Raw genomic sequence first — 55,923 nt, forward strand, 5'->3', positions numbered from 1 at the left:
GTCGGTGTGTAGGGGGTCGCCGGGGGCGTGTCCGCGCGCGGGGTGCCTCCCGCCCCGATCAGCCGCAGATCCTGCTCCGCCCGGTCCGCCGACAGCCGCTCGGCCGGGTCCTTGCGCAGCAGCCCCTCGATGACCCCGGCGAGCGGACCGGCCCGGTGCGGTGGCGGCAGCTCCTCGTCGACGATCGCGCGCAGGGTGCTGAGCGGGGTGTTCTGGCGGAACGGGGAGTTGCCCTCCACCGCCGCGTACAGCAGCACGCCCAGCGACCACAGGTCCGACTCCGGACCCGGCGTGCGGCCCAGCGCCCGCTCCGGCGCCAGGAACTCGGGCGAGCCTATGACCTCCCCGGTCATGGTCAGCGCCGAGCTGCCCTCGACCATCGCGATACCGAAGTCGGTCAGCACGACCCGGCCGTCGTTCGACATCAGCACGTTGCCCGGCTTCACGTCCCGGTGCAGCACCCCGGCGGAGTGCGCGGCCCGCAGCGCGGCCAGCACCTCCGCGCCGATGTGCGCGGCACGCTGCGGCGACAACGTGCCCTCGGCCTCCAGCTGGTCCGCCAGTGACACTCCGCGGATCAGCTCCATCACGATCCACGGCCGGCCGCCCTCCGAGGCCACGTCGTACACCGTCACCACATTGCGGTTCGCGACCCGCGCCGCCGCCCACGCCTCGCGCTCCAGCCGGGCATACATCCGCTCGACCTCCGAGGCGGGCAGCCCCGCGGGCGCGCGCACCTCCTTCACGGCGACCTCGCGGTGCAGCAACTCGTCGCGGGCCCGCCACACCGTCCCCATGCCGCCCTCGCCGAGCGGGGACAGCAGACGGTAGCGGTCCGCGATCACACGTTCACTGCCCGGTTCTTCGGACACGGGCTCCCCCATTCGCATCCGGGCTGATTCTCCTCAGTTCTCCCCCTCCCCGAACGTAGCTCAGCCCAATGCGGATGCGGCCCCCTTGAGAAGCAATCCGATCCCGAGCGCGACGACGACGAACGCGGATATCAGCGGTGCGGTCCTGCGCAGCAGGGTCACCGTCGGGCTCGCGGTCCAGCGGGGGCGCTTGTCCAGCATCCGGGTCATTCCGCCGCCCAGCCTGACAACGGCGAACCCGGCCGCGGTGAGGGTCAGCGCGAGCCCCGCGCCGTACGCGACGACCAGCAGCAGCCCGAACCAGGCCTTGCCGAGAGCCGCGGCACCGACGAGCACGACGACGGCCGAAGGGCTGGGCACGAGTCCGCCGGCGAAGCCGAGGAGGATCGTGCCGCGGAGGGTGGGGGCGGTGGAGTGGGTGTGGGTGAAGCCGCCGTGCGAGTGCTCGACGGTGTGTGAGTGGCTGTGGGAGTCATCGTGGTGGTGGTCGTGATGGTGGTCGTGGGAGTGAGCGTGAGCGCTTGGTGAGGGGGGTGCGGATACCGCGCCGACCAGGGCGAGTTGGCGGGCGGGGGGCTTGTCCGGCTCGTGATCGTGATCGTGCGGGTGCGGGTGGTCATGGGTGTGCCCGTGCGTGTGGCCGTGCGTGTGCCCGGGTCCGTGCGTGTGGCGCCGGTTTCGCCAGGCCCGTCGTACGAGATTCGCGCCCGCCGCGATCACCAGGGCGCCGCTCGCGATGCCCAGCCAGGCGATCACGGAGGGCGTCGCCGCCGAGCCGGCCGTCACCAGGAGGCCGAGGGCGACCACGCCGAGGGTGTGGGTGACCGTGACGGAGGCGGCGAGGGGGAGGACGTTCCTGAGGCGGGCCCGGCCACCGTGGGCCGCCGCTGTCGCGGCCATGAGGGTCTTGCCGTGGCCCGGGGCGAGCGCGTGCATCGCGCCGAGGCCGACCGCGATGACCAGGGCCAGCGCGGCGAAGCCGAGGGTGAGGTCGTGGCGGGCGACGAGGGAGTCCAGGGCGCGGGTCCAGCGGTCGGCGCCACGCGGCAGCACGGAGGCGCCCGGGGCGTCCTGCTGGTCGTCGGTGAGGGCGGGGCCGCCGGAGCGCATGCCCAGGGACGCGGTCGCGGTGTCGGCGGGGGAGGAGAGCAACTCCTCCGGGTACTCGGTCAGTTCACGGGAGATCGACTTCTCCGGGACGTCCGACGCGGAGAGCGTCATGCGGTCGCCGCGCGCTGTGATCTCACGCCAGCCGGGGCCGGAGTCGGCGCCCGCGCCGCGGAAGTCGAGGGCCAGGGATTCCTGGTCGGGGAGCGGGGCGGTCAGCCGGCACTCCACCCGGAGCGTGTCGAGCCCCGCCTGTCCGGGCCGCACGCGCGCGCGGCTCTCCGCGACGGAGAGGCCGACCGTGCGCCCCTCGACGGTGACCTTGCTGTCCCGCGCGGCCGAGGCGCACCGCTGCCGGGCCCAGTCGGACATGCCCGCCTTCTCGATGTCGGGCTTGGCCTGGGTCGCCGGGATCTCCGCGAGGTCCTCGACGTGCCGGACCCGGAGTTCGCCGGGGGCGGCGACGAGGCCGTCGTAGCGGTTGACGGTGAAGTTGCCGAGGGGGTGCGCGCTCGCGGCTCCCGAGGGGACGAGCACGAGCGCGCAGACGGCCGTCAGGACGGCCGCGCCGGAGGCGAAGAGACGACGGGGGCTCATCACCGGGCCGCCTCCAGGTCCTTGAGCGTCGTACGGGCTTCCCGCGCGCCCAGCGGCGAGAAGCCGGGGTTCAGCTTCAGCGCCGACGTGAGCGAGGCGCGGGCCTCCTTGGCGTTGCCCGTGGCCTGCTCGATCATGCCGCGGTGGTAGAGGAACGCGGCGTTGCGGTAGCCGGTCGCGGTGGCGCGGCGCGCGTACGGGAGGGCTTCCTCGTCACGACCGTTCTTGTGCAGCGCCCAGGCGACGGCGTCCGCGGTGTGCACGGTGTGCCGGCGGTCCCACTCGGCACGGGCCGCGCGCAGCGCCGACTTGGCGTCGCCGTGGTCGGCGGCGGCGAGCGCGGTGTCGAGGTCGGCGTTGACGCCGTTGGCACGGGCGAGCGCGGTCCAGGCGTCGACGAGGGCGTACTGGTCGTTCGCCTTCGCCCGGTCCCCGTCGGCGCCCCGGGCCTCGTACAGCTCGCCCAGGACGACGAGCGGTCCCGGCAGCGGATACCGCGCCACGACCTGCTCCATCCCCTTGATCGCGCCGGCCCTGTCACCACTCGCGGCCTGCGCACGGGCGCGGCCCTCCAGCGCGGGGAGGTAGTTCTCGTCGGCGGCGAGCGCGCGGGCGAAGTGCTCCAGCGCCGTCTCGTAGTCGCCCTGGTTCCAGGCGAGTTGACCGAGCTGCGTCGCCACGTATGCCACGTCTCCGGGCGCCGTGGCGGACGCAAGGGCCTGCTCCAGCACCCGCTGAGCCGTCCGTCCGTCGCCGCGCAGCTCGCGCACATACGCGTACCGGCTGAAGACGGGGACCCCCGGACGACGGGAGTCGGCGGCGTCCGCGGCCTTCGACGCGTCGGCGTACCGGCCGAGTTCGACGAGGGCGTCGATACGGGAGGACAGCGCGCGTTCGTTGTAGGGGTTCTGCTTCAGCGCCCGGTCGGCGTGGTTCAGCGCGTCCTCGAAGTCGTGCCGGGCGGCGGCGAGCGCGGCACGCCCCGCGAGCGCCTGGTCGTTGTCCGCCTCAAGCTCCAGGGACCGCTTCAACGCCCGCTCGGCCTGCGGATAGCGCGAGGGATCACCCTTCGTCCGCGCCTGCTCGACATAGGCGAGCCCGAGGGTGGCCCAGCCGCCGAAGTCCTTTGGCTGTGCGCGGAGATGGGCCTGCAGCGAGGTGATACTCGCGTCGAGATCGCCGCTGGACAGCAGCGCCGGTGAGATGGCGGCGGGCGTGGACGCGACAGTCTGGCGCCCATCGTCCCGCACGGCCCCGAACGCGATGGCCCCCGCGGTCATGGCGACCGCCAACATGGCCGCACACCCGGCGAGTTGCACCACCCGCCAACGCCGCCCGGCCTCCGGCCGCTCAGCGGCCTCGCTGTTTTCCGTACCCGGGGACATGCCCTCTCCTCGGTCGCCTGAAGGAAGTGATGAGATCAAGCGACGCGGCCCGCGCCGTGGGGGATGGGTACGAGCGGGCCGCGCCGGTCATAGCGCCCCGTAGGGGCACGGGGAACTGCGCGACCAGCCACAGCGGGCCCGCAGTTCCCCACGATCCAGCAGAGTCAGTACGCACGACCCCGCATGCGCCGCCACCACATCAGCCCGGCACCGATCAGCAGGATCCCCGCCGCACCGGCACCCGCCGACGCGGCGATCAGGGTGGTGTCTTCCGAACCGCCGGAGCCGGCCGGCTGCAACGCGTCGCCCAGCTGGTTACGCACGTCGTTGTCCCCGGTCGTGCCCTTGGCGAGCGGACCGCGCGAACCCTCGGTCGGCAGTGCGACGTACGGGAAGGCCTTCTCGAAGTCCTTGTCGTTCTTGTCGACCGCGTCGCCCAAGTCGTTCTTGGCACCGACCAGTTCACCCTCGACGACCTGCAACGAGGCGTCGAGCACGTCGTCGGTCAGCCGACGCCCGTTCGGGAAGCCCGCGTTGTCCCCGTCGAGGACGCCGAGCCGCTTGGGTTCGGCGGCCGGCTTGATCGAGGTGTTGAGCCGCAGCTGCTCCGACGCGCGTACGTGCGGCGGCTGGTTGAGACCTTCGACGCCCTTGAGGAAGACGTCCACGAGATCGTTGCGCGGCTCGTCCGGAGCGTCGATCTTGTAGATCGCCTCGATGAGCTTCGGCAGCTCCGGGTTGGTCACGTTCTTCAGGAACTGCGCGTCGTCCCAGGGCGAGGACGCGTTGAACTTGTCCTTGTCCTTGAGCGGGTTGACGACCTCGTTCACCAGCGGGCTGCCGAGGCGCGACACCTGGCTGAAGTACCCCTGCGCGTTCTTGCGCTGGGTCGTCGACCAGATACCGACGATCGGCTGCTCCGCCGACTCGGTGATCATGTCCGTCGGGACCTGCAGGGCGATGGAGTTGACGTTGTAGCCCTTGAGCGTGTCGTTGCCGACCTCGGAGAGGTTCCCGCCGTACAGCAGGTCGAAGACGCGCAGGTCCAGGAAGAACGGGTCGTCCGCCTGGCCGGCGAACGTCGTGGCGCCGCTGGTCAGTTCGTGCACGGCCTGGGAGCGCAGCTTGGCGTAGTCCGGCATCGACGCCTTGCCGACGTTCGACGGGGCCACCGGAACGTCGTCCGCGACCTTCGTCTTCGACACCAGTTTCTGCTTCTTCAGCCGCAGCAGGTCGATGTCGTACGTCTGCGTGATGTTCAGGTCGGGGTCGTCCAGGCTCTCCACCGGACCGGTGTTGTAGAGGAACGTCTTCTTGTTCTTGATGTGCGTCTTGAAGGTGTAGCGGAACAGCAGCTCGCCCTGGGCGTCGCCGTTGTTGTCGATGTGGACGTCGTACTGGGCGTCCTCGGCGAACGTGAAGAAGTTCGGTCCGCCGGCCGGCTCCTCGAAGGGGATCCAGTTCGCGACGATCGTCGTCGTGTCCGGCTTGTCCGGGCTGACGAACGCGTACACGTCCGTGTTGTCGTACTGCGGGGTCCCCGAGATCAGCGGGGCCTCCCGGTGGCTGGAGGCGGAGGCCGCCCCCGGTTCCAACGTGGCCACGCCGGCGGCTGCGAGCGCCCCGGCGGCCAGCGCACCACATACGAGGGTCGCGACGCTCCGCGCGCCCACGCCGCTCCTGGAGATAGGTGTCATGCCGTCCGTCCTCAGTCCAACTTGCCTGACGCACGAGGATTCGGCGCCGGTGGCGGGGCGGATTGGTCGAACCTCAAAACAAAATTTCCCGGTGCTGGGCTGGCGTTTTGGGCACGCTGATCCGTAACCCCATCCGGAGGTGGGTTCGTTGCGAATGCCTCGTGGGACGGGATCGGCCCCGTGCGGCCGAAGAGAGGGGGACCGGGTGGAGGCGGACGAGCTTCTGGTGCTGGTGGCGGGAGGCGACCAGAAGGCCTTCGAGAAGCTGTACGGACTGGTGTCCGGGCCGGTGTACGGACTCGTGAAACGAGTCGTGCGCGACCCGGCGCAGTCGGAGGAGGTGTCACAGGAGGTGCTGCTCGAACTCTGGCGGTCCGCCGCGCGGTTCGACCCCGGCCGGGGCAGCGCCCTGTCCTGGATCCTCACCCTCGCCCACCGTCGCGCCGTGGACCGGGTGCGCAGCGCCCGCGCGGCCGGCGAACGCGAGCAGCGCGAGGCACGCCGATCCCACAGCCCCGCCTTCGACCAGGTCTCCGAGGAGGTCGAGGCCGGCCTGGAACGCGAGTGGGTGCGCCGCTGCCTGGACAGCCTCACCGTGCTCCAACGGCAGTCCGTCACCCTCGCCTACTACGACGGGCTTACGTACCGTGAAGTGGCCGAGCAGCTCTCGCTGCCGCTCGGTACCGTCAAGACCCGGATGCGCGACGGACTGACCCGGCTGCGCGAATGCCTGGGAGGTGTCGCATGAGCTTCCTCGACCGACTGCGCCGCGAGGACCTGCACTCCCTGGCCGCCCCCTATGCCCTCGACGCCCTGGAACCGGCGGAACGCGTGCGCTTCGAGAAGCACCTCGACGACTGCCCCCTGTGTGCCGCCGAGGTACGCGCCCTCACCGAGGACGCCGTCCGCCTCGCCTGGTCCACGGCCGCGCCCGCGCCGGCCGCGATGCGCGACCGGGTCCTGGCCGCCGTACGCGCCACTCCGCAGGAGCCCGCCGCACAGCCCGAACCGGCACGCGCGCGTACGCCGCAATTGCCGCCGCACGTCTGGGGGAACGAGCCGCTGCCCGCGCGCGCCCGTGCGCGCAGGGGGCGCCCCCTCTTCGTCCCGTTCGCCACCGCGACGGCAGCGGCGGCCCTGGTCGTCGCCTCGCTCTTCGCCGTGCAGGCCAACCAGACGCAGGACCAGCTGGACGCCCAGCGGGCGCAGGCACGTGAGATCGCCCACGTTCTCGCGGCACCGGACGCGCGCTCGAGTACCGGACGGGATGCGCAGGGCCGAAGTATCGGAGTCGTCGCCTCGGCATCCGAGGGGAGCGCGGTGGTCACCCTGAGCGGATACGGCGATCTGCCGAGCGGCAGCGTGAACCAGCTCTGGGTCATGCGCCCCGATGAGCAACCGCGCTCCCTCGGGCTTTTCGAGGGCGACACGCCCTTGGTCGCGGCCGGACTGGAGAAGTCCGCGACATCACTGGCTGTGACCGTGGAGCCCGACGGAGGGTCGGAGCAGCCCACTACCCAGCCGGTTGTCCAACTCGCCCTGAAATCGGTTGGATTCGGAGAGTGACCGGAGAAGGGTCGTCAACCCCCTTACGGGGAAGGTGAATCCTGTGACCGCGATACACGAGTGCCCCTTGGGGGCGATAGGGTTACCCTGCCCGGGCCGGGTGGACTCGTACGGGTGGGGAGTGACATGGAACAGATAACAGTGCGCAGCAGGGCGAGGGTCCCTGCGATCACGTACGGGAGCAGCGCGACCAGTTCGCGCCTCGACCGCCATCTCTCGGTACTGGCAGGTCCTGCCGTGCCGCACACGGAGGCAGCCGAGGCGACCTCGCTGATGCGCGAGATCACCGCACGTGACTCCGCGCACCAGCGCAGCGACAGGGGCAAGAAGGTGGGCCGACTCTCGCTCTTCGCGCCACTGCGCCGGCTACGCCGTTCGCTGTTCGGCGACCGCTGAGCAATACCGCGCTTCTCGAGACCGTTCCTCGAATCCCGCGCTCAGGCCGCCACACCGTCCCGGCGCAACGCTGCGATCTCCTCGTCCGTCATCCCCGCGGCACGCAGCAACGTTTCGGTGTGCGCCCCGAGCGCGGGCACGGCCCCCATCCGTGCCTCGTCCCCGCCCGGCATGGTGATGGGCGGCAGCAGTGCCCGTAGCGGCCCCACCGGCGACTCCACCTCCCGCCACCGCCCTCTGGCCGCCAGCTGCGGATGCTCCGCGACCTCCCGTACGTCCCTGAGCCTGGCGCAGGCGATGCCCGCGGCCTCCAGGCGTGCCACGGCCGTGTCAGGTTCCAGCGCGGCCAGCGCTTTGGTGACGGCCGCGTCCGTACGTTCCCGGTTCGCCACCCGCGCCGCGTTCGTCGCGTACGCCGGATCGCTCCCCAACTCCGGCCGCTCCAGCACCTGTTCGGCCAGCCGCCGCCACTCCCGGTCGTTCTGCACCGACAGCAGCACCCGCCCACCGCCAGCCGTCGGATAGGCGTCGTACGGCGCGATGACGGCGTGCGCCAGCCCAGTGCGCGCCGGGGGTGTGCCGTCGTGCATCACATGGTGCAGCGGATGCCCCATCCACTCCGCGAGCGCCTCCAGCATCGACACCTCGACCGGCCCGCCACGGCCCGTCGTCCCCCGCCGCACGAGCGCCGCGAGGACGCCCGAGAAGGCGTACATGGCCGCCGCGATGTCGGCTGCCGGAATCCCCGCCTTCACCGGCTGCTCCGGCGTCCCGGTGACCGACACCAGCCCCGCCTCGCACTGCACGAGCATGTCGTACGCCCGCTTGTCCGCGTACGGGCCCGACGCCCCGTATCCGGAGATGTCCACGGCGACCAGCCGCGGGTGCGCCGCGCACAGCGTGGCCGCGTCGAGCCCGAGCCGGGCGGCGGCCCCCTGGGCGAGGTTCTGCACGAACACATCCGCGTCCGCCACCAGCCGCCGTACGACATCGAGCCCGCGCGGGTCCTTCAGATCGAGGGCGATCGACTCCTTGCCCCGGTTGCACCACACGAAGTGCGAGGCGAGACCGCGGGCGGCGGTGTCGTAGCCGCGGGCGAAGTCGCCGCCGTCGATCCGCTCGACCTTGATGACGCGGGCGCCCAGGTCGGCGAGCTGACGGGTGGCGAAGGGAGCGGCGACGGCCTGTTCGACGGAGACGACGGTGATGCCTTCGAGGGGCAGGGGAAGGGGATCCATGCCGTGGATCATGACCCACGAGGGACGCTCCGCGGAAGGAGGACCTGCCTCACCGCCAGCCGCGTGCGTACCGCCGTACGGCGAGCGGCCCGAAGACGGCGATCAGCACCGCGCACCAGGCCAGCGACCCGGCCACGGGATGCGCCACCGGCCAGGCGGAGCCCTCCGGCACCGGAGCGTTGCCGAACAGGTCCCGCAGGGCCGTGGTCACCGCGCTGATCGGGTTCCACTCGGCGATCGTGCGCAGCCAGCCCGGCAGATTGTCCGTCGGGATGTAGGCGTTGGACAGCAGCGGCAGCATGAAGGTCGCGCTGCCGAGCTGACCGGCGGCCTCCTCGCTCCGGGACAGCAGCCCGAGGAAGATCCCGACCCACGTGCACGCGAACCGGAACAGCAGCAACAGCCCGACGGCGCCCGCCGCTTCCAGCGCGGACCCCTCGATGCGCCAGCCCACCGCGAGCCCGACCAGCAGATACGGCACCGTCCCGGCAGCGGTGACGATGACATCGGCGACCGCCTGACCGAGGGGGACGGCCCCTCGGCTCATCGGCAGCGTGCGGAGCCGGTCCATCACGCCCCGGTGCGAGTCCTGGGCCGCCTGGAACATCCCGGTCATGATCCCGTTGGCCGCGGTCGCCACCAGCAGCCCCGGTACGAGGAAGGACCGGTACTCCGCGCCCGGCATGGCGAGCGCGCTGCCGAAGACATAGCCGAAGAACAGCAGCATCGTGATCGGCATGGTCTGGGTGAGGATCATCAGCGCCGGGTTGTTCCGCGTCCGCCGCAGCTGCCGGCCGAGCATGGCGGTGCCGTCGAATGCCAGGGTGCTCATGCCACCAGTTCCTTTCCGGCGGTCAGTCGGAGGAAGACGTCGTCGAGGCTTGGTGGTCGCAGGCTCGCATCGAGCAACGGCACGCCCGCAGCGTCGAGTTCACGGACGAGACGGGGGACGGTGAGGGTCTGGTCGGCGCTGACCGCGCCGACCGCGTTGCGTTCGCGGTCGAACGAGGGCTCGCTGCCGGTGAGTTGGTCCAGGACGGCGGCGGCATCGGTCAGCGCTTCGGCATGGGCGACGACGACCTCGGCGTAGGAGCCGATGAGCCCCTTGAGTTGAGTGGGGGAGCCGGTGTGGGCGACCCGTCCGCGGTCCACCAGGGCGATGTCGTCGGCGAGTTGATCGGCCTCGTCCAGATACTGCGTGGTGAGCAGCACGGTCGTGCCGTCCGCCTTGAGGTCGCGGACCGCATCCCAGATCTGGTTGCGGGTCGCCGGGTCGAGGCCGGTGGTGGGTTCGTCGAGGAAGAGCACGTCGGGGCGGCGGATCAGGCTCGCCGCCAGGTCCAGGCGGCGCCGCATCCCGCCCGAGTAGGTGGACGCGGGCCGGTCGGCGGCCTCGGTCAGCCCGAAGCGGTCCAGCAGCTCGCCCGCCCGCTCGGCCGGTCCCCGCACCCGGTGCAGCCGCGCGAACAGCCGCAGGTTCTGCCGCCCGGTGAGGTCCCCGTCGACCGACGCGTACTGCCCGGTGACGCCTATCCGACGGCGTACGGCCGCCGCCTCCCGTACGAGGTCATGCCCCGCGACCCGGGCCGACCCCGCGTCGGGCCGCAGCAGCGTGGTGAGCAGCCGGACGGCGGTGGTCTTGCCCGCCCCGTTGGGCCCGAGGACTCCGCAGACCGTGCCCTGCGCGACGGCCAGATCCAGTCCGCGCAGGGCGTGAACCGTCCCGAACCGCTTCTCCAGACCCTCACTAAGTACAGCGTACGTAGAAGTCATGGGTCGACCATAGCGCACTACGTACGCTGTACGTAACTAGGATGGTGGCCGAGGTGATGATCGATGGCGGGCCGAGCGGCCGAACCCGAAGTGATCTGGGCACGTCCCGAGCGGACGGGCCGGGGGCCGAGACCCGCGTACACGCGCGCCGACATCGCGGCGGCGGCGGTGCGGATCGCCGACGCGGAGGGGCTGGACGCGCTCTCGATGCGGCGGGTGGCCGGTGAGCTGGGCTGCGGCACGATGTCGCTCTACAACTACGTCCCCCGCAAGGAGGACCTGTACGAGCTGATGATCGATGCCATCGGCGGCGAGCACGACATCCAGGAGCCCTCGGGCGACTGGCGCGCGGACATGCTCCGCAACGCGCGCGAGACGCGCGCCATCATGCACCGCCACACCTGGGTGCCGCGGCTGATGTCGGGCGTGTACGGCTTCAGCCCCAACTCCCTGCGCTACCTGGAGCACTGCCTGGACTGCCTCGAACCGCTCGACGTCCCGTACGGCACCAAGATGGAGCTGGTCGCGCTCCTCAACGGCGTGGTGACGACGTACGTCGCGAACGAGATCGCCACCGCCGAGCGCACCCGGTCCATGCCCTGGTCCGAAGAGGAGGAGAACGCGGTCCGTATCGCCTACCTCGGCAGCCAGGTCGCCACCGGCGCGTATCCCCGACTGGCCGCGGCCTTCATGGAGCAGAGCGGACCGATCGATCTGGAGGCGGTGTTCGAGCGGGCGCTGGGGCGCGTGCTGGACGCCTTCGACCCGGACCTGCGTTAGATCAGCGTGAGCTGGCCCTCCGGCCCCTCCTCGTGTGCGTTCAGCACGGAGGCCGGGCGGCGGGACGGGGCCGACGGTGGGAGTACGCCCGCCTTGTGCAGGTCGGTGGCGGTCAGGGGGGATGTCAACGGGTCGGGGAGGGGCGGGACTTCGGAGAGCAGTGCCAGTACGGTGATCAGCTCAAGCAGCTCCGACGTCCAGGTCTGGGACCAGGTGGCCGGACGGATCGCCTCAAGGGTGCCCGGTGGTTCCGCGGGTGCCGTCCGTGCCGTGAACCATTCCTCCAGCACGCGAACCCCGCTCACCTCGAAGTCCCAGGCTTCGGGCGGCACCGGGGAGATACGGCCCTCGTCGATCTGCAGGGCCTCCTCCTCACGGTCGTAGAGAACGGTGTGCGGACGGGCCGGAAGCGGGGCGCGGACGTAGGGCCGGCGACCGCCGGGAAGCTTCGGGCGCTCGCCGTCGCGGCACATCAGCCGGAGCGCCCGACGGCCCGACTCCACGCCCCGCGCCCAGAGTTCGGGGTCCCCGGTCAGGGGCACGGCGAGGTCGACACGGACCGCCGCCATGATCCAGGCCAGCACATCCACCGGCTCCGGCATCTCGCCCAGACGCTCACCCAGGAACTCCAACAGGCCCGGCGCCAGGTTCGGTTCCACCCCGCCCGGACGGCGATACAGCGGCCGGACACGGCCGGGCCGCAGCAGCGGCAGCAGCGACGTCGCCAGGAGAACCGGCCCGGCCCCGCCGCCCGCCGTCTCGGCAACAAACACCTGCCGCTCGTCCGCCACCCGCCACAACTCCGGTCGGGCCACGTCGATCAGCCGGTGATCGGGGATCAGCCACTGTTCGTCGAAGGGGGCGCGCAGAACCCGTACGGGCTCAGGGCACGGGCCGATCGCCCGGGCCAGCTTCTCCGTGCCGCTGCTCTGCCCCGGCAACTGCCCGACCGCCGAGTGCAGCGTCCGCGACCGGGTCGGCTCGAACAACGCCTCCCGATCCGGCCCCTCGGCCTTCACCAGCGCATCCCACCGAGCTTTCAGGGACGCCGCATCGGGCCCCGTCGGCCACCCCCGCCCGATCCGCGGCGATGCGACGGACCACGGCATGAGATCCGCCAGCAGCGGAGCGTCGTCGTGCGTCACGCAGAGCATCGTAGAACTTGCCTAAGACAAGGCGCCCCGAAGGGGCGCGGGGAACTGCGCGACAAGCCCCCACAAACCGGCAGACAAAGAACCGCCCATCCCAGCGGAGCGCTACGCATCGAGGGTCACAGTGAAGGAGAAGCGATCGCCCCGGTAGTGGATCACCGCCGCGTCCAGCACCCGCCCGTCTCCGTCATAGGTCACCCCCGTGTAGTGCAGGATCGGGCTGAGCAGCGGGACTTGAAGCAGCCGAGCCGTCTCCGGATCGGCGAGCCTCGCCTCCACCGTGTCCGTGATGCGGCTGATGTCCGCCCCGACGACATCCCGCAGCACCTTGGTCATCGGCCAGCGCAGCAGATCGGCGGGATCGATGCGCGTGGCCAGTTCGGGACGTACGTAGTTGCGGGCGTGGTTGGTCGGCTCGCCCGTCTTCTCGTCGCCGCGCAGGCGGTGGTACGTCGCCACCTCGTCCAGCTCCGGGAAGTACCCGGCGAGTTCGGCCGGTACAGGCGCCTTGCCGTGGTCGAGGAGCTCGGTCGTCATGCCGGACTGCTGGGCCACGATCGCGTCCACGGAGCCGAGCAGCCGCACCGGGGCGCCCCTGAGGGCATCCGGCTCGATGAACGTGCCGCGCCGGCGATGGCGGGTGATCAGCCCTTCGTCCTCCAGTTCCTTCAGCGCCTGCCGCATGGTCAGCACGCTCACGCCGTAGTGCCCCGCCAACTGCTCCTCGGTCGGCAGCCGCAGCGGGTCCTGGGGCGAGCGGCCGAGTATCGACGCGCGCAGCGACTGCGACACCTGATACCAGAGCGGCAGCTTGCGGTTCAGGACGATCGAGTCCGGGGCGAAGGAGGTCATTGGGCCATCCGTACCGGCAGGGGATCCTCAGTGCAAGGGGCGGAAGTGGCGTTCGAGGCCCTGCCACACGTCGTCGTACCCGCGCTGCAGATGCTCCGCCCCGGCCGCCTGCGCGGTCAGCGTCACCGGCCAGCGGGTCTCGAACATGAACGCCAGCCCGTCGTCGACCTTGTGCGGCCGCAGCTCGGCGGCGCTCGCGCGGTCGAAGGTCTCCCGGTCCGGGCCGTGTGCCGACATCATGTTGTGCAGCGACCCGCCGCCCGGCACAAAGCCCTCCGCCTTCGCGTCGTACGCGCCCTCGATGAGCCCCATGTACTCGCTCATCACGTTCCGGTGGAAGTACGGCGGCCGGAACGTGTCCTCGCCCACCAGCCAGCGCGGCGCGAACACGACGAAGTCCACGCCCGCGAGCCCCGGGGTGTCGCTCGGCGACGTCAGCACCGTGAAGATCGACGGGTCCGGGTGGTCGTAGCTGATGGTGCCGAGCACATTGAAGCGGCGCAGGTCATAGGCGTACGGCACATGGTTGCCGTGCCAGGCGACCACGTCGAGCGGGGAGTGGTCATAGGTGGCCGTCCACAGGTTCCCGCAGAACTTGTTCACCACCTCGACCGGCCCCTCGACCTCCTCGTACGCGGCCACGGGCGCCCGGAAATCCCGGGCGTTGGCGAGCCCGTTGGCGCCGATCGGGCCGAGGTCGGGCAGTTGGAACGGCGCCCCATAGTTCTCGCACACATAACCCCGGGCCGAATCGTCCAGCAGCTCCACACGGAAGCGCACCCCACGAGGAACCAGCGCCACATGTCCCGGCTCCACATGCAGCAGCCCGAACTCCGTGCGCAGCAGCAGCCCGCCGTGCTCCGGCACGATCAGCAGCTCGCCGTCGGCGTCGCTGAAGACGCGGTCCATGGAGGAGTTGGCGTGATAGAGGTGCACGGCGATACCGGTGCGCTGGGTCGCGTCGCCGTTGCCGCCCAGGGTCCACAGGCCCCGCAGGAAGTCCGTGCCGGCCGGCGGCTCGGGCAGGGGGTTCCAGCGCAGCCGGTTCGGGTCCGGTACCGACTCGGTGAAGGGCGCCGTACGGATCGAGCCGTTCTCCGTGCGCGTGAACGCGGGATGCGCGGCAGAAGGGCGGATCCGGTACAGCCAGGAGCGGCGGTTGTGGGCGCGTGGCTCGGTGAACGCCGTACCGCTGAGCTGCTCCGCGTAGAGCCCGAGCGGGGCGCGCTGAGGCGAGTTGCGGCCCTCGGGCAGAGCGCCCGGGACAGCCTCGGAGCTGTGCTCATTGCCGAAACCGGAGAGGTAGGTCAGCCCCTCAGCGGTCTTCCGTGCGTCCCCGCTCATGATCGCTGCTCCCTTGCAGTTTGATTCCTATGCTCCACCGTAGGATTGCGGTTTCGCGCGCGCAAGAGGGTCTGCATGACGTCCTCAGGGAGTACGCCGAGAACCAGACTCCAGGGGGATTCGAGGTGTCGGAAGGTTGTTCTACGCTCGCCGCCATGTCGTGGACGCGTGTACTGCTTGGAGCGCTCGCGGTCTGTGTCCTGCTCTTCGCCGGAGCGGCGGGTTGCGGCTCCGGCGACGCGGGCGGGAGCGGGAGCGGGAGCGGGAAGAACGGGGAGTCGATGTCACCGGTCGGCGAGCTCCTCGACGCCACCGACGACGAGGGGAGGCGCTACCGCGAGGTGGACGACAAGGACGCACCCGAGGTCGGCATCGAGGTGCAGCCGGACGCCGACGAGGGCTGGGACGTACGCCTCACGGTCCACAACTTCCGCTTCTCGCCGCCCGGCAGTAAGGCCGAGGCCGTGCCCGGCCGGGGTCTCGCCCATCTCTTCGTCGACGGCCGCCGCATCGCCCGGCTCCGTGCCCCCGAGTACCGACTCGCGGCCGATCTCGTCCAGCGCGGCACACACCACGTCACCGCGCGGCTCTACGCCGACGACGGCACGGTGTGGGCCGTGGACGGCGAGCCCGTCGAGAGCACGGCCGACATCACGGCGTCGCAGCCGGGGCCGACGGCGCCCACGAGCGCACCCGTCGGACGGTGAATGTGGCCGACAACGGGGGGCGAGGTTCACCGGACCCGGGCGGAGAGGCATCATGAAACCCGTGCCCCATGCGACATCGCTCCGTCGTGCGCCGATCCAGCGGCGCAGCGCAGAACGGCTGACCAGGATCCTCGACGCCTGCGCCGACCTCCTCGACGAGGTCGGCTACGACGACCTGAGCACCCGTGCCGTCGCCCAGCGCGCGGGCGTCCCCATCGGCTCGGTCTACCGTTTCTTCGGCAACAAACGGCAGATGGCCGACGCGCTCGCCCAGCGCAACCTCGAGCGCTACACCGAACGCGTCACCGCCCGCCTCGAAGCGGCCGGCGACGGAGGCTGGCGGGCCGCGATGGACGCCGTGCTCGACGAGTACCTCGCCATGAAGCGCACCGCGCCCGGCTTCTCCCTCGTCGACTTCGGCAACCAGATCCCCGTCGGTACCCGGCACTCCGAGCCCAACCATCGCGTCGCCGACCGTCTCACCGATCTGCTCTCCGGCTATCTCGACCGCACCCCCGACGAGGATCTGCGGCGCACCTTCCTGATCGCCGTGGAAACCGCCGACACCCTCGTCCACCTGGCCTTCCGCGTGGCCCCCGAGGGCGACGAGAAGATCATCCAGGAGGCGCGGGAGCTGCTGCGGGCGTACCTGGCGCGCGTCCTGGACTGACCGCCACAGCCCTCCGGCTCGCGCGGGTTTCCGACCTCACCCCCGGCAGACCCTCCCCCTCGTGCATACCGGTCGGTATGCTCGACCGCAGTTCGTGCGTCACCGTTGCCGCCGCCCTCCGGGAGGACCCGTGTCCCGCACCGCCCTGCGAATCTGCCCCCTGTGTGAGGCCACCTGCGGGCTGACCCTCACCATCGAGGGCACCCGTGTCACCGGTGCCCGCGGTGATCGTGACGATGTGTTCAGCGAGGGGTTCATCTGCCCGAAGGGCGCCTCCTTCGGCGCCGTCGACAGCGACCCCGACCGGCTGCGCACCCCCCTCGTCCGCAAGGACGGCGAGCTGCGCGAGGCCACCTGGCAGGAGGCGTTCGACGCGGTCGCGGCCGGTATCCGCCCGGTCGTCGAGCGGTACGGAGCGAATTCCGTCGGCGTCGTCCTCGGCAACCCCAATGTCCACACCATGGCCGGCGCCCTCTACCCGCCCGTGCTCCTCGCTGGCCTCGGCACCCGCAGCCTGTTCACCGCCTCCACGGTCGACCAGATGCCCAAACACGTCTCCAGCGGGCTCCTCTACGGCGACGCCCTCGCGATCCCCGTACCCGACCTGGACCACACCGACCACCTGCTCCTCATCGGCGCCAACCCCCTGGAGTCCAACGGGAGTCTGTGCACCGCCCCCGACTTCCCCGGCAAGCTCAAGGCCCTCAAGGCCCGCGGCGGCACCCTCACCGTCATCGACCCGCGCCGCACCCGCACCGCCAAACTCGCCGACCGCCACCTCGCCATCCGGCCCGGCACGGACGCCCTGCTGCTCGCGGCGATGACATACGTCCTCTTCGAGGAGGACCTCGTCGACCTGGGCGACCTGACGCCCCATGTCCAGGGCGTCGAAGAACTCCGGGACGCCGTACGGCACTTCACCCCCGAAGCCGTCACCGCCGCCTGCGACATCGACGCCGACGTCATCCGCGCCCTCGCCCGCGAGCTCGCCGCCGCCCCCACCGCCGCCGTCTACGCCCGCATCGGCAGCTGCACCGTCTCGCACGGCACCCTGGCCAGCTGGCTCGTCGACGTCCTCAACATCCTCACCGGCAATCTCGACCGCCCCGGCGGCGCGCTCTTCCCGCAGGCGGCCACCGACAAGACGCCCCGGCCCGCCGGACCCGGCCGCGGCTTCCAGCTCGCCCGCTGGCACTCCCGCGTCAGCGAACACCCCGAGGCCAAGGGCGAGTTGCCGCTCTCCGCGCTCGCCGAGGAGATCGACACCGCCACACCCGAGGGAGAGCCGATCCGCGCCCTCATCGCCGTGGCCGCCAACCCGGTGCTGTCCGCCCCCGACGGCGACCGGCTCGACAAGGCACTCGACTCGCTCGACTTCATGGTCAGCGTCGACCCCTACCTCAACGAGACCTCGCGCCACGCCCACGTCGTCCTGCCGCCGCCCCCGCCCTCCCAGAGCGCTCACCACGACTTCGCCTTCAACACCTTCGCCGTACGCAACCAGGTCCGCTACACCCGCGCCGCCGTCCCGCTCGAACCCGGCCGTATGTCCGAGAGCGAGATCCTCGCCCGGCTGACCCTCGCGGCGACCGGCATGCACGGCGCCGACCCCGCGGCCGTGGACGCGTTGGTCGTCCAGCAGACCCTGGGCAAGGCCGTCAAGGAGCCGCACTCTCCCGTCCACGGCAGGGACCCCCAGGAACTGGCGGAGCAGCTCACCGGCGAGAACGGCCCCGAGCGGCGGCTCGACATGATGCTGCGCCTCGGCCCCTACGGCGACGGGTTCGGCGTACGACCGGACGGCCTGACCCTGGAGAAGGTCCTGGCGCATCCGCACGGCATCGACCTCGGACCGCTGCGCCCGCGGCTGCCGCAGCCGCTGAAGACCAGGAGCGGCAAGATCGAGCTGCTGCCGCGAGCGATCGCCGACGACCTGCCCCGGCTGACGCGTGCCCTCGACGAGCGGCCCGACGGACTCGTCCTGATCGGCCGGCGCCATCTCCGCTCCAACAACAGCTGGATGCACAACGTGCCCGCTCTCACCGGCGGCACCAACCGCTGCACCCTGCACATCCACCCCGCCGACGCCGAACGCCTCGGCGTGCGCGACGGGGCGCCGGTGCGTCTGAAGGGCGCCGGGGGCGAGGTGACCGCCCCGGCCGAGGTCACCGACGGCGTGCGGCAGGGCGTGGTCAGCCTGCCGCACGGGTGGGGCCACGACCGTCCCGGAACCCGGCTCGGCCACGCCTCCACCGACCCCGGCGTCAACGTCAACCAGCTCCTCGACGGCAGCCTGCTCGACCCGCTGTCGGGCAACGCGGTCCTCAACGGAGTGCCCGTGGAAATCTCCCCCGTGTCCGAAGCCGTGACCGAAAAGCTCACCCCGCTGACCTGAGCAAAGCCGTGACCAGGAGTTTTGCGCTTATTGCTCGCATGTCAACGTCTTGTTAACGCCGTTCGACGGCACCTAACGTCATCGCACTGCCGACTCCGGTGGGAGTTCAAGGGCGAACGTTAGGTATCCACTCATGCTGACCATCCTCGGCTTCGCCATGATCGCGACCTTCCTGGTCCTGATCATGATGAAGAAGATGTCGCCGATCGCGGCGCTCGTGCTGATCCCAGCACTGTTCTGCGTGTTCGTCGGGAAGGGCGCCAAGCTCGGTGACTACGTCATCGACGGCGTGACCAGCCTTGCCCCGACCGCGGCGATGCTCATGTTCGCGATCGTCTACTTCGGAGTGATGATCGACGTCGGGCTCTTCGACCCGATCGTCCGGGGGATCCTCAAGTTCTGCAAGGCCGACCCGATGCGCATCGTCGTCGGCACCGCCGTACTCGCCGCCATCGTCTCGCTCGACGGCGACGGCTCGACCACCTTCATGATCACGGTCTCGGCGATGTACCCGCTGTACAAGCGCCTCAAGATGAGCCTGGTCATCATGACCGGTGTCGCCGCGATGGCCAACGGCGTGATGAACACCCTGCCGTGGGGCGGCCCGACGGCCCGTGCCGCCACCGCCCTCAAGCTGGACGCCAGCGACATCTTCGTCCCGATGATCCCGGCCCTCGCCGTCGGCCTCCTCGGTGTCTTCGTGCTCTCGTACGTCCTCGGCATGCGCGAGCGCAAGCGGCTCGGCACGCTGACGCTGGACGAGGTGTTGGTGGACGAGAAGGAGACGGAGACCGTTCTCGTGGGCGCCGGAGGTTCCGGCAAGACCCCGGTGGCCACCGGCGGTTCGGGCGCCGGCACGGACGCGGACGCGCCCGACGACGAGGACGACAGCATGCTCAAGGTCCTCGACCCGGCCCGGCCCACCCTGCGCCCCAAGCTGTACTGGTTCAACGCGCTGCTCACGGTGGTCCTGCTCACCGCCATGATCATGGAGTGGCTGCCGATCCCGGTGCTGTTCCTGCTCGGCGCGGCTCTCGCGCTGACCGTCAACTTCCCGCACATGCCCGACCAGAAGGCCCGCCTCGGCGCCCACGCCGAGAACGTCCTCAACGTCTCCGGCATGGTCTTCGCCGCCGCCGTCTTCACCGGCGTCCTCCAGGGCACCGGCATGGTCGACCACATGGCCAAGTGGATGGTGGACGTCATCCCCGAGGGCATGGGCCCGCACATGGCCCTGGTCACCGGTCTGCTGAGCCTCCCGCTCACCTACTTCATGTCGAACGACGGCTTCTACTTCGGTGTCCTGCCGGTCCTCGCCGAGGCCGGTGCCGCCCACGGTGTCTCCCCGCTGGAGATGGCCCGCGCCTCCCTGGTCGGCCAGCCGCTGCACATGTCGAGCCCGCTCGTCCCGGCCGTGTACGTCCTGGTCGGCATGGCCAAGGTGGAGTTCGGCGACCACACCAGGTTCGTGGTGAAGTGGGCGGCGCTCACATGTCTGATCATCCTCGGGGCAGGCATCCTCTTCGGAATCATCTGACGTACCGCCACGGAGGACTCGACCATGGCGCCCGGTGGGAACCGCGGCTGGCTGCTCCGCCTCGTCATCGCCTTCAGCTTCGCGCAGGGGGCGGTGTCGATGGCCCGGCCCGCCGTCTCCTACCGGGCGCTCGCGCTGGGCGCCGACGAGCGGGCGATCGGCGTCATCGCGGGTGTGTACGCCCTGCTCCCGCTGTTCGCCGCCGTCCCGCTGGGCCGCCGTACCGACCACGGCCGCTGTGCGCCCCTGCTGCCCGCCGGTGTGGTCCTGATATCCGGCGGCTGCGCGCTCAGCGGCCTCGTCGACTCCCTCTGGGCGATGGCGGTCTGGAGCGGGGTGATGGGCCTCGGTCATCTGTCCTTCGTCATCGGCGCCCAGTCGCTCGTCGCCCGCCAGTCCGCCCCGCACGAACAGGACCGCAACTTCGGCCACTTCACCATCGGCGCCTCGCTCGGCCAGCTGGTCGGCCCCATCGCGGCGGGCGCGCTGATCGGCGGCCGGGACATGGCCGGGACCAGCGCTCTCGCGCTGCTGGTCGCGGGTGCGGGGGCGGCGGTCGCGTTCACTTCGCTGTGGCGCATAGAGCACCGTACGACCGCCAAGTCCCGTACCGGGCAGGGCGACCGCGTCCCCGTCCAGCGCATCCTGCGCGCCCGGGGTGTCCCCGCGGGCATCCTCATCAGCCTCTCCGTGCTGTCCGCGACCGACATCCTCACCGCCTATCTGCCGGTGGTCGGCGAGCACCGGGGCATCGCGCCGTCGGTCATCGGCGTGCTGCTCAGCCTCCGTGCGGCGGCCACGATCGCGTGCCGTCTGGTGCTGACCCCGCTGCTGAGGCTGCTGGGCCGGACGCTGCTGCTCACCGTGACCTGTCTGCTGGGGGCACTGCTGTGCGCGGGTATCGCGGTGCCGGTGCCGGTGTGGGCGCTGGCCCTGATCCTCGTCGCCCTCGGCTTCTGCCTCGGCGTCGGCCAGCCGCTGTCCATGACGACGGTCGTCCAGGCGGCCCCCGACGGCGCCCGCTCCACGGCCCTCGCACTCCGGTTGACCGGCAACCGCCTCGGCCAGGTCGCCGCGCCGGCGACCGCGGGCCTGGTCGCGGGGGTCGCCGGCGTGGCGGCGCCGTTCGTGATGCTGGGGGGTCTGTTGCTGCTGTCGGCGGGGGTCGCGCTGCGGACGCCGAAGGGGCCCGAAGGGCCCGGCCCCACCGCGCGGGAGCGGCCGAAGCGCTCCAGATTCCGCCGGACGAGCGATATCTGACGACGCGCCGGTGTCAGTACGGCGAGTCGCAGTGCGCGTAACGGAGAGTCAGGCGAAAGAACGATTTGTATGAAAATCGTCTGAATCGGAGGAGCGCGCATGCCCACCCTGACACCCTCACGTACCTTCCGCCGCCGCGCGGGCGCCACTGTCGTCCTCACCGCCCTCACCGCGGCGGGCGCGTCATGGGTGGCGGCGCCGACGGCGTCGGCCCAAGGGGAGAACGGCGACATCAGGATCCACAGCGTGGGCGTGCCCTTCGGGGACTCGAGAGACGAGCCGGCGGTCTGCAGGTTCTACCTCGACGCCGTCAACTTCGACGTCCTCCCCGCCATCGCCTACACCATCACGCCGCAGCCTCCGCTGCCCTCCGCCGCCACCGTCGCCGGCACCATCCAGCTCGGCGGGGGTGCCGGTCACACCGACCAGCTGAGGCTCGCGGACGGGCAGTACAAGATCACCTGGATCGTGCTGGGCGCCCCCAAGGAGAAGGTCTTCCGCGTCAACTGCCGCGACCGCAACCGCATCGAGGATCACCAGCGCGCCGACGCGGCCTGGGGGCCGGGCGACCACCGCGGCCCACGGGGCGGTGTGCACGCGGGCGGCGGCGGTCTCGTCGACAGCGCCGCCGCGTTCGCGCCGGTGACCGGCGCGGCGGCCGTGGTCGCCCTCGGCGGCACCATGTACTTCCGGATGAACCGCCGCCGGCCCCATGGTGCCGCGTAGGCGCAGACGCAGGCCCTGGCACCGGACTCGCGCCTACCGCCTGACCAGGACGGCCCTGCTCACGGTCGTCCTGGTCACGGTGGTTGTGCGGTGCGAGAGCCCGGACATGCCGGTAGCGCCGGGAGGCGCCCCGGCCACCGTGGCGGCCTCCGGCCCGGCCCGCCCCGCGCCCGCCGACCGCCCCGTCCGCGCCGCCCGCCGCCCCACACCCACGCCCCCGCTCCGCCCACTGCCCCGGTCCCGGCCCACGACCCTCCGCATCCCGTCCCTCGGCATCGACGCCCCGATCACGGGTCTCGGGCTCGACCGGGACCGGGAGCTGGAGACACCCCCGATCGACAAGCCGAAGCTCGTCGGCTGGTACGAGGGCGGCCCCACGCCCGGCGAGCCCGGCACCGCGATCGCCGTCGGTCACCGCGACACCAGGACCGGCCGTGCCGTCTTCGCCGGGCTGGCCGAGGTGAAGCCCGGCAAGCCGATCGAGGCGCGGCGCGCGGACGGCCGTACCGCCGTCTACACCGTGGACCGGGTGAAGGTCTTCGACAAGGCGGACTTCCCCGACAAGGAGGTCTACGGCCCGGCCAAGCGCCCGGAACTCCGCGTGATCACCTGCGGCGGCCTCTTCAGCCGGCGCTCGGGCTACACCAGCAACGTGGTGGTCTTCGCCCACCTGACCGCCACAAAGTGACCAACCTCTTCCCCGACCGCGCACATTCCGTTAACTTCCGTGACCCACGCCCCGTTCGACCCGCACGGGGCATTTCGACCGCCCAAGTGAGCCCTCGGGGGCACCTGTCATGACGCGCGCCATCTCTCTGCACGATGTGAGCAAGGTCTACGACCGTGGTGTCCGTGTGGTGGACCGGCTGTCGCTGGACATCGAGCCCGGTGAGTTCCTGGTGCTGCTCGGGCCGTCCGGGTGCGGGAAGTCCACCGTGCTCAGAATGATCGCGGGGCTGGAGGAGATCACCGAGGGCGAGCTGCTGCTCGACGGCGAGTACGCCAACGATCTGCTGCCGTCCGGGCGGGACATGGCGATGGTCTTCCAGAACTTCGCCCTGTATCCGAGTATGACCAGCCGCGACAACATCGGCTTCCCGCTGCGTATCGAGGCGCCCGGCGCGGACCCCCGCCCGCGCGTGGACGCCACCGCCCGCATGCTGGGCATCGAGGACCTGCTGGACCGCTTCCCCGGTCAGCTCTCCGGCGGCGAACGCCAGCGCGTCGCCATGGGCCGCGCCATCGCCCGGCACCCCTCCGCGTTCCTGATGGACGAGCCACTGTCCAACCTCGACGCCAAGCTCCGCAACCACCTACGGGCCGAAATATCCGCCCTCACCCGCGAGTTGGGCGTCACCACGGTGTACGTCACCCACGACCAGGCCGAGGCCATGTCGCTCGGCGACCGGGTCGCCGTCCTGCGCGGCGGCATCCTCCAGCAGGTCGGCACCCCGCGCTCGGTGTACGCGCTGCCCCGCAACGTCTTCGTCGCCGCCTTCATCGGCATCCCGCGCATCAACCTGCTGCGCGGCCTGGTGCGCGCCCCGCTCGACGGCGCCATGACCATCAGCCTCGGCAAGCAGTATCTGCGGCTGCCCGAACCCCTGTCCCTGGACCACCAGTTGCTCCGCGTCCAGCAGGGCCGGGAGGTCATCGTGGGCCTGCGCTCGGAGGCCGTACGCATCGCCAAACCGGCGTCCGCCCGGCCCGGTGAGGTCGTGCTCACCGGTCTGGTCGAGCATGTGGAGTTCCAGGGGCACGAGGTCCTCGTCCACTTCAACACCGGCTCCCACCCGGCCGTCGTACCCGAGCTGGAGGCCCCGCGCCCCGCCCGCCCGGTCCGGCGCCGCCGCCGCGAGGGCGGCACGGTCCTGGACCGTCTCCGGGAACGCGCGGGCGCGCGGCGCGCAGGACCGGTGGTGGTCCTGGAGCATCCGACGGACGCGGCCTCCGAACCGGTGCCGCCCGAGGGTCGTCTCCCCGGCGACCTCATCGTCCGCACCACCCCGGACCTCGAACTCCGGCACGGAATGCAGGTGCCCCTGCTCGTCGACATCGCCCACCTGTTCGTCTTCGACCAGCACGGCGAGCGGATCTGCCCGGCTCCGGCGCGTTTGCCGGACTTGGAGGAGTAAGGCCCGCCACGATGGGTGCATGAATCTCCAACTCACGCGTACCCAGGCCGCGTTCGCCGTGGCCGGGCTGCTGCTCGCCGTCGGCGCGCCGACCGCCTACGCCACCTTCGACGAGGGGACCTCCGCCGCACCGCAGCGCGGAGAGCCGTACATCGAGACCCAGCTCTTCTTCGGCACCGCGCGCCCGGACGGCGGTCCGGCCGTGACCGACAAGCAGTTCATGGCCTTCATCGACAAGGAGGTCACGCCCGGCTTCCCGAACGGGCTGACCGTGCAGAGCGGGCGCGGTCAGTGGAAGGACATGAGCGGCACGATCGAGAAGGAGCGGTCGTACGAGCTGATCCTGCTGTATCCGGTGACGGAGGCGGGCCCGAGCGACCGGAAGATCGAGGAGATCCGCCGGGACTACGAGAAGGCCTTCGGCCAGGAGTCGGTGGGCCGGGTCGACGACCGGGCCCAGGTCGACTTCTGACCGGTCCGGGAGCTCAGGCCCCCCTGGCGAGCGAAAACTAACATCGCTAGTTTGGTGCTCGGAGCACATGGTCCCGCCCGGGAGGAAGCACGATGAAGGCACACGACGGCATGTACATCGACGGCGCCTGGCGCCCCGCCGCCGGCCAGGACGCGACCGAGGTCGTGAACCCGGCCGACGAGCAGGTCATCGGCCGGGTCCCGGCCGGCAGCGCCGAGGACGTCGACACCGCCGTACGGGCCGCTCGCGCCGCCCTCCCGGGCTGGGCCGCGACCCCGCCCGCCGAACGGGCCGCACGCCTGACCGCCCTCCGGGACGTCCTCATGGCCCGCAAGGACGAGATCGCCGAGACGGTCACGGCCGAGCTCGGCTCGCCGCTGAAGTTCTCCGAGAACGTCCACGCCGCCGTCCCCATCGCGGTCGCGGGCTCGTACGCCGAGCTGGCGGCGACGTACGCCTTCGAGGAAAAGGTCGGCAACTCGACCGTCTTCCACGAGCCGATCGGCGTGGTCGGCGCGATCACGCCGTGGAACTACCCGCTCCACCAGATCGTCGCCAAGGTCGCCCCGGCGCTGGCGGCAGGCTGCACGGTCGTGCTGAAGCCCGCCGAGGACACCCCGCTCGTCGCCCAGCTCTTCGCCGAGGCGGTCCACGAGGCCGGGGTCCCGGCCGGTGTCTTCAACCTCGTCACCGGCCTCGGCCCGGTCGCGGGCCAGGCCCTCGCCGAGCACCCCGGCGTCGACCTGGTCTCCTTCACCGGCTCCACGGCCGTCGGACGGCAGATCGGCGCGACGGCGGGCGCGGCCGTCAAGAAGGTCGCCCTGGAGCTGGGCGGCAAGTCCGCCAACGTCATCCTCCCGAGCGCCGACCTGGCCAAGGCCGTCAACGTCGGCGTCGCCAACGTCATGTCCAACTCCGGCCAGACATGCAGTGCGTGGACGCGGATGCTGGTCCACCGGGAGCAGTACGACGAGGCAGTGGAGCTGGCCGCGACAGCCGCCGCCAAGTACGGCGAGCGCATCGGCCCCGTCGTGAGCGCCAAGCAGCAGGCGCGGGTGCGCGGTTACATCGAGAAGGGTGTCGCGGAGGGCGCGCGGATCGTCGCGGGCGGCGCGGAACCCCCGTATGACCAGGGCTACTTCATCGCGCCCACGGTCTTCGCCGACGTCACCCCCGAGATGACGATCGCCCAGGAGGAGATCTTCGGGCCGGTCCTGTCGATCATCCGGTACGAGGACGAGGACGACGCCCTGCGGATCGCCAACGGCACGGTCTACGGGCTCGCCGGCGCCGTGTGGGCGGGCGACGCGTCGGAGGCGGCGGCCTTCGCCCGCCGGATGGACACCGGGCAGGTCGACATCAACGGCGGACGCTTCAACCCCCTTGCCCCCTTCGGTGGTTACAAGCAGTCGGGTGTGGGCCGGGAACTCGGTGCGCACGGCCTGGCCGAGTACCTCCAGACCAAGTCCCTGCAGTTCTGAGGAGCCCGCACATGGTCCGCGCCGCCGTCCTGCCCGCCATCGGCTCCCCGCTGGAGATCACCGACATCGACCTGCCCGACCCCGGCCCGGACCGCATCCGCGTCCGCCTCGCCGCCGCCGGCGTCTGCCACTCCGACCTGTCCCTGTCCAACGGCACCATGCGCGTCCCGGTCCCGGCCGTCCTCGGCCACGAAGGCGCCGGGACGGTCGTCGCCGTGGGCGAGGAGGTCACCCACCTCGCACCCGGCGACCGTGTCGTCCTCAACTGGGCCCCGTCCTGCGGCAGTTGCCACGCGTGCGCCCTCGGTGAGGTCTGGCTGTGCGCCAACGCGCTGAACGGCGCCGCCGACGTCCACGCCCGGCGCACGTCCGACGGCACCGACCTCCACCCCGGCCTGAACGTGGCCGCGTTCGCCGAGGAGACCGTCGTCTCCGCGTCCTGCGCCCTCCCGCTCCCCGAGGGCATCCCGCTCACCGACGCGGCCCTCCTCGGCTGCGCGGTCCTCACCGGCTACGGCGCCGTCCACCACTCGGCACGCGTCCAGCCGGGGGAGACGGTGGCGGTGTACGGCGTCGGGGGAGTGGGCCTCGCGGCACTCCAGGCGGCCCGTATCGCGGGCGCGTCGAAGATCGTCGCGGTCGATGTCTCCCCGGAGAAGGAGGAGTTGGCGCGGAATGCGGGCGCCACGGACTACGTCGTCGCCTCCGACACCACCGCCCGCGAGATCCGCGCCCTCACCGGCAAGCAGGGCGTCGATGTCGCCGTCGAGTGCGTGGGCCGCGCGACGACCATCCGGACGGCCTGGGACTCCACCCGCCGCGGCGGACGCACCACGGTCGTGGGCATCGGCGGCAAGGACCAGGAGGTCACCTTCAACGCCCTGGAGATCTTCCACTGGGGCCGCACCCTCTCCGGCTGCGTCTACGGCAACTCTGACCCCGCGAAGGACCTCCCGGTCCTCGCCGAGCACGTCCGCGCGGGCCGCCTGGACCTGGGAGCGCTGGTGACGGAGCGGATCGCGCTGGACGGGATTCCGGCGGCGTTCGAGAACATGCTGGCGGGGAAGGGTGGACGGGCGTTGGTGGTGTTCTGAGGCAGACGCGAGCCCGGAGCCCCCTGGGTGCTCCGGGCAACCTTCGCGCACAACCGTTGACGCCATACCGTCCGGTCAGTACGTTCGCCGCCAACGTCCCCAGCACCCACCGGAGTGTGCACGCATGGACATGGCCCCCTCCGCTCACCCCATCCCCACGACCGCCCTCCCCACGGTCAACCGACGCCGCGTAGCCACCGCGGCAGCCCTCGCCTCGGCCGTCGAGTGGTACGACTACTTCGTCTTCGGCATCGCCGCCGCCCTCGTCCTCGGCGACCTGTACTTCCCCGCCGGCAGCTCCACCGCCGGAGTACTCGCCTCCTTCGCCACCTTCGCCGTCGGCTTCCTCGCCCGTCCCCTCGGCGGCATCGTCGCGGGCCAGCTCGGCGACAAGCGAGGCCGCAAGCCCATGCTGGTCCTCGCGCTCACGCTGATGGGCGTCGCCACCACCGGCATCGGCCTGCTCCCGACGTACGAGACGATCGGCGTCGCCGCCCCGATCCTCCTGGTCCTCCTCCGCATCGCACAGGGCGTCGCCGTCGGCGCGCAGTGGGGCGGCGCGATGCTGCTGGCCACCGAGTACGCCCCCGAGGGCAAGCGCGGTGTGTACGGCAGCGTCGTCCAACTCGGCGTCCCCATCGGCGTCGTGACCGCCAACACCGTCTTCCTGCTGGCCGGCGCGTTCACCTCCGAGTCGGCGTTCGCGGCCTGGGGCTGGCGCATCCCGTTCCTGATCGGCCTGTTCGTGCTCGCGCTCGCCTGGTACATCCACACGCGCGTCGAGGAAACGCCTGAATTCCGCGCGGCGGAACGGCAGTTGAGTGAGAAGGAGAAGTCGGAGCAGAACTCCCCGCTGCGCACGATCCTCCGCAACCACCTCGGCACGGTCCTCCTCGCCGGCGGCTCCTTCGCCGTGAACACCGCGACCTTCTACATCCTCATCACCGGCGTCCTCGACTACACGACCCGCGAACTCGACATGAAACGCAGCGCTGTCCTCACGGTCTCCCTCTGCGTCAGCCTCACCCAGCTGATCCTCATCCCGGCGTCCGCCGCGCTGTCCGACCGGATCGGCCGCATCCGGGTCTACGCGTTCGGCGCGGCCGGCATCGCGCTGTGGGCCCTTCCGCTGTTCCTGCTGATCGACACGGGTTCGCTGTTGTGGCTGGCCGTCGGCACCTTCGTCGCCAGCTGCTTCCTCAGCATCATGTACGGCCCCCAGGCCGCCCTGTTCGCCGAGCTGTTCACGCCCGAGATGCGCTACACCGGCGCCTCCCTCGGCTACCAGATCGCGGCCGTGTGCGGCGGCGGACTCGCGCCCTTCGTGATGGTGCTGCTCCTGGAGGCCACCGGCACGTCGATGGCGGTGTCCGCCTACATCATCGGGCTCTCCGTCATCGCCCTGCTGTCCATCAAGGTCCTTGCGGACAGGGCACGTTCACGCTGATTTCGACGCCCGCTCGGGCTGCGGCGCCGACACCCCCTCCGGCGCCGTGGCCCGTCCGCGCGACCGCGACACCGCCACCCCGGCCAGGCACAGCGCCCCGCCCGCGAGCGTGAGCAGCTTCGGCACCTCGCCGAGCGCCAGCCACGACATCAGGACGACGAGTGCGGGGACGGCGTAGGTGGTGGCGCCCATCCGGCTGGCGGTCGTACGGGACAGGGCGTACGCCCACGTCGTGAAGGCCAGCGCGGTCGGGAACACGCCGAGATAGACCATGTTGAGCGTCGCCGACAGCGGGGCGTCCGCCGCGTCCGACACCAGCTGCCCGGCGAACGGCAGACAGGCCACGGCCCCGACCAGACACCCGAACGTCGTCACCTGCAGCGCACTGGCGTGCCCGAGCGCGGGCTTCTGCGCCACGACCCCGCCCGCATAGCCGACGGCCGCCAGCAGACACAGCACCACCCCGAGCACCGACGACCCGCCCCCGCTCGACATCGACAGCCCCACGGCCACCGCACCCGCGAACGACACCGCCATGCCCGCCAGCAGCCGCGGCGGCATCGTGTCACCGAGCAGCCGCGCGGCGAGCAGCGCGACCAGGATCGGCCCGATGTTCACGACCAGGGCCGCCGTCCCCGCATCCACCTGCTGCTCGCCCCAGTTGAGGGCGACCATGTAGAACCCGAACCACAACAACCCCGATATCGCGATCCCGGGCCACGCCGCCCGCGGCGGCCACCCCTCCCGCCGTACGAGACAGAAGATCCCCAACGTGAGGGCTCCCGCCAGCAGCCGCCCGAGCGCCAACGCACCCGGCGAGTACTCCTCTCCCGCACTGCGGATGGACACGAAGGCGGAGGCCCAGAGGACGACGGTGACGGTGGCGGCACCGGCGGCGAGTAGCTCCGTACGGCGGGCAGGGGAGGCGTTCATCATGCTCCAGAGGCTAGGAGAGGGGGATGGGGTGAGGCTCGCGTATTTCGGACGGTGAGATCAGCACGTCAAGGGGTTCACACGGGGCACTGCAGCGCCCCGAAAGGGGCGCGGGGAACTGCGCGACCAGCCCCCACGAGCCCGCACCCGGCACACGACAATGCCCCCACCCCCCTCACCGCAACGCCCCAGCCTCGATACCGAGCAGCTCCCCCAGCACCCGCACCCCCGACGGAGTCACTTTCACGGCCCGCTCGGAACCGATCCGCACACACCACCCCGCGTCCAACGCATGACGGCACAGAGCCGCCCCCGCCACGCCCGCGAGATGGGAGCGGCGCTCCGTCCAGTCGAGGCACCCACGGGCCAGCGGACGCCGTCCCTTGCGATCGAGCCCGATGCCGACCGCGTCGAACCACCGCAGCCCCGCCTCCGTGAGCGCGAACCCGGTGTCCTGGCTCAGCAGTCCGCGCTCGGTCAGCGCGTCGGTCAGCGTGATGCCGAGCCGCCCGGCGAGGTGGTCGTAGCAGGTGCGGCCGCGGGCCATCGCGGACCCGGCGGTCGACTCCCGGAGGGTGCGCGGGCGCGCCGCCGCTTCCGGTGCGACCTGTGCGGCCAGGTCCTCCAGCAGCTGCGCGACCTGCGGATCGGCGAGACGGACGTACCGATGGCGCCCCTGCCGCTCCTCCGCGAGCAGTCCGCCCGCGACGAGCCTGCCCAGGTGCTCGCTCAGCGTCGACGCGGCGACACCCGCGTGCCGGGCCAGTTCCCCGGCGGTCCACGCCCGCCCGTCGAGCAACGCGAGCAGACACACGGCCCGCGTCTCGTCGGCGACGAGCCCGGCAAGCCGGGCCAGCTCGGGGGCGCGGGCGTCTTTCGTGGTCATGCGTTCCAGGATGGGTGACGGACACTTCGGCGGACACCGAAGTGTTGTGATTCGCGGTTCGGCAGCTCGCGGAACTTACAACGGAGCGCTCAGCTCGCCCGTTTGACCTGCTCGTACTGCTGCACCAGCCCGTCCAGCAGCGCGGTCAACCCCGTCTCGAAGGCCCGCTCGTCGATCTTCTCCTGCTGCTCGGCGAGTAGGTGCGCCTGCCCGAGGTGGGGGTAGTCGGCGGGGTCGTACGCGCTTGCGTCGTCCACGAAGCCCCCGGCGAACGAGCCGAGCGCGGAGCCCATGATGAAGTACCGCATCAGCGCGCCGATCGAGGTGGCCTGCGCGGGCGGCCAGCCGGCCTGGACCATAGCGCCGTAGACGGCATCGGCGAGGCGCAGTCCGGCAGGCCGGCGGCCGGGGCCGCGGGCCAGCACCGGGACGATGTTCGGGTGGTCGCGGAGTGCGGCCCGGTAGGAGACGGCCCAGTCGTGGAGCGCGGTCCGCCAGTCCCGGCCGTTCTCGAACATCGACAGATCGACCTGGGCGCTCACCGAGTCGGCGACCGCTTCCAGGATCTCGTCCTTCGTCCGGAAGTGGTTGTAGAGCGAGGGCCCGCTCACGCCCAGCTCGGCGGCGAGCCGGCGCGTCGAGACCGCCGCAAGCCCCTCCGCGTCCACGAGCGCCCGTGCAGCGTCGACGATCCGGTCGGTGCTGAGGAGGGGCTTGCGCGGTCGGGCCATGGCGCACATAGTAGGGCTGCATGCCAGAAACTAGCAGTGCTAATTTAAATGTATGGCCTTCAAGTAGGGCTGACTTAGGGGTGACTTCGCGATGAACCTGGAGCTCAGCGAGGAGCAGATCGCCGTACGGCAGCTCGCCCGGGACTTCGTGGACCGCGAGATCGCCCCGAACGTCGTCGCCTGGGACCGCGCGGAAGACGTCGACCGGGCCATTGTGAAGAAGCTCGCCGAGGTCGGCTTCCTGGGGCTGACGATCGACGAGGAGTACGGCGGCAGCGGCGGCGACCATCTCGCGTACTGCCTGGTGACGGAGGAACTCGGCCGCGGCGACTCCTCCGTGCGCGGCATCGTGTCGGTCTCGCTCGGCCTGGTCGCCAAGACCATCGCCGCCTGGGGGAGCGAGGAGCAGAAGCGCCGCTGGCTGCCGGGCCTGACCTCCGGGGCGTACGTCGGCTGCTTCGGCCTCACCGAGCCGGGCACCGGCTCCGACGCCGGCAACCTCGCCACACGCGCCGTCCGGGACGGCGACGACTACGTCATCAACGGCACCAAGATGTTCATCACGAACGGCACGTGGGCCGACGTGGTCCTGCTCTTCGCCCGCTCCACGGACGCGCCCGGCCACAAGGGCGTCTCCGCGTTCCTCGTGCCGACCGCCGCGCCCGGCCTTACCCGCCGCACCATCCACGGCAAGCTCGGCCTGCGCGGCCAGGCCACCGCCGAACTCGTCCTCGAGGACGTCCGCGTCCCCGCCTCCGCGATGCTCGCACCCGAGGGCAAGGGCTTCTCGGTCGCCATGTCGGCGCTGGCCAAGGGGCGGATGTCGGTGGCGGCGGGCTGCGTCGGCATCGCGCAGGCGGCGCTGGACGCGGCGGTGCGGTATGCGACCGAGCGGGAGCAGTTCGGCAGGACCATCGCCCACCATCAGCTCGTACAGGAGCTGATATGTGACATAGCACTCGACGTCGACGCCGCCCGGCTGCTGACCTGGCGCGTGGCCGACCTCATCGACCGCGGCCTGCCCTTCGCCACCGAGTCCTCCAAGGCCAAGCTGTTCGCCTCGGAGGCCGCCGTCCGCGCCGCCAACAACGCCCTCCAGGTCTTCGGCGGTTACGGCTACATCGACGAGTACCCGGTCGGCAAACTGCTGCGCGACGCCCGCGTGATGACCCTCTACGAGGGCACCAGCCAGATCCAGAAGCTGGTGATCGGGCGGGCGTTGACGGGCGTCTCGGCCTTCTAGGTATCTGCTTTCTAGGTACGTGACTGAGTACTTCGGCGGATGTGGCGCGTCCCACATCCGCCGATCCTTGTCCTCATGAGTGACACAGCGGGCAAGCAGCAGAACACGGCCGCCTTCTACGGGCAGGCGGTCGCCTCCTTCGTCGTCGCCATGGCCGCCACGGCGATCGGCATCTTCAAGCTGGAGGCCGATGTCTGGGTGCGGGCGTTCCTGGCGATCGCCGTCCTGTACCTCGTCACCTCCGCCTTCACCCTCGCCAAGGTGATCAGGGACCGGCAGGAGGCGGAGAACCGGGCGTACCACCCGTTCGAGAAGCTCTGAGCGGGCACGCTAAGCGCTCGCTCACCTTGAGCGGTATGGTGGTGGCCTTGTCGGTGAGAGGGGCGAACGAGCGATGAGTGCGGCGCAGGAGACGGCCGGCGGCGAGCCGCAGGCGTGGGGCGAGGTGACGCCGGACGCGGCCCGGCGGCTGCTGATCGCCGCCGTGGAGGCCTTCGCTGAGCGCGGCTACCACGCCACCACGACCCGGGACATCGCGGGCCGTGCCGGTATGAGCCCGGCCGCGCTCTACATCCACTACAAGACCAAGGAAGAGCTGCTCCACCGCATCAGCCGGATCGGCCATGAGAAGGCGATCGACATCCTGCGTACGGCGGCGCAGCGCCAGGGCAGCCCGGCGGAGCGGCTCGCCGATGCGGTGAGCTCCTTCGTGCGCTGGCACGCCGGGGGGCGCACCACCGCGCGGGTCGTGCAGTACGAACTCGACTCACTCGGCCCCGAGGCTCGCGCGGAGATCGTCGCGCTGCGCCGTCAGTGCGACGCCGAGGTGCGCGGGATCATCGAAGACGGCGTGGCCGCGGGCGACTTCGACGTCCTCGACGTGAAGGGCACCACGCTCGCGGTGCTTTCGCTCTGCATCGATGTCGCCCGCTGGTTCAGCATCGACGGTCCGTGGACCCCGGACGAGGTCGGCGCGCTCTATGCCGACCTCGTGCTGCGGATGGTGGGGGCGAAGTAGTCCGGTCTGCCGGACAGGCCCTGCCCTCAGAGGTAATAGCGGGACACCGACTCGGCGACGCACACCGGCTTGTCGCCGCCCTCGCGCTCCACGGTGAAGGCGACGGTCACCTGCACGCCCCCGGTCACCTCGTCGACACCGCTGATCGTGGCGGTGGCGCGCAGTCGCGAACCGACCGGCACCGGCGCGGGGAAACGGACCTTGTTCGTCCCGTAGTTGACGCCCATCTTCACGCCCTCGACCTTGATCAGCTGGGGCCCGAAGAGCGGAAGCAGTGACAGCGTGAGATACCCGTGGGCGATGGTGGTCCCGAAGGGCCCGGTCGCCGCCTTCTCCGGATCGACGTGGATCCACTGGTGGTCGCCCGTGGCCTCCGCGAACAGGTCGATCCGCTTCTGGTCGATCTCCAGCCAGTCGGTGTACCCCAGCTGCTCGCCCACCGCCGCCTTCAGTTCGTCGGCGGACGTGAAGATCCTCGGCTCTGCCATGTCCCGGCCTCTCGCGTCGCAATGTGACCTGTCTAAGCAACTGCTTAGCATGGTAGGTGGCGGGCCCTCTGTCAACGCACAGGAGCTCTCCGGACGACCGGAGCCGCAGCGGGTCTTGGATGGGTAACCTTCGAGGGGTGCCCCAGATTCACGAGAAGATCCACGAACTCACGGTCGGCCAGCTCGCCGCCCGCAGCGGCGCCGCGGTGTCCGCTCTGCACTTCTACGAGTCCAAGGGCCTGATCGCCAGCCGCCGCACCTCCGGCAACCAGCGCCGCTACACCCGCGACACCCTCCGCCGAGTCGCCTTCATCCGCGCCGCCCAACGCGTCGGCATCCCCCTGGCCACCATCCGCGAGGCCCTGGCCGAACTCCCCGAGGAACGCACCCCCACGAAGGACGACTGGGCCCACCTCTCCGAGGCCTGGCGCTCCGAACTCGACGAACGCATCAAGCAACTCAACCGCCTCCGCGACCACTTGACCGACTGCATCGGCTGCGGCTGCCTCTCCCTCGACACCTGCGTCCTCTCCAACCCCGACGACATCTTCGGCGAACGCCGCTCGGGTTCCCGCCTGCTGGTAGAAGGGCGCGGCAGGAAGGACGAGTAACGGCGCAGGGGCCCCATATCGACGCGCCAGCCGGCGGGCGCCCGCGTGCGGCCGCCAAGCTGCGGGCATACGTGCCGCCAGGTCGGCGCCCACCCAGGCGCGGGCTGCCGTCCCACCCAGCGGTGCCTGCCGTCCCGCCAAGCTGCGGGCATGCGTGCCGCGAGGCGGCGCCCACCCGGCAGGCGGGAGGCCGCCCGTCCCGCCAAGCTGCGGGCATGCGTGCCGCCTGGGGCGGCACGGGTGGGCGCAGGCGGCACCCCGTCAGCGCCGGGCTGCGCGACCCACCCCCGGCCGGCACCAACCGACGGCACCCCGCAAGCGCCGGGCCGCGCGACCCACCCCCGCCCAGCCCTCACCCCGGGTCCCACTCAGCCCACGATCACTCCGGCACCGCTAGCCGCACGCCCCGTACTCCCGCACCCCCGCCACCACCAACTCCGCATTGGACCCCGCCCGCCCCCCGTCCGGCAGGACAACCGTGTCCTCCATCCCGATCCGCGTCGCCAGCCCCAACCGCCCCGCCAGCCGCAGCACAGGCCACGCACCCCCGTCCTCCCCATGCAGCAACACCGGCCGACCATGCGCAGAACCCAGGCCGGCCAACAACACCCGCGCGCTCTCCTCAGCCGTGTCCGGCGACGAATCCGTCACCTCCGCCAGCACCCGCAGAACCTTCCCCCCGAGCGGCGAGCGCGCGAACCGCCCCGCCCCGTCCGTCCCGGACCAGATCCCCGCCTCCACACCGACCCCACGCTCGATCAGCGCGGCGGCGATCTCCTCGGCGCCCGGCTCATGCCAGTTGACCGAGGCGTGATCGGGCAGCACCGTCCACGCACGCACGCGCTCCAGCCGGGCCACCGGATCAGGCTCGGCCCACGCACCGGTGGTCACCCCGACCGGCACCGACACCCGCGCCCGTATCGCATCGAGCGTCGCAGCAACCACCCGCGGCGACAAAGAATCCTGCCCGCAAGGCGTCTTGGGATGAACATGGACGTCCGTCGCGCCGGCCGCGACGGCGAGCACGGCCGACTCGGCCATCGCCTCCGGCGACAGCGGCACCCCGGCTCCGCCGGCGGCCCCCCGGGGCCCGTTGAGACACACCTGCACCATGCCTCGATGGTGCCAGTCACCACTGACAATGCCCTCCGGCATCGCAGCTCACCGCGTTCAATCGGGGGTGCGGCATCCCCGGCGCACCCCCGCCGTACCTATGCGGACGCGGACACCAGCAGTCGTCCGCGCCTGGCCGTGGCCAGCGCCTCGGACGTCAGCACGGGACGCGGCACCACGATGCCGCAGTCCGTGCACACCGGGCCCGAGGAAGGTTCATGGGCCAGGTCGTACTTCCAGATCAGGCGCGCTCCGCCGCACACCGGGCAGTCGGACCCCGGTTCGCGTTCAAGGGCGGAGATCAGTCGGCGCAGTACCTCGGCCAGGGGCTCTCGCGGGTGGACCCGCGGATTGTCGCACCAGGCGACTCCAAAACCGCCCCAGGTCAGCCGGTGCCAGTCATCAACGCTGCCCGGCCTGCGCAGTCCGTCGTGCTTTTCCTTCTTGCGCCGCTCGGCGAACCCGACCTCGTAGGCCAGCCACACCGAACGTGCCTCTTCCAGCTCGTCCAACGCGGCCACGAGCCGCGCTGGATCGGGCGACCGGTCCTCGGGACCGAACCCTGCCCGGGAGCACAAATGGTCCCAGGTCGCCCTGTGCCCGTACGGAGCGAACCGCTCAAGGCACTTGCGGAGCGAGTAGCGCCGAAGCGCCAGATCGCACCGTGGATCTCGCACCTGTCTCGCCAGACTCCGGAAACCGGCCATCGCCCTGCACCTCCGTCACACCTGCACCTGTACTTCGGTTACTTCGGCGTCGTCGTTCGGACGTTGCCGAATAGACGTATCGACACGCGATTCGGCTCCATCCTTTTTCCATGACCTCCAGAAGTTGACGCATGTTCACCTTCCATCTCGGGGATACCGGCGGTAACGTCCGGGCCCACCCCCGTCGGTAGGAGCTGCACATGCCACGGCGCACCCCACGCACCGCCCTCGACAGACTGAGAACTCCCCGTAGATTCCCCGGGTTCCTGAAGTCGGCTTCCGTATGCGTCCTGATTGCCGGCCTTTTGTCCCCGCTTTCCCAAGCGGCGGCGGCCGAGACCGCGGAGATCGACGCGGCGGCGGTCACCGACCACTGCGGCAACCAGTGCTCCGACATCCTCCCGGCCGGCCAGAACGGCAACGCCACCCTCGCCCAGATCATCCTGAACCAGGCCTTCGGCACCCAGCCCGCCCACGCCGAGGACCAGCTGGGCCCGTACGCCAACCTGGCCACCGGCCACTCCGGGCTCACCAACTCCACGATCAACTCGTTCTTCAACGACGCTTCGTTCGGGGTCCCCGCCGATCAAGTCGCCTCCACCGTCAAGCCCGCCGGCCGCAGCGATGTGACGATCGTCCGCGACAAGAAGACGGGTGTGCCGCACATCACCGGCACCACTCGATACGGCACGGAGTTCGGCGCCGGCTATGCGGCGGCCGAGGACCGGTTGTGGCTGATGGACGTCTTCCGCCATGTCGGACGCGGCCAGCTGACCCCCTTCGCGGGCGGCGCGGCCTCCAACCAGGGCCTGGAGCAGCAGTTCTGGCGCACCGCGCCCTACACCGAGGCCGACCTCCAGGCGCAGATCGACAACGCCGTCGCCAGCAACGGCGAGCGCGGCCAGCAGGCTCTCGCCGACGTCAACGCGTACATCGCCGGCATCAACGCCTACATCGACGCCTCCGACAAAGGCCGCTACTTCCCCGGCGAGTACGTCCTGACCGGCCACAAGGATTCCATCACCAACGCCGGCACGATCCAGCACTTCAAGCTCACCGACCTGGTCGCGCTGGCCTCCGTCATCGGCGCCCTGTTCGGCTCCGGAGGCGGTGGCGAGGTCAACAACGCGCTCTCCCTGCTCGCCGCCCAGGAGAAGTACGGTGTCGCCGAGGGCACCAAGGTCTGGGAGTCCTTCCGCGAGCGCAACGACCCCGAGGCCGTCCTCACCCTCCACGACGGCAGCTTCCCGTACGCCTCGAAGCCCGACGACCCGCAGGGCACCGCGATGCCCGACGCCGGTTCGGTGAACGAGGAACAGCTGGTGTACGACCGTACGGGCAGCGCCTCGACGTCGAGTGCCGCCAGCACGTCGAGCACCGCGACCGACACCGCGCTCTCCTCCGCCAAGCGTGGCATGTCCAACGCCCTCGTCGTCAGCGGCGAGCACACCGCCAGCGGCCACCCGGTCGCCGTCTTCGGGCCGCAGACCGGCTATTTCGCGCCCCAGCTGCTGATGCTCCAGGAGATCCAGGGTCCCGGTCTCAGCGCCCGCGGCGCCTCCTTCGCGGGCCTGAGCATGTACGTCGAACTCGGACGCGGCCAGGACTACGCGTGGAGCGCCACGACCTCCGGCCAGGACATCATCGACAGCTACGCCGTCGAACTGTGCCAGGACGACTACCACTACCTGTACCGCGGCACCTGTACGGCGATGGAGAAGGTCGAGCAGAAGAACGCCTGGAAGCCGACCACCGCCGACGGCACGGCGGCGGGCTCGTACACGATGCGGGTCTGGCGCACCAAGTACGGCCCCGTCCAGTACCGAGCCACCGTCGACGGCAAGAAGGTCGCCTACACCACCCTGCGCTCGTCCTTCCTGCACGAGGCCGACTCGATCATCGGCTTCCAGATGCTCAACGACCCGGGCTACGTCAACAGCCCGCAGACCTTCCAGCGCGCGGTGCAGCACATCAACTACACGTTCAACTGGTTCTACGTCGACTCCGAGCACACCGCGTACTACAACAGCGGCGACAACCCGGTGCGGGCCACCGGCGTCGACGCCGAGTTCCCGGTGTGGGCGCGGCCGGCGTACGAGTGGAAGAACTGGAATCCGGCGACGAACACCGCCGACTACACGCCCGCGTCCGCGCACCCGAACTCCATCGACCAGGACTACTACATCTCCTGGAACAACAAGCAGGCCAAGGACTACACGACCGCGCCCTGGGGTGTCGGGTCCGTGCACCGCGGCAATCTGCTGGAGGACCGGGTGAAGAAGATGGTCGCCGCCGGTGGAGTCACCCGGGCCTCGCTGACCAAGGCGATGGCCGACGCCGGGCTCGCCGATCTGCGGGCGGAGGACGTGCTGCCGGATCTGCTCAAGGTCGTCAACAGCTCGACGGTGACCGACGCCACGGCCAAGGCGGCGGTCGACAAGCTGTCCGCGTGGGTGACGGCGGGCGGCAAGCGCACGGAGACGTCGGCCGGTTCGAAGACGTACGCCCATGCCGACGCGATCCGCATCCTGGACGCGTGGTGGCCACTGCTGGTGAAGGCCGAGTTCGAACCCGGCCTCGGCAGCGAGCTGTACGGCGCCTTCACCGCCAACCTGCCGATCGACGAGACCCCGTCGGCCGCCCATGGGCCGACCGGCGCCCATGCCGGAAGCGCCTACCAGTACGGCTGGTGGAGCTATGTCGACAAGGACATCCGGGCGGTGCTCGGTGAGACGGTGCAGGGTCCGCTCGCGAAGAAATACTGCGGCGGCGGCAGCCTCAGCGCCTGCCGGGACACCCTGATCAGCACGCTGAAGGAGGCGGCCGGCAAGACCCCGGCCCAGGTCTACCCCGGCGACGACCTGTGCGCGGCCGGCAACCAGTGGTGCGCCGACTCGATCAACCAGCGCACGCTGGGCGGCATCAAGCACCCCAACATCAGCTGGCAGAACCGGCCGACGTACCAGCAGGTGGTCGAGTTCACATCACATAGGTGAGTTCACGGGCGGCGGGTCAGGCGATACGGCCCGCCGCCAGCACCACCTGCGCCAGCTCGCGGTGCGCGATGTCGCTGTGCGCGCCGGCCGGTGGGCCGCCGCGTCTGACCACGGCGGCCGCGTCGACGTTCACGCACCCCGACGCGGGCAGCTTGCCCTTCTTCAGCGCGTCGGCGAGCTTCAACGCGCGCGTGCCCGGCACCGCCCGCATCCCCTTGTGCCCCATCGCCCCCCACTTGTCGCCGAGCATCCGCCCGACGTCGAGGCCGAGGACCGACCGATCGTCGTCCGCCATACGCGAGGCCAGCGGATACATCGTGCCGAGGGCCGAGTCGTGGTGGGAGTGGCAACACACCAGCGGGCCGTCGATGCGGTTCTGCTGGCCCTGGAGCACCCCTCCCGCGCGCGTGTCGTGCGGGAGCCGGGCCGCGAACGCGTAGTGCGAAAAGGCCCCTTGGAGCAGCGTCACCGACTTCACCGTGCGCACCCCCTCGGGCAGCCCGCGCAGCGCGAACGACACCAGCCGCCCGCCGAAACTGTGCCCGACGAGATGCACGCGCGCATGCGGCACGGCCTTGGCCAGCTGCCCGACGACCCGGCCGAGCCCGCGCTCCCCGACGGTTCCCGCGCGCCGCTTCATCGCGTGGTACGTCGCCTGCCGCAGCAGTTCCTGGGCACCCTTCCAGGGGTTGGGCAGGGAAAAGGAGGCCGTGCCGCCCGGAGACCCGAGACCGGCCAGCGCCTGCGCGAACTCCTCGCAGGCCGTCGCCGCGGACCCGGAGAACATCAGCGGCTCGCTCTGCGGCACCCCCTCCGCCAGCGTGTCCGCCGCGAACAGCGCCTGCGGCCCCGGCGGTACGACCTCCACCAGCAGCCGCACCAGCCGGCCGAACTCCTCCAACTCGGCTTCCTCACGCGGCTGCTGGTCCAGCATGCGCGCGATCTGGTCGATCACGGTCGCCCGGCCGGGAAAGGTCTCCAGCAGCGAGTGCCGGGTGTCCTTGTCGAGCGCGGGCTGCTGGGACGTCTCGGCCGCCACCGACCGTGGGAAGTCGGGGATCGGCTCGTCGGAGAACCGCATCGACGGCCACAGCACACCCACGTACCCGAGCCTGGCCTGGGGCGCGAGCCGGGGGAACGGTGCGAAGAAGCGGCTGTAGAGCCGGGTCGCGATCGAGCGGTCGTTGTTCCAGCCGTGCGCGAAGACGATCAGGTCACCGACCTTCCGGTCCGCGACTCCCGCGAGCAGCCGGTCCCGCTGCTTGCCGTTCACATCGCCGTCCGCGTCGAACGTCAGCTCCCAGTAGGGAGTCACACTCATCTCCGGATCCGCCATGCCGGGCCCCCTTGTCCCCCGATGTCACGTGATGCGTGGCATCGTCCTGCGGCCGGGCGGGGTTGGCCAGACGGCCGGAGTCATCTGTAGAGGAGATACTCCCTCCGCACCTTCCGGAACGCCGCCAGCTCCTGCTGCCAGCCCGCCACCACCTCGTCCGTGCCGGCTCCCGCGTCGATCGCCGTGCGCACCCGCGTGGAGCCGGTGAGTTTGTCGATCCAGTTGTCCGACCGCCAGGCGAAGCCGCTCCACACCTTCTTGGCGGTCACCAGCAGCGCGATGCCCGTGCGCACGGGGTCGTACGCGGCCCGGTCGTGCACATGGATCTGTACGCCGCCGATGGTCTTCCCCTGGAACTTGGAGAAGACCGGAGCGAAATACGCCTCCCTGAAGTGGACCCCGGGCAGGCCCAGTTGATTCACCTCGGCGGCCCAGCGTCCGTCGATGCCCTCGGCACCGAGCAGTTCGAACGGGCGGGTGGTGCCGCGTCCCTCGGAGAGGTTGGTGCCCTCGAAGAGGCAAGTCCCCGAGTACACAAGGGCGGTGTCGGGGGTGGGCATGTTCGGGCTCGGAGGCACCCACGGCAGCCCGGACGCGTCGTAGAACTCCGACCGCTTCCACCCCGTCATCCGTACGGTGTCCAGCTCGACCGGGGCCTCCAGGAACTCCCCGTTGAACAGGTGCGCCAGCTCGGCGACCGTCATGCCGTGCGCCTGGGAGATCGGTTGCCGGCCGACGAACGTCGCGAACTCCTTGTGCAGGACCGGGCCTTGGGCCTCGCGGCCGGTCACCGGGTTCGGACGGTCGAGCACGACGAAGCGTTTGCCGGCGAGTTGGGCGGCCTCCATGCAGTCGTACAGCGTCCAGATGTACGTGTAGAAGCGGGCGCCGACGTCCTGGATGTCGAAGACGATCGTGTCGACTCCGGATGCGGTGAAGATGTCGGCGAGGGGGCGGCCGCTCTTGAGGTACGTGTCGTAGACGGGGAGGCCGGTGGCGGGGTCGTCGTAGCGGCCTTCGGAGCCGCCGGCCTGGGCGGTGCCGCGAAAGCCGTGTTCGGGGCCGAAGACGGCCCCTAGGTTCACTCGGTTGTCCGCGTGCATGAGGTCGACGATGTGGCGGACGTCGCGGGTTACGCCGGTGGGGTTGGTGACGATTCCGACGCGGTCGCCGTTGAGTGTGGTGTAGCCGTCTGCGGCAAGCCGCTCGAAGCCGGTTTGCCTGCGGCGCTGGGCCGCGGAGGCGGGAGGCGCGCTGGAGAGTGCTGTTGCTGCCGTTGTCGCTGCGAGTAGGGCTCGTCTGGATAGGCGCATGGGGTGCACGGTATTGCTCCCGCGGGTTGTGTGGAAGCTGCCGGTAGTTCGTGGCTTGTCGCGCAGTTCCCCGCGCCCCTCACCGGCATTTTCCTCGCCCTTCCTCTGACACATACCGACCGGTTAGTCTGGCCCGCAGTGGAGCCGCAGCCGAAGGAGACCGATGGTGGAAGCCGTGCAGGACGTCGGAGTAGTTGTCACTGGAGCTGGGGGCGGGATCGGGGCCGCGCTTGCCCGGCGGTTTGCTGCCGCAGGAGCCCGAGTCGTCGTCAACGATCTGGATGCCGCCAAGGCCAAGGCCGTTGCCGATGAGATCGGGGGCATCGCGGTGCCGGGTGACGCCTCGGCCATTGTTGCCGACGCTCGGGACGCGCTCGGTGGCGCCGTCGACGTCTACTGCGCGAATGCCGGGCTTCCCTCGGGTGGGTCCGAGGCGGCTGGTGAGCAGGTCTGGGCGTTGGCCTGGGATGTGAATGTGATGGCGCACGTGCGGGCCGCTCAGGAGCTGACTCCGGGGTGGCTGGAGCGTGGGCGTGGGCGGTTCGTGTCCACCGTGTCCGCCGCGGGGCTGCTCACCATGATCGGGGCAGCGCCGTACAGCGTGACCAAGCACGGTGCGTACGCCTTCGCCGAGTGGCTGTCGTTGACGTATCGGCACCGGGGGATCAAGGTGCACGCGATCTGTCCGCAGGGGGTGCGGACGGACATGCTGGCCGGTACCGGGAGTGCGGGCGATCTGGTGCTGAAGCCGACCGCGATCGAGCCGGAGGATGTCGCGGACGCGCTGTTCAAGGGGATCGAGGAGGACCGGTTCCTGATCCTGCCGCACCCCGAGGTCGCCGGGTACTACCAGGCACGGGCCGCCGACCCGGACCGCTGGCTGACGAACATGAACCACCTCCAGCAGAAGTGGGAGGCGGCCGAGTGACCGGCTCTCGCTATGCCGACCGGCCCTGGCTGGGGCTGCTGAACGACGCCCAGCGTGCTCCCGTCGAACCCGTCGACTCCCTCGTGCACGCACTGCGCCGGGCCGTCGCCGAGACGCCGGACCGTACCTTCCTCGCCTACTTCGACGCCCGGCTGAGCTTCCGCGAGGTCGACGAGCTGAGCGACTCCGTCGCCGGGCATCTTGCCGCGCGGGGTCTGGAGCGTGGCGACCGGGTCGCCGTGCTGCTGCAGAACTCGCCGCACTTCGTGCTGGCGCTGCTCGGCGCCTGGAAGGCGGGCGCGGTCGTCGTGCCGGTCAACCCCATGTACAAGGCCGGGGAGGTCGGCCATGTGCTGCGGGACGGTGACGTGGCCGCGCTGATCTGCGCCGACCGGGCCTGGGAATCGTATCTGCGCGAGACGGCACAGGGCTCGCCGGTGCGGATCGTGCTCACCGCCAGTGAGTTGGACTTCCAAACTCGTGACGACGCGCGCGTGCTGTCCTTCGAGCGGCTGCCACAGGCCGCCGATGCCGATGATCTGACGGTCGTCGCCCGGCAGGGGAACAAGGCACCGGAGGGGCGTGACCCGGGCCCCTCCGACATCGCGCTGATCAGCTACACCTCGGGCACCAGCGGCGCCCCCAAGGGCGCCACCAACACGCACGGCAACATCATGTACAACGCCGAGCGGCAGCGGACCGGGCTCGGGCTGCCCGAGGAGCCCGTCTACTTCGCGCTGGCGCCGCTGTTCCACATCACCGGGATGGTCTGCCAGCTCGGCGCGTGTCTGAACAGTGCGGGCAGGCTGGTGCTGGCGTACCGCTTCGAGGCGGGGGTCGTGCTGGACGCGTTCGCCGAGCACCGGCCGCATTACACCGTCGGTCCGTCGACCGCCTTCATGGCGCTGGCCGCCCATCCGGACGTCACTCCGGACCACTTCTCCTCGTTCCGGATCATCTCCTCCGGCGGCGCTCCGCTGCCGCCCGCGCTGGTGGAGAAGTTCCGGGCGGGCTTCGGGCCGTACATCCGCAACGGGTACGGCCTCACGGAGTGCACCGCGCCCTGTGCCTCCGTGCCGCCGGGGCGGGAGGCGCCCGTCGACCCGGTGTCCGGGACGCTGGCCGTCGGGGTGCCGGGGCCCGACACGGTCGTACGGATCGTCGACGACCAGGGCACGGAGGTGCCGTTCGGGGAGCAGGGCGAGATCGTCGTACGGGGACCGCAGGTCGTCCCCGGTTACTGGCGGCGCCCCGACGCCACCGCCGAGACCTTCCCGGGCGGCGAGCTGCGCACCGGCGACATCGGGTTCATGGACGCCGAGGGGTGGCTGTACGTCGTCGACCGCAAGAAGGACATGATCAACGCGTCCGGCTTCAAGGTGTGGCCGCGTGAGGTCGAGGACGTGCTGTACACACATCCGGCGGTGCGTGAGGCGGCTGTCGTCGGAGTGCCGGACGGGTACCGCGGAGAGACCGTCAAGGCGTACATCAGCCTCCGTCCGGGCGCCGACACGGACCCCGGTGCGCTGGCCGCGTACTGCAAGGAGAGACTGGCCGCTTACAAATATCCGCGGCACGTGGAGATCCTGCCCGAGTTGCCCAAGACGGCGAGTGGGAAGATCCTCCGTCGGGAGCTTCGTTCCCGGCCGCACGACGGTCAGTGAAGAACAAGAGAACAGCAGAAAGCTCGGAAAGGCAGGTGGCGGCAGTGCCCAGGACGACGGACGGAGACGGTACGCCCGTCCCGCAGCGGCTGCTGGCCGCCGCCACCCGGCTCTTCGCGGAGCAGGGCTACGACCGCACCTCCGTGCAGGAGATCGTCGAGTCGGCCGGCGTCACCAAGGGGGCGCTCTACCACTACTTCGGCTCCAAGGACGACCTCCTGCACGAGGTGTACGCGCGCGTGCTGCGCGTCCAGCAGGAGCGGCTCGACGCGTTCGCGGGCGCCGACGAGCCGATCGAGAAGCGGGTGCGGGACGCGGCGGCAGACGTCGTGGTGACGACGATCGAGAACCTCGACGACGCGATGATCTTCTTCCGCTCGATGCACCATCTGAGCCCCGAGAAGAACAAGCAGGTACGCGCCGAGCGGCGCCTGTACCACGAACGTTTCCGCGCACTCATCGAGGAAGGGCAGGAGGCGGGGGTCTTCTCGAAGGCGACCCCTGCCGATCTGGTGGTGGACTACCACTTCGGGTCCGTCCACCACCTGTCGACCTGGTACCGCCCCGACGGCCCGATGAGCCCTCAGGAGGTCGCCGACCACCTGGCCGACCTGCTCCTGCGGGCTCTCAGACCCTGAGTCACACGTACTTCTTCAGCTCCCGTCGCGCCAGCGAACGCTGGTGCACCTCGTCCGGGCCGTCAGCGATCATCAACGTCCGTGCGCCCGCGTACAGTTCCGCGAGCGGGAAGTCCTGGCTGACACCGCCCGCGCCGTGCAGCTGGATGGCGCGGTCGATGATGTCGACGACCGCGCGGGGCGTGGCGATCTTGATGGACTGGATCTCGGTGTGGGCGCCCCGGTTGCCGACCGTGTCCATCATCCAGGCCGTCTTCAGGACCAGCAGGCGCAGCTGCTCGACCGTCACGCGCGCATCGGCGATCCAGTTGTGCACCACGCCCTGCTGCGCCAGCGCCTTGCCGAATGCCTCGCGCGCGACCGCCCGCCGGCACATCAGCTCGATCGCCCGCTCGGCCATGCCGATCAGCCGCATGCAGTGATGGATGCGGCCGGGGCCGAGGCGGGCCTGGGCGATGGCGAAGCCGCCGCCCTCCTCGCCGATCAGGTTCGACACCGGCACGCGCGCGTGGTCGAAGATCACCTCGGCGTGGCCGCCGTGGTAGTGGTCCTCGTAGCCGAAGACCTGCATGGCGCGCTCGACGGTGACGCCCGGGGTGTCGCGGGGGACCAGGATCATGGACTGCTGGCGGCGGATGTCGGCGCCGTCCGGGTCCGTCTTGCCCATCACGATGAAGATCTTGCAGTCCGGGTTCATCGCCCCGGAGATGTACCACTTGCGGCCCGTGATGACGTACTCGTCGCCGTCCCGCTCGATCAGCGTGGTGATGTTGGTGGCGTCCGAGGAGGCCACCTCCGGCTCGGTCATCGCGAACGCCGAGCGGATCTCACCGGCCAGCAGCGGCTCCAGCCACTGCTTCTTCTGCTGCTCGTCGGCGAACTGGGCGAGCACCTCCATGTTGCCGGTGTCCGGTGCGGCGCAGTTCAGCGCGGTGGGCGCCAACTGCGGGGAGCGGCCGGTGATTTCGGCGAGGGGGGCGTACTGGAGGTTGGTCAGGCCGGCGCCGTACTCGGAGTCGGGGAGGAAGAGGTTCCACAGGCCCTGCCTGCGGGCCTCGGCCTTCAGCTCCTCGACCACGGCCGGGGTGTCCCACGGGGAGGCCAGCCGCGCGCGCTGCTCCTCCGCTACGGACTCGGCCGGATAGACGTACTCGTCCATGAAGGCGAGCAGCTTGGCGCGCAGTTCCTCGGTGCGCGCGTCGAACGCGAAGTCCATGGCGGATCAGCCTTCCTGAAGGGTGGTGAGGCCGTGCTCGATGAAGACGGGGACCAGGTCGCCGATGCGGTCGAAGCCGGGGCCGACGGTCTGGCCCAGGGTGTAGCGGTAGTGGATGCCCTCGAGGATCACGGCGAGCTTGAACCAGGCGAACGCCGTGTACCAGGAGACCGCGGACACGTCGCGCCCCGACAGCTCGGCGTACCGCTCGATCAGTTCGGCCGGATCCGGGTGCCCCGCGGCCTCCGCGGTCGTGGAGACCGGGGAGTCGGGCGTGCCGAGCGGCGTGCTGTACATCACCAGCAGGCCCAGGTCGGTGAGCGGATCGCCGAGCGTCGACATCTCCCAGTCGAGAATCGCCTTGATCCGGTCGACACCCATTTTTGGCTCGTTCGCCTCCGGGGCGCTCTCTGCCGGTGTCGAGCCGGTAGTCGCCGTGCACGACGGTCGGCTCGGGGGAGTGGGGCAGGTCCCGGCCGAGGGCGGCGTGCAGCTCGTCGATTCCCGCCAGCTCACGGTTGCGGGAGGCGTCCAACTGCTTGCTCCAGCGGCGCAGTTGCCGGTCCAGGAAGCCCTCGGGGCGGCCGAAGTCCGCCAGGCCCACGGCGGACGGGTCCACCGCGTGCAGCTCGACGAGGGTGTCCACCAGGGACAGCACCGCGCCGCGGGTGCGCTCCGGTCCGAGCGGGGCGAGCTGGTCGGCCGTGCGGTACGGGGTGCCCTCGACGAACTCCATGACGTAGAACGGCGCTCCGAGCACCTGCTCGTCCTCGCACATCAGCACCGGGCGCGGCACCGGTACGTTCGTCGGGTGCAGCGCGCTGATCACCCGGTGCTCGCGCTTCATGTCGTGCGCGGTGGCCAGGACATGGCCCAGCGGAGGGCGCCGTACGACCCAGCGGGAGGTGCCGTCGGAGACCGCGTAGGTGAGGTTCGACCGTCCGCCCTCGATCAGCCGGCCGGTCAGGGGGCCGTGGACCAGACCGGGCCGCTCACTGTCGAGCAGCCCGCGCAGCCGGTCGAGATCGAGACCTGGCGGGTGATCGGCGCTCATCGTTGCTCCTTTGCCGACGCGAGAACGGGTCCCGACCATGATGCCGACCGGTCGGTATGCCGTCCAGTGCAGGAGACGAACGTGATCGGGGCCACCCTAGGCCGACAGCTCCCCGGGCGGTGCCGCGGGGAGCTGTCGGGTGGTGCTTCTCGGTCAGGCCGGTGGTCGGCTCAGTGGTCGTCCCAGTGGCCGTTGTGGGCGGCGTGCCGGTGGCCGTCGTGCAGGTAGTCGGTGTGGTCGCCGTGCTGCACACGCGGGTGTCCGCAGTCCTCGCCGTGCTGGTGGTCGTGGCCCTCGTGGGCGGTGTGGCCGGCGGGCTCGCACTCGTCCCAGTGACCGCTGTGCGCGCGGTGCAGATGCCCGTCGTGCGCGTAGTCGGTGTGGTCCCCGTGCGGTACTTCGGTGTGCCCGCAGCCCGGTCCGTGGGCGTGGGGGTGAGTGGCGTGTTCCTGGTGCAGGACGGTCATGCTGGTTCACCTTCGGATGCTCGGCTGGTACGTCCGATGACGTCGGACAGGTTGCCACGCGAACAGTGCATATCCGGTCATTCCGCCTTGCGTGGCGCCCGGGTGGCCCGGAGGGTCGGAACCGTGAAGGGCAACGGCCTCACACGCTACGGCGGGCCCGAGGCGCTCGCATTCGGGAAGCGTCTTGAGCGGTGCGTGCCCGAAGAGGCAGGCCCTAGAAGACCAGCGCCGCGCCGCACACCGCGAGCGCGACCGTGCACAGAACCGCCGCCGTGGCCAGCCGGGGAGTGAGGGCCGCGGGGGTGTGGGCCGCCGCGAGGGTGCGGATGCGCCGGTGGGCGACCAGCAGGAAACCCAGCCAGAGGGCCACGCACAGGGCGCAGACGAGGACACCGGTCGCCGTCGCGCCGCCGTGCAGCGCCGTCTTCACCGCGAGCACGGCGGCGGCGGTGCCCGAGAGTGTCGTACGCCGCCAGGCGAGCCGGGTGCGCTCGGGCTGCAGTCCGGGGTCCCTGGTCCGGCCTCCGGCCGGTTCGGCGGTCACCCTTCCCAGCCGACGAGTACGACGACGACCATCGCGAGGGCCACGATCGCGACGACGAGGCTCAGCACCGCCGGGAACCGTGACACCGGCAGATCCTCGCCCTTGCGCATGGCCCGCTCGCAGCGGATCCAGTGGTTGACCGCGCGCAGCGAGCACAGCACGCCCGCGGCGAGCAGCGCCAGCGCGAGGCCGACGCGCCAGCCCCACCGCAGGTCCGGCAGGAACTGGTCCACCGCGAAACCGCCGCCGATCAGCGCAAGTGCGGTCCGCAGCCAGGCCAGAAAGGTGCGCTCGTTCGCCAGCGAGAAGCGGTAGTCGGGGGTGGTGCCCTCGTCGCGGATCTCCTGTGGGGCGAACCACAGACGGACGTTCCGAGCGAAATCGATCACGCTCAGGACGATACCGGTCAGGAATTGCCTGACCTGTACGCCCTCAGCCGTTCATACGCCGCCAGCCCGTCCGGCACCCACTCCCACTCCGCCAGCCGTCGCTCCACCTCGGCCTCCGGCAGGAAGTCGTGCCACGCCACTTCCTCGATCTGCGGTTGTACGGGGAGGTCGCAGCGGACCTCGTACACCGCCGACCACCAGCTCTGGCCGGCGCCGTTGTCGTAGAGGAACTTGAACAGGAACTCGGGCCGCGGGAGACCCGAGACGCCGAGTTCCTCCTCGGCCTCGCGGAGGGCGGCGGTGTCGTAGGACTCGCCCGCGCCGACGACTCCGCCGACGAACATGTCGTAGAGGGAGGGGAAGACCAGCTTGGTCGGGGTGCGGCGGTGGACGAAGAGGCGGCCGGTGGCGTCGCGCGCCTGGATGAAGACGCAGCGGTGGCGCAGCCCGCGGGCGTAGGCCTCGCCACGCGGGGACCGGCCGATGACTTGGTCGTTCTCGTCGACGATGTCGAGGATTTCGTCAGCAGCGTTCATGCCGCCACTACATCAGCTGAGTCGGCTCGGCTGCAGATCCCGAGCGCGCTCCCGCACCGGCGCTCCGCACGGCATGGCGGGGTGCAGGCCCAGCAGGACGATTCCGACGACGATGGCCGCGAGGCCCGCCGCCTCCCACGCCAGCGCGCCCGCGTCGGTGCGCAGCTGGTCGCCGAGGAAGCCCACCCCGCAGGCGATCCCGGCCAGCGGCTGGGCGGCGGTCAGGGCGGGCAGGGACATCCGCAGGGACGCCGTCTCGAACGCGCTCTGCACCAGGACGAGGCCGGTGACGCCGAGCACCAGCACGGCGTACGGCTGCCAGCCCGTCATCAGCTCGACGAAGCCGCCCTCGGAGAAGCGCTGGCCGCTCACCCGGGTCAGGGCGTCCTGCACGCCGTACAGCAGTCCGGCCGCCACGGCGAGGAGCGCCGGGCCCGAGCTGAGCCGGGAGCGTTTCGCGTACGTCGTGAGCAGCAGCGCGGCTCCGACCATCGCGCCGATGATCAGCCAGTGGCGCATCGGGTCGGTGATCGCGGCGCCGCCGGTGGGCTGCCCCGCCATGATGAACGCGGTCACGCCGCCCGCGAGCAGGGCGAGCCCGGCCCAGCCCTGGCGGCCCAGCGGCTGCTTGGTCTGATGGCGGGACAGGGCCATCGCGAACAGCAGGTTCGTCGCGAGCAGCGGCTCCACCAGGGATATCTCGCCCTGGCCCAGCGCTACCGCGCCGAGCGCCATGCCGACCACCATGAGCCCGAGGCCGCCCAGCCAGCGCGGCACCTTCATCAGGTCCAGGAGCAGGCGGGGGGAGAGGAAGTCGTTCAGGGGTGCCCGCTGGGCCGCGTTCTGCTGGAGGACGAAGCCGAAGCCCAGGCAGCATGCGGCGCTCACGGCGAGAATCAGAACCTGAAGCGACACGCTGCGTACCTCGATCGTTCGGCCGGGCCGGGGGCTGCGTCCGGACGACTGTAGTGCCCCAGGGCCCGGTGTGCCCCTGGGAGCGCCCGGATCGGGCAGTGGACTCGGTCACGGCACCCCGTCGATCAAGGGCGGTCGCACGACCGTCGCGCCATGGTCCGATGGCCGGGCGAGCAGCGCTATGGCGTGCGCCACAGTCAAGAGGCGCGGTGTGGTGATCATGCGGTGGTCTCGCTGGGGCGATGAACCACAAGTGTCTCTCCTGTAACAGGAGTTGACGCGTGTAATGACTTCGTGGGCCTTGACGCGATGTGTTGGCTGGGGGTTTGCTGTGCGTGATCGCTTGATGGCAAACCGAGACCGACGACTGCGCGCGTCGCGTGAGGAAGTTCCCGCGGTGCCCCCACCTCCGCCACCCCTCGGCCGCGCCCGAAGACGCGCGGCCCAGGCCTTCGACCCTGCCCTCGACGACGCCGAACTCGCCGCCGCCCGCGCCGCGTTGGCCCAGGGGCGCTGGCAGGCGGCCCGCTCGCTGCTCGCGCACACCGGCGACGACTTCGACCGCCGCGGCCACCGCGTCACCGTTCTCGCCGAGGAGCCGTACAGCACGGCCTGGGCCCGGGACTGGCTGCTCGCCGAGCCCGACTCCGCCGACGCCTGCGTCCTGCTGGCCCTCTCGCTGGTCCGGCGCGCGCTGCGGGGCAAGGAGAAGCCGGTCCGGGCCCGTGAGGCCTGTCATGCCGCCGTCGCGCTCGCGCCCGCCGACCCCACGCCGTGGCTCGGCCTGCTGATGCTGGAGCGCCGCTTCGGCGCCGAGGAGGAGGCGATCCGGCTGTTCGGCGAGATCCGCGACCGGTACGCCGACCACCATCACGCGCATCATCTGATGGTCGCCCGGCTCGCCGAGCGCCGCGCCGGGACGGGCCCGGACCCGCTGCACGAGGTCTACGACTTCGCGGCCCACTGCGCCGAGCAGGCCCCCGCCGACTCGCCGCTCGCGATCCTCCCGGTCGTCGCGCACGCCGAGCGCTACCGCGCGCTGGCCGCCGCCGGCCAGGTGCCCGCCGACCCGGCCGGCTCGGGGCACTGGTCCGGGCGCCGGGCCCGACAGGTGATGAAGGCCGCCTTCGACTGGTGGCTGGAGTGGGAGCAGGAGGGGCATCCGCGCCGCCTGGTCGACCTGAACTTCCTCGCCCACGCCAAGGTCTGCGAAGGCCGCGGCGCCGAGGCCGCCGCCCTGTTCCACCGCATCGGCGAGCACGCCACCCCCGACCCGTGGTCGTACCCGGACCACGACCCGCACAGCGCGTTCCGAGCCGCACGCGCCACCGCACTCGGCACGGCATGACCGCCGTATCGCCCCATCCCTCGCCACACATGTCCCCACCAGGAAGGACGGCCCCGATGACGACGGGCAGTTCGCACACGAGCACCGCCGACGACTCAGGCATCAGCACCTTCAAGGGACAGGAACGTGCCCTGCGCGCCAACCGCCTCGGCACCGGCGGCCTGCTGCTCTCCGTCCTCGCCGCGACCGCCCCTCTCATGGTCGTTGCGGGTGTCATGCCCACCACATTCGCGGTGATGGGCATCGTCGGACAGCCGCTGCTCTTCGTCGTGCTCGGCGTGGTCCTCGTCCTCTTCGGCATCGGATACGCCGAGATGAGCCGCCACGTCCACAACGCGGGCGCCTTCTACGCCTATATCTCCCGCGGCCTCGGCGGCACCGCCGGAGCGGCCGCCGCCCTGGTCGCGCTCGTCGCCTACAACGCCCTCCAGGTCGGCATCTACGGCATCTTCGGCTTCGAGGTCTCCGGCCTGTTCGCCACCTACGCCGAGGTCGAGGTCGCCTGGTGGATACCGGCGCTGGCGGCCGTCGCCGTCGTCGGTGCGCTGGGCTGGCTGAAGATCGACGTCAACGCGCGCGTGCTGGGCGTGCTGCTGATCGTCGAGGTGGCCCTGGTCGTCGTCTTCGACATCGCGGCCGTGGCCGACCCGGCGGCTGAGGGGCTGTCCCTGCACGCCTTCAACCCGGACACGCTCAGCGGGGCCGGAGTCGGCACCGCCCTGTGCTTCTGCATCGCCGCCTTCCTCGGCTTCGAGCAGGCGCCGGTGTACGCCGAGGAGACCAGCCGCCCGCATGTCCTCGTCCCGCGCGTGATGTTCCTCGCCGTCGGGGGCGTCGCCGTCTTCCTCGCGTTCAGCAGCTGGGCCCTGACCGTCGCCGCCGGACCGTCCGCGATCGTCGGTGTGGCCCGTGAGCAGAGCGCCGGGCTGCTGTTCTTCCTGACCGAGGATCGGCTCGGCGGCACCTTCACCGACGTGCTGCACATCCTGTTCGTGACCGGCATGTTCGCGGCGATGCTCAGCTTCCACAACGTCGTCGCCCGGTACGCCTTCGCCATGGGCCGCGAGGGACTGCTGCCCGCCACCTTCGGCCGCACCAACGGCACCAGCGGCGCCCCCGGCACCGGATCGCTGCTCCAGACCGCCGTGGCCGCCGTGATCGTCATTGCCTTCGCCATCGCCGACGACAAGCCGACCGGTGATCCGACCGCGCCCGTCCTGCACCTGTTCACCTGGTTCGGCAACGTCGGCGCCCTCGGCGTGATCGTGCTGATGGCGCTGGCCTCCCTCTCGGTGGTCGTCTTCTTCGCCCGCCGCGGCGCCGCCGGCACCCAGGGCTGGCGGCTGGTCACCTCCATGCTGGCCGGGATCGCCCTGCTCGTGATCGCCGGCTACACCGTCAAGGACTTCGACGTCCTGGTCGGCACCGGCCCCGACTCGGCCCTGAGCCGGCTGCTCCCGGGAATCATCGCCGCCGCCCTCGTCATCGGCCTCGTCCAGGGCCTGCTCCTGCGCTCCCGCGCCCCCGCGACCCACGCCCGCATCGGCCTCGGCAACCAGGCCTTCCAGCTGGACAAGGCGGCGGAGGCAGACGCCGGGAACTGATTACGGAAACCTGACGAGCACCCGCGAACCCTGGTCCCGCAGGGCCCGCGGGTGCTCGAATGAACGGGTGAACCCCGAACAGCCCGAACGTCCGGAGCAGTCCGAACAACCCGAGGAACGCGGCAAGCCGATCGGCCGCCGTGTCCTCCTCGGCACCCTCGGCCTGGGCGCCCTCGGCGTGGTCGCCGCGCCCACCCTCCAACGCGGCCTGGAGTCCTTCCTCGGCAACGCGGCCGACAAGGACCCCACGGGACTGACCGGCCTGCTCCCGAACGGCGGCGGCTTCCGCTACTACTCGGTCGCGTCCTCCGTCCCCCACAAGAACGCCGGGAACTACCGGCTCACCGTCGACGGGCTGGTCGACCGCCCGAAGACCTACACCCTGGCCGACCTGCGGGCCCTGCCACAGACCCGGATGGTCAAGGACGTGCAGTGCGTCACCGGCTGGCGCGTCCCGGACACACCCTTCGAGGGAGTACGCCTGTCCCGGTTGCTGGACGCCGCGGGAGTGCGCCCCACGGCCGGGGCGGTGCGTTTCACCTGCTTCGACGGCACCTACACGGAGAGCCTCACCCTCGACCAGGCCCGCCGCGCGGACGTCCTGGTCGCCCTGCGCATGCAGGACAAGGACCTAGGCCACTCCCACGGCGGCCCGGTCCGCCTCTACGTCGCCCCCATGTACTTCTACAAGTCGGCCAAGTGGCTCTCCGGCATCACCCTCACCGACGAGGTGGAGCCCGGCTACTGGGAGGAACGCGGCTACGACATCGACGCCTGGGTCGGCCGCTCGAACGGACGCGACGATGAGCCTACGAGCTGAGGCGCCCCTCACCGCGCAGGTCCGCCGGTTCAGCCGGGCCGAACGGTGGGTGCACCGGCTGACCGCCGCGCTGATGGGTATCTGCGTGGTCACGGCGGCCGTTCTCTACCTGCCCGAACTCGCCGAACTCGTCGGCCGCCGCGAGCTGGTGGTCCGTATCCACGAATGGGCCGGACTCGCCCTGCCCGTCCCCGTGCTGGCCGGTCTCGCCTCCCGGGCCTTCCGCTCCGACCTGCGCTTCCTGAACCGCTTCGGCCCGCACGACCGGGTCTGGCTGCGCGCGGCCCTGCGCCGCGACAAGCGGGCGGCGGCCCGTCCGGCGGGCAAGTTCAACGCCGGGCAGAAGATCTACGCCGCCTGGATCGCCGGCGCGACGCTGGTGATGCTGGGCACGGGCCTGATCATGTGGTTCACCCACCTCACCCCCCTCATGTGGCGCACCAGCGCGACCTTCGTCCACGACTGGCTCGCCCTCACCATCGGCATCGTCCTGGCCGGCCACATCGGTATGGCACTGGCGGATCCGGAGTCCCGGCGCGGTCTGCGCACGGGGTCGGTGTCGCGGGAGTGGGCGGACCGGGAGCATCCGCTGTGGCGGCCGTGAACGCGGTCGCTCACGGGGATGGGGTCGCGGAGGACTCCACCGGCGACGGGCCGGCGGAACTCGTCGTACCGGGGGCGACGAGGGTGAAGGCGTCGTCCAGCGTCGCCGTCCCGCCGTACGCGACGCTCACGTCGGCGCTCCGCGGACAGGTGCCGGGCGGCGGAACGGGGACGACGACCTCGAAGGTCAACTGGTCGCGTGGCTCGATGCCGTGGTCCTGCTGCGGGGCGGGGAGCGCCGGTAGTCCGGCGACGGTCACCACCCCGGTCGTGCCGAGCAGTTCCCGTTTGTCGAAGTGGATGCCGCCGACCCGGACGGTGATCGTGTCACCCGGCTTGGCCTCGCCGTCCCCGCCGACGTCCACGGAGACGATCCGGAAGTCGCAGACGTCGTTGCCTTTGTCCGTGGACGGCGTCAAGGGCACGGCGGCGGACGGATGGTGGCGGTGGAATCGCAGCACTTCGCCGAGTACGGCGTAGGCGGCGCGTGCCTTGCAGCCGGTGAGCCTGCCCCGTAGCGCGGCGTAGTCCGCGGCCGCCGTGTCCCAGTCGCCGTTCTGGCCCTGAACGGCCTTGCAGGCCTCGGCGAGGGCCCGGACCACGCGCCAGTCGTCGTCCGGCGGTTCGGCCGGGATCAGCCCGGCGGTGACCCCGCACTTCTCGGGGTGCTCACCGAGCGCGTCGTAGACGCTCTCCGGGTCGGCGGTCCGGTCGGTGTCGGGCGACTTCGGCCCCCTGGGCAGCCAGCCGGGAGCCTCGACGCGTCCGCTCCCGCCGGTGGAGCCACCGCTCCCGCTGGAGGAGCCCTCACCACCGCCTGAACTGCTCGCCCCACCGGACCCGTTGGACCTCTCGGAACCGCCGGTCGTCCCACCGGTCGCGCCGACACCGCGGTCCCCACCATCGGGTCCCCACATCGGCGTGCTCCCGACAGGTCCGCCGGCACCGCTCGCCCCGTCGTCGCCGCTCGCGGCCCCACCCGAAACACTCGTGCCCCCACCACCGGAGCCGCTCGCGGCATCGTCCCCGTCCCCGCCGCACGCAGCGGCCGTCGCGATCGCCAGTGCTCCGGCGATCAGCAGACCGGATATGCGCGCCCCGAGTGATACCGCCATGCCGCCCCCGATGCCGTCGGCCCCC

53 protein-coding genes and 1 pseudogene are annotated in these 55,923 nt (G+C 71.0%); 28 read left to right on the top strand and 26 right to left on the bottom strand.

Going from position 1 to position 55,923, the window contains the following annotated elements:
• From ACTWQO_RS26295 to ACTWQO_RS26310, 4 genes are all read right to left on the bottom strand, one after another.
• Positions 1-872 (bottom strand): serine/threonine-protein kinase (locus ACTWQO_RS26295; protein WP_443239830.1); only part of this gene is annotated, 872 nt, incomplete at its 3' end.
• 60 nt (positions 873-932) lie between these two features.
• The gene (locus ACTWQO_RS26300; RefSeq protein WP_443239831.1) at positions 933-2,576 is read right to left on the bottom strand and encodes a HoxN/HupN/NixA family nickel/cobalt transporter; all 1,644 of its coding nucleotides are present in this window, start codon (positions 2,574-2,576) and stop codon (positions 933-935) included.
• A complete protein-coding gene (locus ACTWQO_RS26305) occupies positions 2,576-3,961 on the bottom strand; it encodes a tetratricopeptide repeat protein (protein ID WP_443239832.1) in 1,386 nt (461 codons plus the stop codon). Before ACTWQO_RS26305 ends, ACTWQO_RS26300 begins: the two co-directional genes overlap by 1 nt.
• Positions 3,962-4,125: 164 nt before the next feature.
• Positions 4,126-5,658 (bottom strand): DUF4331 domain-containing protein, encoded by a 1,533-nt coding sequence (locus ACTWQO_RS26310; protein WP_443239833.1) that lies wholly within the window; start codon positions 5,656-5,658, stop codon positions 4,126-4,128.
• Positions 5,659-5,863: 205 nt separating this feature from the next.
• On the opposite strand from ACTWQO_RS26310, the gene ACTWQO_RS26315 reads away from it, so the two are divergent.
• The 3 genes from ACTWQO_RS26315 (at position 5,864) to ACTWQO_RS26325 (ending at position 7,620) form a co-directional block, all read left to right on the top strand.
• On the top strand, positions 5,864-6,406 hold the full coding sequence (locus ACTWQO_RS26315; RefSeq protein ID WP_443239834.1) for a sigma-70 family RNA polymerase sigma factor: 543 nt from the start codon (positions 5,864-5,866) through the stop codon (positions 6,404-6,406).
• A complete protein-coding gene (locus ACTWQO_RS26320) occupies positions 6,403-7,224 on the top strand; it encodes an anti-sigma factor (protein ID WP_443239835.1) in 822 nt (273 codons plus the stop codon). Before ACTWQO_RS26315 ends, ACTWQO_RS26320 begins: the two co-directional genes overlap by 4 nt.
• Positions 7,225-7,350: 126 nt before the next feature.
• Positions 7,351-7,620: a hypothetical protein gene (locus ACTWQO_RS26325; RefSeq protein WP_362948902.1), complete on the top strand. Its 270-nt coding sequence runs from the start codon at positions 7,351-7,353 to the stop codon at positions 7,618-7,620.
• A gap of 41 nt (positions 7,621-7,661) precedes the next feature.
• Here ACTWQO_RS26325 and ACTWQO_RS26330 read toward each other — a convergent pair whose 3' ends face one another.
• Genes ACTWQO_RS26330 through ACTWQO_RS26340 form a run of 3 tightly spaced genes read right to left on the bottom strand, consistent with a single transcriptional unit; the run spans position 7,662 to position 10,631 of the window.
• Entirely contained in the window at positions 7,662-8,870 is a 1,209-nt protein-coding gene (locus ACTWQO_RS26330; protein WP_443239836.1) for a CaiB/BaiF CoA transferase family protein, read from the bottom strand.
• A gap of 37 nt (positions 8,871-8,907) precedes the next feature.
• Positions 8,908-9,690 carry an ABC transporter permease gene (locus ACTWQO_RS26335; protein WP_443239837.1) on the bottom strand — a complete coding sequence of 261 codons (783 nt, stop codon included), beginning with the start codon at positions 9,688-9,690 and terminating at the stop codon, positions 8,908-8,910.
• Positions 9,687-10,631, bottom strand: a complete 945-nt coding sequence (locus ACTWQO_RS26340; RefSeq protein ID WP_443239838.1) for an ATP-binding cassette domain-containing protein — start codon at positions 10,629-10,631, stop codon at positions 9,687-9,689. Before ACTWQO_RS26340 ends, ACTWQO_RS26335 begins: the two co-directional genes overlap by 4 nt.
• 63 nt (positions 10,632-10,694) lie before the next feature.
• On the opposite strand from ACTWQO_RS26340, the gene ACTWQO_RS26345 reads away from it, so the two are divergent.
• Positions 10,695-11,411, top strand: coding sequence for a TetR/AcrR family transcriptional regulator (locus tag ACTWQO_RS26345; RefSeq protein WP_443239839.1), 717 nt, complete (start codon positions 10,695-10,697; stop codon positions 11,409-11,411).
• On the opposite strand, the gene ACTWQO_RS26350 is transcribed toward ACTWQO_RS26345, so the two are convergent.
• The 3 genes from ACTWQO_RS26350 to hmgA all read right to left on the bottom strand — a co-directional run bounded on the left by ACTWQO_RS26350 (position 11,408) and on the right by hmgA (position 14,758).
• On the bottom strand, positions 11,408-12,565 hold the full coding sequence (locus ACTWQO_RS26350; protein WP_443239840.1) for a type ISP restriction/modification enzyme: 1,158 nt from the start codon (positions 12,563-12,565) through the stop codon (positions 11,408-11,410). The genes ACTWQO_RS26345 and ACTWQO_RS26350 overlap by 4 nt on opposite strands.
• A gap of 102 nt (positions 12,566-12,667) precedes the next feature.
• Positions 12,668-13,414: a GntR family transcriptional regulator gene (locus ACTWQO_RS26355; RefSeq protein WP_443239841.1), complete on the bottom strand. Its 747-nt coding sequence runs from the start codon at positions 13,412-13,414 to the stop codon at positions 12,668-12,670.
• A gap of 27 nt (positions 13,415-13,441) precedes the next feature.
• On the bottom strand, positions 13,442-14,758 hold the full coding sequence (gene hmgA / locus ACTWQO_RS26360) for a homogentisate 1,2-dioxygenase (RefSeq protein WP_443239842.1): 1,317 nt from the start codon (positions 14,756-14,758) through the stop codon (positions 13,442-13,444).
• A 155-nt stretch (positions 14,759-14,913) separates the two neighbouring features.
• On the opposite strand from hmgA, the gene ACTWQO_RS26365 reads away from it, so the two are divergent.
• The 12 genes from ACTWQO_RS26365 (at position 14,914) to ACTWQO_RS26420 (ending at position 28,682) form a co-directional block, all read left to right on the top strand.
• Positions 14,914-15,465 (top strand): hypothetical protein, encoded by a 552-nt coding sequence (locus ACTWQO_RS26365; protein ID WP_443239843.1) that lies wholly within the window; start codon positions 14,914-14,916, stop codon positions 15,463-15,465.
• Between the two features lie 52 nt (positions 15,466-15,517).
• Positions 15,518-16,135, top strand: coding sequence for a TetR family transcriptional regulator (locus tag ACTWQO_RS26370; RefSeq protein WP_443239844.1), 618 nt, complete (start codon positions 15,518-15,520; stop codon positions 16,133-16,135).
• 130 nt (positions 16,136-16,265) lie between these two features.
• The gene (locus ACTWQO_RS26375) at positions 16,266-18,530 is read left to right on the top strand and encodes a molybdopterin oxidoreductase family protein (RefSeq protein ID WP_443239845.1); all 2,265 of its coding nucleotides are present in this window, start codon (positions 16,266-16,268) and stop codon (positions 18,528-18,530) included.
• Positions 18,531-18,663: 133 nt separating this feature from the next.
• On the top strand, positions 18,664-20,067 hold the full coding sequence (locus tag ACTWQO_RS26380) for a CitMHS family transporter (protein ID WP_443239846.1): 1,404 nt from the start codon (positions 18,664-18,666) through the stop codon (positions 20,065-20,067).
• 24 nt (positions 20,068-20,091) lie between these two features.
• Positions 20,092-21,327 (top strand): MFS transporter, encoded by a 1,236-nt coding sequence (locus ACTWQO_RS26385; protein WP_443239847.1) that lies wholly within the window; start codon positions 20,092-20,094, stop codon positions 21,325-21,327.
• A 99-nt stretch (positions 21,328-21,426) separates the two neighbouring features.
• A complete protein-coding gene (locus ACTWQO_RS26390; protein ID WP_443239848.1) occupies positions 21,427-22,053 on the top strand; it encodes a hypothetical protein in 627 nt (208 codons plus the stop codon).
• Complete coding sequence (locus ACTWQO_RS26395) at positions 22,040-22,741, top strand: class F sortase (protein ID WP_443239849.1); 702 nt, start codon at positions 22,040-22,042, stop codon at positions 22,739-22,741. The genes ACTWQO_RS26390 and ACTWQO_RS26395 overlap by 14 nt, the downstream gene beginning before the upstream one ends.
• Positions 22,742-22,850: 109 nt before the next feature.
• Positions 22,851-24,188: an ABC transporter ATP-binding protein gene (locus tag ACTWQO_RS26400; protein WP_443239850.1), complete on the top strand. Its 1,338-nt coding sequence runs from the start codon at positions 22,851-22,853 to the stop codon at positions 24,186-24,188.
• Positions 24,189-24,207: 19 nt separating this feature from the next.
• Complete coding sequence (locus ACTWQO_RS26405) at positions 24,208-24,660, top strand: DUF3574 domain-containing protein (protein WP_443239851.1); 453 nt, start codon at positions 24,208-24,210, stop codon at positions 24,658-24,660.
• A gap of 92 nt (positions 24,661-24,752) precedes the next feature.
• Positions 24,753-26,141, top strand: a complete 1,389-nt coding sequence (locus ACTWQO_RS26410; RefSeq protein ID WP_443239852.1) for an aldehyde dehydrogenase family protein — start codon at positions 24,753-24,755, stop codon at positions 26,139-26,141.
• An 11-nt stretch (positions 26,142-26,152) separates the two neighbouring features.
• Positions 26,153-27,235: a Zn-dependent alcohol dehydrogenase gene (locus ACTWQO_RS26415; RefSeq protein WP_443239853.1), complete on the top strand. Its 1,083-nt coding sequence runs from the start codon at positions 26,153-26,155 to the stop codon at positions 27,233-27,235.
• A gap of 124 nt (positions 27,236-27,359) precedes the next feature.
• Entirely contained in the window at positions 27,360-28,682 is a 1,323-nt protein-coding gene (locus ACTWQO_RS26420; RefSeq protein WP_443239854.1) for an MFS transporter, read from the top strand.
• Here ACTWQO_RS26420 and ACTWQO_RS26425 read toward each other — a convergent pair.
• From ACTWQO_RS26425 to ACTWQO_RS26435, 3 genes are all read right to left on the bottom strand, one after another.
• Positions 28,674-29,618 carry a DMT family transporter gene (locus ACTWQO_RS26425; protein WP_443239855.1) on the bottom strand — a complete coding sequence of 315 codons (945 nt, stop codon included), beginning with the start codon at positions 29,616-29,618 and terminating at the stop codon, positions 28,674-28,676. The genes ACTWQO_RS26420 and ACTWQO_RS26425 overlap by 9 nt on opposite strands.
• A gap of 172 nt (positions 29,619-29,790) precedes the next feature.
• Positions 29,791-30,501: an ArsR/SmtB family transcription factor gene (locus ACTWQO_RS26430; RefSeq protein WP_443239856.1), complete on the bottom strand. Its 711-nt coding sequence runs from the start codon at positions 30,499-30,501 to the stop codon at positions 29,791-29,793.
• A gap of 89 nt (positions 30,502-30,590) precedes the next feature.
• Positions 30,591-31,232 (bottom strand): TetR/AcrR family transcriptional regulator, encoded by a 642-nt coding sequence (locus ACTWQO_RS26435; RefSeq protein WP_443239857.1) that lies wholly within the window; start codon positions 31,230-31,232, stop codon positions 30,591-30,593.
• A 91-nt stretch (positions 31,233-31,323) separates the two neighbouring features.
• Here ACTWQO_RS26435 and ACTWQO_RS26440 point away from each other — a divergent pair, with 91 nt between their 5' ends.
• From ACTWQO_RS26440 to ACTWQO_RS26450, 3 genes are all read left to right on the top strand, one after another.
• Positions 31,324-32,475: an acyl-CoA dehydrogenase family protein gene (locus ACTWQO_RS26440; RefSeq protein ID WP_443239858.1), complete on the top strand. Its 1,152-nt coding sequence runs from the start codon at positions 31,324-31,326 to the stop codon at positions 32,473-32,475.
• Positions 32,476-32,550: 75 nt separating this feature from the next.
• Positions 32,551-32,796 (top strand): YiaA/YiaB family inner membrane protein, encoded by a 246-nt coding sequence (locus tag ACTWQO_RS26445; RefSeq protein WP_210574749.1) that lies wholly within the window; start codon positions 32,551-32,553, stop codon positions 32,794-32,796.
• A gap of 73 nt (positions 32,797-32,869) precedes the next feature.
• A complete protein-coding gene (locus ACTWQO_RS26450) occupies positions 32,870-33,493 on the top strand; it encodes a TetR/AcrR family transcriptional regulator (RefSeq protein ID WP_328441422.1) in 624 nt (207 codons plus the stop codon).
• 26 nt (positions 33,494-33,519) lie between these two features.
• On the opposite strand, the gene ACTWQO_RS26455 is transcribed toward ACTWQO_RS26450, so the two are convergent.
• Positions 33,520-33,981, bottom strand: coding sequence for a MaoC family dehydratase (locus ACTWQO_RS26455; RefSeq protein WP_443239859.1), 462 nt, complete (start codon positions 33,979-33,981; stop codon positions 33,520-33,522).
• A 137-nt stretch (positions 33,982-34,118) separates the two neighbouring features.
• On the opposite strand from ACTWQO_RS26455, the gene soxR reads away from it, so the two are divergent.
• Positions 34,119-34,592, top strand: a complete 474-nt coding sequence (gene soxR / locus ACTWQO_RS26460) for a redox-sensitive transcriptional activator SoxR (protein WP_443239860.1) — start codon at positions 34,119-34,121, stop codon at positions 34,590-34,592.
• A gap of 393 nt (positions 34,593-34,985) precedes the next feature.
• On the opposite strand, the gene ACTWQO_RS26465 is transcribed toward soxR, so the two are convergent.
• Positions 34,986-35,705, bottom strand: coding sequence for a 3-keto-5-aminohexanoate cleavage protein (locus ACTWQO_RS26465; RefSeq protein WP_443239861.1), 720 nt, complete (start codon positions 35,703-35,705; stop codon positions 34,986-34,988).
• A 98-nt stretch (positions 35,706-35,803) separates the two neighbouring features.
• Complete coding sequence (locus ACTWQO_RS26470; protein ID WP_443239862.1) at positions 35,804-36,412, bottom strand: hypothetical protein; 609 nt, start codon at positions 36,410-36,412, stop codon at positions 35,804-35,806.
• A gap of 200 nt (positions 36,413-36,612) precedes the next feature.
• On the opposite strand from ACTWQO_RS26470, the gene ACTWQO_RS26475 reads away from it, so the two are divergent.
• Positions 36,613-39,408 (top strand): penicillin acylase family protein, encoded by a 2,796-nt coding sequence (locus ACTWQO_RS26475; RefSeq protein WP_443239863.1) that lies wholly within the window; start codon positions 36,613-36,615, stop codon positions 39,406-39,408.
• Between the two features lie 16 nt (positions 39,409-39,424).
• On the opposite strand, the gene ACTWQO_RS26480 is transcribed toward ACTWQO_RS26475, so the two are convergent.
• The gene (locus ACTWQO_RS26480) at positions 39,425-40,744 is read right to left on the bottom strand and encodes an alpha/beta fold hydrolase (protein ID WP_443239864.1); all 1,320 of its coding nucleotides are present in this window, start codon (positions 40,742-40,744) and stop codon (positions 39,425-39,427) included.
• Between the two features lie 80 nt (positions 40,745-40,824).
• The gene (locus tag ACTWQO_RS26485) at positions 40,825-42,057 is read right to left on the bottom strand and encodes an exo-beta-N-acetylmuramidase NamZ family protein (protein ID WP_443239865.1); all 1,233 of its coding nucleotides are present in this window, start codon (positions 42,055-42,057) and stop codon (positions 40,825-40,827) included.
• Positions 42,058-42,220: 163 nt separating this feature from the next.
• On the opposite strand from ACTWQO_RS26485, the gene ACTWQO_RS26490 reads away from it, so the two are divergent.
• The 3 genes from ACTWQO_RS26490 to ACTWQO_RS26500 are packed head-to-tail and all read left to right on the top strand — an operon-like array spanning position 42,221 to position 45,287.
• Entirely contained in the window at positions 42,221-42,985 is a 765-nt protein-coding gene (locus tag ACTWQO_RS26490) for an SDR family oxidoreductase (protein ID WP_443239866.1), read from the top strand.
• Positions 42,982-44,649 (top strand): class I adenylate-forming enzyme family protein, encoded by a 1,668-nt coding sequence (locus tag ACTWQO_RS26495; protein ID WP_443239867.1) that lies wholly within the window; start codon positions 42,982-42,984, stop codon positions 44,647-44,649. The genes ACTWQO_RS26490 and ACTWQO_RS26495 overlap by 4 nt, the downstream gene beginning before the upstream one ends.
• A gap of 44 nt (positions 44,650-44,693) precedes the next feature.
• Positions 44,694-45,287 carry a TetR/AcrR family transcriptional regulator gene (locus ACTWQO_RS26500; protein ID WP_328367542.1) on the top strand — a complete coding sequence of 198 codons (594 nt, stop codon included), beginning with the start codon at positions 44,694-44,696 and terminating at the stop codon, positions 45,285-45,287.
• A gap of 1 nt (position 45,288) precedes the next feature.
• Here the strand turns inward: ACTWQO_RS26500 and ACTWQO_RS26505 are convergent, their stop codons facing one another.
• The 7 genes and pseudogenes from ACTWQO_RS26505 to ACTWQO_RS26535 form a co-directional block, all read right to left on the bottom strand.
• Positions 45,289-46,503, bottom strand: coding sequence for an acyl-CoA dehydrogenase (locus ACTWQO_RS26505; RefSeq protein ID WP_443239868.1), 1,215 nt, complete (start codon positions 46,501-46,503; stop codon positions 45,289-45,291).
• A 6-nt stretch (positions 46,504-46,509) separates the two neighbouring features.
• Positions 46,510-47,557 (bottom strand): annotated as a pseudogene (locus tag ACTWQO_RS26510) (phosphotransferase family protein).
• 170 nt (positions 47,558-47,727) lie between these two features.
• Positions 47,728-48,024 (bottom strand): hypothetical protein, encoded by a 297-nt coding sequence (locus ACTWQO_RS26515; RefSeq protein WP_443239869.1) that lies wholly within the window; start codon positions 48,022-48,024, stop codon positions 47,728-47,730.
• Positions 48,025-48,238: 214 nt separating this feature from the next.
• Complete coding sequence (locus tag ACTWQO_RS26520; protein ID WP_443239870.1) at positions 48,239-48,568, bottom strand: DUF202 domain-containing protein; 330 nt, start codon at positions 48,566-48,568, stop codon at positions 48,239-48,241.
• Positions 48,565-48,957 carry a YidH family protein gene (locus ACTWQO_RS26525; protein ID WP_362951937.1) on the bottom strand — a complete coding sequence of 131 codons (393 nt, stop codon included), beginning with the start codon at positions 48,955-48,957 and terminating at the stop codon, positions 48,565-48,567. The genes ACTWQO_RS26520 and ACTWQO_RS26525 overlap by 4 nt, the downstream gene beginning before the upstream one ends.
• 17 nt (positions 48,958-48,974) lie before the next feature.
• Complete coding sequence (locus ACTWQO_RS26530) at positions 48,975-49,493, bottom strand: NUDIX hydrolase (RefSeq protein WP_443239871.1); 519 nt, start codon at positions 49,491-49,493, stop codon at positions 48,975-48,977.
• 12 nt (positions 49,494-49,505) lie between these two features.
• Entirely contained in the window at positions 49,506-50,408 is a 903-nt protein-coding gene (locus ACTWQO_RS26535; protein ID WP_443239872.1) for a DMT family transporter, read from the bottom strand.
• A gap of 397 nt (positions 50,409-50,805) precedes the next feature.
• Between ACTWQO_RS26535 and ACTWQO_RS26540 the strand changes: the two genes are divergently transcribed.
• The 4 genes from ACTWQO_RS26540 (at position 50,806) to ACTWQO_RS26555 (ending at position 54,784) form a co-directional block, all read left to right on the top strand.
• Positions 50,806-51,756: a hypothetical protein gene (locus tag ACTWQO_RS26540; RefSeq protein WP_443239873.1), complete on the top strand. Its 951-nt coding sequence runs from the start codon at positions 50,806-50,808 to the stop codon at positions 51,754-51,756.
• Between the two features lie 56 nt (positions 51,757-51,812).
• A complete protein-coding gene (locus ACTWQO_RS26545) occupies positions 51,813-53,360 on the top strand; it encodes an APC family permease (RefSeq protein WP_443239874.1) in 1,548 nt (515 codons plus the stop codon).
• A 67-nt stretch (positions 53,361-53,427) separates the two neighbouring features.
• Positions 53,428-54,180 (top strand): molybdopterin-dependent oxidoreductase, encoded by a 753-nt coding sequence (locus ACTWQO_RS26550; RefSeq protein WP_443239875.1) that lies wholly within the window; start codon positions 53,428-53,430, stop codon positions 54,178-54,180.
• Positions 54,164-54,784: a cytochrome b/b6 domain-containing protein gene (locus tag ACTWQO_RS26555; RefSeq protein WP_443239876.1), complete on the top strand. Its 621-nt coding sequence runs from the start codon at positions 54,164-54,166 to the stop codon at positions 54,782-54,784. The genes ACTWQO_RS26550 and ACTWQO_RS26555 overlap by 17 nt, the downstream gene beginning before the upstream one ends.
• Before the next feature lie 10 nt (positions 54,785-54,794).
• Here the strand turns inward: ACTWQO_RS26555 and ACTWQO_RS26560 are convergent, their stop codons facing one another.
• On the bottom strand, positions 54,795-55,898 hold the full coding sequence (locus ACTWQO_RS26560) for a hypothetical protein (protein ID WP_443239877.1): 1,104 nt from the start codon (positions 55,896-55,898) through the stop codon (positions 54,795-54,797).
• Positions 55,899-55,923 lie beyond the last annotated feature (25 nt).

The organism is Streptomyces sp. 4N124 (genome assembly GCF_052245395.1).
In the GTDB taxonomy this organism is placed as follows: Bacteria; Actinomycetota; Actinomycetes; order Streptomycetales; family Streptomycetaceae; genus Streptomyces.

Bases quoted from the DNA above. Each gene is read 5' to 3' on its own strand.
- ACTWQO_RS26405 (WP_443239851.1), top strand. From the start codon at position 24,208: ATGAATCTCCAACTCACGCGTACCCAGGCCGCGTTCGCCGTGGCCGGG.
- ACTWQO_RS26440 (WP_443239858.1), top strand. From the start codon at position 31,324: ATGAACCTGGAGCTCAGCGAGGAGCAGATCGCCGTACGGCAGCTCGCC.
- ACTWQO_RS26300 (WP_443239831.1), bottom strand. From the start codon at position 2,576: ATGAGCCCCCGTCGTCTCTTCGCCTCCGGCGCGGCCGTCCTGACGGCC.
- ACTWQO_RS26355 (WP_443239841.1), bottom strand. From the start codon at position 13,414: ATGACCTCCTTCGCCCCGGACTCGATCGTCCTGAACCGCAAGCTGCCG.
- ACTWQO_RS26365 (WP_443239843.1), top strand. From the start codon at position 14,914: ATGTCGTGGACGCGTGTACTGCTTGGAGCGCTCGCGGTCTGTGTCCTG.
- ACTWQO_RS26380 (WP_443239846.1), top strand. From the start codon at position 18,664: ATGCTGACCATCCTCGGCTTCGCCATGATCGCGACCTTCCTGGTCCTG.
- ACTWQO_RS26305 (WP_443239832.1), bottom strand. From the start codon at position 3,961: ATGTCCCCGGGTACGGAAAACAGCGAGGCCGCTGAGCGGCCGGAGGCC.
- ACTWQO_RS26505 (WP_443239868.1), bottom strand. From the start codon at position 46,503: ATGGACTTCGCGTTCGACGCGCGCACCGAGGAACTGCGCGCCAAGCTG.
- ACTWQO_RS26345 (WP_443239839.1), top strand. From the start codon at position 10,695: ATGGCGGGCCGAGCGGCCGAACCCGAAGTGATCTGGGCACGTCCCGAG.
- ACTWQO_RS26350 (WP_443239840.1), bottom strand. From the start codon at position 12,565: ATGCTCTGCGTGACGCACGACGACGCTCCGCTGCTGGCGGATCTCATG.
- ACTWQO_RS26320 (WP_443239835.1), top strand. From the start codon at position 6,403: ATGAGCTTCCTCGACCGACTGCGCCGCGAGGACCTGCACTCCCTGGCC.
- ACTWQO_RS26395 (WP_443239849.1), top strand. From the start codon at position 22,040: ATGGTGCCGCGTAGGCGCAGACGCAGGCCCTGGCACCGGACTCGCGCC.
- ACTWQO_RS26390 (WP_443239848.1), top strand. From the start codon at position 21,427: ATGCCCACCCTGACACCCTCACGTACCTTCCGCCGCCGCGCGGGCGCC.
- ACTWQO_RS26415 (WP_443239853.1), top strand. From the start codon at position 26,153: ATGGTCCGCGCCGCCGTCCTGCCCGCCATCGGCTCCCCGCTGGAGATC.
- ACTWQO_RS26490 (WP_443239866.1), top strand. From the start codon at position 42,221: ATGGTGGAAGCCGTGCAGGACGTCGGAGTAGTTGTCACTGGAGCTGGG.
- ACTWQO_RS26325 (WP_362948902.1), top strand. From the start codon at position 7,351: ATGGAACAGATAACAGTGCGCAGCAGGGCGAGGGTCCCTGCGATCACG.
- ACTWQO_RS26425 (WP_443239855.1), bottom strand. From the start codon at position 29,618: ATGATGAACGCCTCCCCTGCCCGCCGTACGGAGCTACTCGCCGCCGGT.
- ACTWQO_RS26560 (WP_443239877.1), bottom strand. From the start codon at position 55,898: ATGGCGGTATCACTCGGGGCGCGCATATCCGGTCTGCTGATCGCCGGA.
- ACTWQO_RS26480 (WP_443239864.1), bottom strand. From the start codon at position 40,744: ATGGCGGATCCGGAGATGAGTGTGACTCCCTACTGGGAGCTGACGTTC.
- ACTWQO_RS26465 (WP_443239861.1), bottom strand. From the start codon at position 35,705: ATGGTGCAGGTGTGTCTCAACGGGCCCCGGGGGGCCGCCGGCGGAGCC.
- ACTWQO_RS26420 (WP_443239854.1), top strand. From the start codon at position 27,360: ATGGACATGGCCCCCTCCGCTCACCCCATCCCCACGACCGCCCTCCCC.
- ACTWQO_RS26410 (WP_443239852.1), top strand. From the start codon at position 24,753: ATGAAGGCACACGACGGCATGTACATCGACGGCGCCTGGCGCCCCGCC.
- ACTWQO_RS26310 (WP_443239833.1), bottom strand. From the start codon at position 5,658: ATGACACCTATCTCCAGGAGCGGCGTGGGCGCGCGGAGCGTCGCGACC.
- ACTWQO_RS26340 (WP_443239838.1), bottom strand. From the start codon at position 10,631: ATGACTTCTACGTACGCTGTACTTAGTGAGGGTCTGGAGAAGCGGTTC.
- ACTWQO_RS26370 (WP_443239844.1), top strand. From the start codon at position 15,518: ATGAAACCCGTGCCCCATGCGACATCGCTCCGTCGTGCGCCGATCCAG.
- ACTWQO_RS26385 (WP_443239847.1), top strand. From the start codon at position 20,092: ATGGCGCCCGGTGGGAACCGCGGCTGGCTGCTCCGCCTCGTCATCGCC.
- ACTWQO_RS26515 (WP_443239869.1), bottom strand. From the start codon at position 48,024: ATGACCGTCCTGCACCAGGAACACGCCACTCACCCCCACGCCCACGGA.
- ACTWQO_RS26400 (WP_443239850.1), top strand. From the start codon at position 22,851: ATGACGCGCGCCATCTCTCTGCACGATGTGAGCAAGGTCTACGACCGT.
- ACTWQO_RS26470 (WP_443239862.1), bottom strand. From the start codon at position 36,412: ATGGCCGGTTTCCGGAGTCTGGCGAGACAGGTGCGAGATCCACGGTGC.
- ACTWQO_RS26335 (WP_443239837.1), bottom strand. From the start codon at position 9,690: ATGAGCACCCTGGCATTCGACGGCACCGCCATGCTCGGCCGGCAGCTG.
- ACTWQO_RS26430 (WP_443239856.1), bottom strand. From the start codon at position 30,501: ATGACCACGAAAGACGCCCGCGCCCCCGAGCTGGCCCGGCTTGCCGGG.
- ACTWQO_RS26555 (WP_443239876.1), top strand. From the start codon at position 54,164: ATGAGCCTACGAGCTGAGGCGCCCCTCACCGCGCAGGTCCGCCGGTTC.
- ACTWQO_RS26530 (WP_443239871.1), bottom strand. From the start codon at position 49,493: ATGAACGCTGCTGACGAAATCCTCGACATCGTCGACGAGAACGACCAA.
- ACTWQO_RS26545 (WP_443239874.1), top strand. From the start codon at position 51,813: ATGACGACGGGCAGTTCGCACACGAGCACCGCCGACGACTCAGGCATC.
- ACTWQO_RS26435 (WP_443239857.1), bottom strand. From the start codon at position 31,232: ATGGCCCGACCGCGCAAGCCCCTCCTCAGCACCGACCGGATCGTCGAC.
- ACTWQO_RS26445 (WP_210574749.1), top strand. From the start codon at position 32,551: ATGAGTGACACAGCGGGCAAGCAGCAGAACACGGCCGCCTTCTACGGG.
- ACTWQO_RS26450 (WP_328441422.1), top strand. From the start codon at position 32,870: ATGAGTGCGGCGCAGGAGACGGCCGGCGGCGAGCCGCAGGCGTGGGGC.
- hmgA (WP_443239842.1), bottom strand. From the start codon at position 14,758: ATGAGCGGGGACGCACGGAAGACCGCTGAGGGGCTGACCTACCTCTCC.
- ACTWQO_RS26455 (WP_443239859.1), bottom strand. From the start codon at position 33,981: ATGGCAGAGCCGAGGATCTTCACGTCCGCCGACGAACTGAAGGCGGCG.
- ACTWQO_RS26485 (WP_443239865.1), bottom strand. From the start codon at position 42,057: ATGCGCCTATCCAGACGAGCCCTACTCGCAGCGACAACGGCAGCAACA.
- ACTWQO_RS26475 (WP_443239863.1), top strand. From the start codon at position 36,613: ATGCCACGGCGCACCCCACGCACCGCCCTCGACAGACTGAGAACTCCC.
- ACTWQO_RS26330 (WP_443239836.1), bottom strand. From the start codon at position 8,870: ATGATCCACGGCATGGATCCCCTTCCCCTGCCCCTCGAAGGCATCACC.